Origin of the sequence: Streptomyces lucensis JCM 4490 (assembly GCF_014650035.1) — a bacterium.
GTDB lineage: Bacteria > Actinomycetota > Actinomycetes > Streptomycetales > Streptomycetaceae > Streptomyces > Streptomyces lucensis.
The window spans coordinates 1-57,671 of the sequence record NZ_BMUE01000010.1 but is presented as its reverse complement, the minus strand read 5'-3'; the positions used below and the strand labels follow the sequence as shown (position 1 = coordinate 57,671).

The 57,671-nt window shown below is 70.7% G+C and carries 36 protein-coding genes and 5 pseudogenes (1 of these 41 running past the window's edge); 17 read left to right on the top strand and 24 right to left on the bottom strand.

Features of this window, described 5'->3' with window-relative positions; translation table 11 throughout:
- The 14 genes in view from IE177_RS22365 to IE177_RS22300 are tightly spaced (at most 11 nt apart) and all read right to left on the bottom strand, a layout consistent with a single transcriptional unit that may run on beyond the window.
- On the bottom strand, nt 1–214 hold the beginning of the coding sequence (locus tag IE177_RS22365) for an SDR family oxidoreductase (RefSeq protein WP_190017159.1). Its footprint begins 716 nt before the window's first position; only the first 214 of its 930 coding nucleotides appear in the window; it begins with the start codon at nt 212–214; its stop codon lies off the left edge, out of view.
- Complete coding sequence (locus tag IE177_RS22360) at nt 211–1,251, bottom strand: ROK family protein (RefSeq protein ID WP_190017158.1); 1,041 nt, start codon at nt 1,249–1,251, stop codon at nt 211–213. Before IE177_RS22360 ends, IE177_RS22365 begins: the two co-directional genes overlap by 4 nt.
- Nucleotides 1,232–1,606, bottom strand: coding sequence for a cupin domain-containing protein (locus IE177_RS22355; RefSeq protein ID WP_190017157.1), 375 nt, complete (start codon nt 1,604–1,606; stop codon nt 1,232–1,234). The genes IE177_RS22360 and IE177_RS22355 overlap by 20 nt, the downstream gene beginning before the upstream one ends.
- Complete coding sequence (locus tag IE177_RS22350; RefSeq protein WP_190017156.1) at nt 1,599–2,804, bottom strand: sedoheptulose 7-phosphate cyclase; 1,206 nt, start codon at nt 2,802–2,804, stop codon at nt 1,599–1,601. The genes IE177_RS22355 and IE177_RS22350 overlap by 8 nt, the downstream gene beginning before the upstream one ends.
- Nucleotides 2,805–2,812: 8 nt before the next feature.
- Nucleotides 2,813–4,870: a 4-alpha-glucanotransferase gene (gene malQ, locus IE177_RS22345; protein WP_190017155.1), complete on the bottom strand. Its 2,058-nt coding sequence runs from the start codon at nt 4,868–4,870 to the stop codon at nt 2,813–2,815.
- Entirely contained in the window at nt 4,867–7,884 is a 3,018-nt protein-coding gene (locus tag IE177_RS35620) for a Cof-type HAD-IIB family hydrolase (RefSeq protein ID WP_308431586.1), read from the bottom strand. Before IE177_RS35620 ends, malQ begins: the two co-directional genes overlap by 4 nt.
- Before the next feature lie 11 nt (nt 7,885–7,895).
- Entirely contained in the window at nt 7,896–8,846 is a 951-nt protein-coding gene (locus IE177_RS22335) for a carbohydrate kinase family protein (protein ID WP_190017154.1), read from the bottom strand.
- Nucleotides 8,843–9,949, bottom strand: coding sequence for a sugar phosphate nucleotidyltransferase (locus IE177_RS22330; protein ID WP_229816218.1), 1,107 nt, complete (start codon nt 9,947–9,949; stop codon nt 8,843–8,845). Before IE177_RS22330 ends, IE177_RS22335 begins: the two co-directional genes overlap by 4 nt.
- A complete protein-coding gene (locus IE177_RS22325; RefSeq protein WP_229816217.1) occupies nt 9,942–12,035 on the bottom strand; it encodes a glycosyltransferase in 2,094 nt (697 codons plus the stop codon). Before IE177_RS22325 ends, IE177_RS22330 begins: the two co-directional genes overlap by 8 nt.
- Nucleotides 12,032–13,483 carry a hypothetical protein gene (locus IE177_RS22320; RefSeq protein WP_190017153.1) on the bottom strand — a complete coding sequence of 484 codons (1,452 nt, stop codon included), beginning with the start codon at nt 13,481–13,483 and terminating at the stop codon, nt 12,032–12,034. The genes IE177_RS22325 and IE177_RS22320 overlap by 4 nt, the downstream gene beginning before the upstream one ends.
- 7 nt (nt 13,484–13,490) lie before the next feature.
- Entirely contained in the window at nt 13,491–14,291 is an 801-nt protein-coding gene (locus IE177_RS22315) for an ABC transporter permease (protein WP_190017152.1), read from the bottom strand.
- Nucleotides 14,288–15,136 carry an ABC transporter permease gene (locus IE177_RS22310; RefSeq protein ID WP_190017151.1) on the bottom strand — a complete coding sequence of 283 codons (849 nt, stop codon included), beginning with the start codon at nt 15,134–15,136 and terminating at the stop codon, nt 14,288–14,290. The genes IE177_RS22315 and IE177_RS22310 overlap by 4 nt, the downstream gene beginning before the upstream one ends.
- A complete protein-coding gene (locus IE177_RS22305) occupies nt 15,133–16,179 on the bottom strand; it encodes an ABC transporter ATP-binding protein (RefSeq protein WP_190017150.1) in 1,047 nt (348 codons plus the stop codon). The genes IE177_RS22310 and IE177_RS22305 overlap by 4 nt, the downstream gene beginning before the upstream one ends.
- A complete protein-coding gene (locus tag IE177_RS22300; RefSeq protein WP_229816216.1) occupies nt 16,176–17,468 on the bottom strand; it encodes an aspartate aminotransferase family protein in 1,293 nt (430 codons plus the stop codon). Before IE177_RS22300 ends, IE177_RS22305 begins: the two co-directional genes overlap by 4 nt.
- Nucleotides 17,469–17,722: 254 nt before the next feature.
- Between IE177_RS22300 and IE177_RS22295 the strand changes: the two genes are divergently transcribed.
- The 11 genes and pseudogenes from IE177_RS22295 to IE177_RS22250 all read left to right on the top strand — a co-directional run bounded on the left by IE177_RS22295 (nt 17,723) and on the right by IE177_RS22250 (nt 32,797).
- Complete coding sequence (locus IE177_RS22295) at nt 17,723–18,790, top strand: glucose-1-phosphate thymidylyltransferase (RefSeq protein WP_190017148.1); 1,068 nt, start codon at nt 17,723–17,725, stop codon at nt 18,788–18,790.
- Nucleotides 18,787–19,764, top strand: a complete 978-nt coding sequence (rfbB, locus tag IE177_RS22290; protein ID WP_190017147.1) for a dTDP-glucose 4,6-dehydratase — start codon at nt 18,787–18,789, stop codon at nt 19,762–19,764. Before IE177_RS22295 ends, rfbB begins: the two co-directional genes overlap by 4 nt.
- Before the next feature lie 334 nt (nt 19,765–20,098).
- On the top strand, nt 20,099–21,796 hold the full coding sequence (locus IE177_RS22285) for a carbohydrate-binding module family 20 domain-containing protein (RefSeq protein ID WP_190017146.1): 1,698 nt from the start codon (nt 20,099–20,101) through the stop codon (nt 21,794–21,796).
- A gap of 140 nt (nt 21,797–21,936) precedes the next feature.
- A pseudogene (locus IE177_RS22280) lies at nt 21,937–25,023 on the top strand (alpha-amylase family glycosyl hydrolase); the annotation flags it as partial.
- Between the two features lie 163 nt (nt 25,024–25,186).
- Nucleotides 25,187–28,264 (top strand): annotated as a pseudogene (locus tag IE177_RS22275) (alpha-amylase family glycosyl hydrolase); the annotation flags it as partial.
- A 159-nt stretch (nt 28,265–28,423) separates the two neighbouring features.
- A pseudogene (locus IE177_RS35900) lies at nt 28,424–28,852 on the top strand (hypothetical protein); the annotation flags it as partial.
- Nucleotides 28,849–29,091 carry a DUF5302 domain-containing protein gene (locus IE177_RS22270; protein ID WP_190017144.1) on the top strand — a complete coding sequence of 81 codons (243 nt, stop codon included), beginning with the start codon at nt 28,849–28,851 and terminating at the stop codon, nt 29,089–29,091. The pseudogene IE177_RS35900 and the gene IE177_RS22270, both read left to right, overlap by 4 nt.
- A gap of 875 nt (nt 29,092–29,966) precedes the next feature.
- Nucleotides 29,967–30,170 (top strand): cold-shock protein, encoded by a 204-nt coding sequence (locus IE177_RS22265; protein ID WP_014145516.1) that lies wholly within the window; start codon nt 29,967–29,969, stop codon nt 30,168–30,170.
- A 346-nt stretch (nt 30,171–30,516) separates the two neighbouring features.
- Nucleotides 30,517–32,013 (top strand): DEAD/DEAH box helicase, encoded by a 1,497-nt coding sequence (locus IE177_RS22260; RefSeq protein ID WP_190017143.1) that lies wholly within the window; start codon nt 30,517–30,519, stop codon nt 32,011–32,013.
- A gap of 45 nt (nt 32,014–32,058) precedes the next feature.
- Complete coding sequence (locus IE177_RS22255; RefSeq protein WP_190017142.1) at nt 32,059–32,460, top strand: CBS domain-containing protein; 402 nt, start codon at nt 32,059–32,061, stop codon at nt 32,458–32,460.
- Between the two features lie 49 nt (nt 32,461–32,509).
- Complete coding sequence (locus tag IE177_RS22250; RefSeq protein ID WP_190017141.1) at nt 32,510–32,797, top strand: SCO5918 family protein; 288 nt, start codon at nt 32,510–32,512, stop codon at nt 32,795–32,797.
- Between the two features lie 54 nt (nt 32,798–32,851).
- Here the strand turns inward: IE177_RS22250 and IE177_RS22245 are convergent.
- Nucleotides 32,852–33,153, bottom strand: a pseudogene (locus IE177_RS22245) (IS30 family transposase); the annotation flags it as partial.
- A gap of 821 nt (nt 33,154–33,974) precedes the next feature.
- Here IE177_RS22245 and IE177_RS22240 point away from each other — a divergent pair.
- Both IE177_RS22240 and IE177_RS22235 read left to right on the top strand, forming a co-directional pair.
- A complete protein-coding gene (locus IE177_RS22240) occupies nt 33,975–34,319 on the top strand; it encodes a helix-turn-helix domain-containing protein (protein WP_190017140.1) in 345 nt (114 codons plus the stop codon).
- 580 nt (nt 34,320–34,899) lie between these two features.
- Entirely contained in the window at nt 34,900–36,585 is a 1,686-nt protein-coding gene (locus IE177_RS22235) for a ribonuclease J (RefSeq protein WP_190017139.1), read from the top strand.
- Between the two features lie 441 nt (nt 36,586–37,026).
- Here IE177_RS22235 and IE177_RS22230 read toward each other — a convergent pair whose 3' ends face one another.
- On the bottom strand, nt 37,027–38,145 hold the full coding sequence (locus IE177_RS22230) for a fatty acid desaturase family protein (RefSeq protein ID WP_190017138.1): 1,119 nt from the start codon (nt 38,143–38,145) through the stop codon (nt 37,027–37,029).
- A gap of 7 nt (nt 38,146–38,152) precedes the next feature.
- Complete coding sequence (locus IE177_RS22225) at nt 38,153–39,217, bottom strand: ferredoxin reductase (RefSeq protein WP_190017137.1); 1,065 nt, start codon at nt 39,215–39,217, stop codon at nt 38,153–38,155.
- Nucleotides 39,218–39,304: 87 nt separating this feature from the next.
- On the opposite strand from IE177_RS22225, the gene IE177_RS22220 reads away from it, so the two are divergent.
- Both IE177_RS22220 and IE177_RS35490 read left to right on the top strand, forming a co-directional pair.
- Complete coding sequence (locus IE177_RS22220) at nt 39,305–40,444, top strand: PucR family transcriptional regulator (RefSeq protein ID WP_190017136.1); 1,140 nt, start codon at nt 39,305–39,307, stop codon at nt 40,442–40,444.
- Between the two features lie 784 nt (nt 40,445–41,228).
- Nucleotides 41,229–42,348, top strand: a pseudogene (locus IE177_RS35490) (IS256 family transposase); the annotation flags it as partial.
- Nucleotides 42,349–42,886: 538 nt separating this feature from the next.
- Here IE177_RS35490 and IE177_RS22210 read toward each other — a convergent pair.
- Complete coding sequence (locus tag IE177_RS22210) at nt 42,887–44,641, bottom strand: fatty acyl-AMP ligase (protein ID WP_190017135.1); 1,755 nt, start codon at nt 44,639–44,641, stop codon at nt 42,887–42,889.
- Nucleotides 44,642–44,708: 67 nt separating this feature from the next.
- Between IE177_RS22210 and IE177_RS22205 the strand changes: the two genes are divergently transcribed.
- Both IE177_RS22205 and IE177_RS22200 read left to right on the top strand, forming a co-directional pair.
- On the top strand, nt 44,709–45,359 hold the full coding sequence (locus IE177_RS22205) for an LmbU family transcriptional regulator (RefSeq protein ID WP_190017134.1): 651 nt from the start codon (nt 44,709–44,711) through the stop codon (nt 45,357–45,359).
- A 196-nt stretch (nt 45,360–45,555) separates the two neighbouring features.
- The gene (locus IE177_RS22200) at nt 45,556–46,854 is read left to right on the top strand and encodes a Zn-dependent hydrolase (protein WP_190017133.1); all 1,299 of its coding nucleotides are present in this window, start codon (nt 45,556–45,558) and stop codon (nt 46,852–46,854) included.
- 112 nt (nt 46,855–46,966) lie between these two features.
- Here IE177_RS22200 and IE177_RS22195 read toward each other — a convergent pair whose 3' ends face one another.
- The 6 genes from IE177_RS22195 to IE177_RS22170 form a co-directional block, all read right to left on the bottom strand.
- Nucleotides 46,967–48,247: an MFS transporter gene (locus IE177_RS22195; protein WP_190017132.1), complete on the bottom strand. Its 1,281-nt coding sequence runs from the start codon at nt 48,245–48,247 to the stop codon at nt 46,967–46,969.
- Nucleotides 48,244–50,724 carry a thioesterase domain-containing protein gene (locus IE177_RS22190; RefSeq protein WP_190017131.1) on the bottom strand — a complete coding sequence of 827 codons (2,481 nt, stop codon included), beginning with the start codon at nt 50,722–50,724 and terminating at the stop codon, nt 48,244–48,246. The genes IE177_RS22195 and IE177_RS22190 overlap by 4 nt, the downstream gene beginning before the upstream one ends.
- Before the next feature lie 21 nt (nt 50,725–50,745).
- Nucleotides 50,746–56,631 (bottom strand): non-ribosomal peptide synthetase, encoded by a 5,886-nt coding sequence (locus IE177_RS22185; protein WP_190017130.1) that lies wholly within the window; start codon nt 56,629–56,631, stop codon nt 50,746–50,748.
- Between the two features lie 107 nt (nt 56,632–56,738).
- Nucleotides 56,739–57,011 carry a hypothetical protein gene (locus IE177_RS22180; RefSeq protein ID WP_190017129.1) on the bottom strand — a complete coding sequence of 91 codons (273 nt, stop codon included), beginning with the start codon at nt 57,009–57,011 and terminating at the stop codon, nt 56,739–56,741.
- Nucleotides 57,008–57,241 (bottom strand): MbtH family protein, encoded by a 234-nt coding sequence (locus IE177_RS22175; protein WP_190017128.1) that lies wholly within the window; start codon nt 57,239–57,241, stop codon nt 57,008–57,010. Before IE177_RS22175 ends, IE177_RS22180 begins: the two co-directional genes overlap by 4 nt.
- 14 nt (nt 57,242–57,255) lie before the next feature.
- Nucleotides 57,256–57,671: phosphopantetheine-binding protein (locus IE177_RS22170; RefSeq protein ID WP_190017127.1), on the bottom strand; the 416-nt coding region annotated here is incomplete at its 5' end.

The following is a 57,671-nucleotide window of genomic DNA, read 5'->3' as shown; positions in this document are numbered from 1 at the left end:
CGGCGCGCCCGGGACGCAGCCGGTCGAGCAGCCGCCCGCAGGCCCCGGCGTCGGTGGCGTCCAGGGCGTCCCAGCGGGCCCCGTACGCCTCGGGCGGCAGGGCGGGCGGGCGGCGCGACACCAGTGTCACCGCCTCCCCCGCCGACGCCAGCCGCCGGGCTATCCCCGCGCCGACCAGTCCGCTGCCCACGACGAGGGTGCTCTCACCGGTCACGACGCCCCCTGGGAGAAGGGCACCGGCGCGCGCTCCGCCAGCAGCCGGCCGACGCCGATCAGCCCGTGGTCGTCGTCGGCGACACCGAGGGACACCATGGCGTCGACGTCGCCGGGAACGAGGCCGAAGCAGCCCAGCCGCACCAGCTCGGCGACCAGCAGGCGCCGGTACGGTTCGCCGACCGCCAGGGCGAAGCCGCCCATCAGGATGTAGCGGCAGACCCCGATCGACGTGAACACACCGGTGATCGCCTGGGCGAGCGGGGTCAGGGTCCCGCGCAGCACCTCCGTCGCGAAGGGGTCGCCCGCGCGGACCGCCTCGGCGACGGCCCGGTTGTCGATCCGCTCCACCCGGCCTTCGCACAGCGCGGCGATCCGGGAGCCGCGGAAGGCGGCGGCGTCGGCGAGCGCGGCCCGGCGGGTCGCGGCCAGCACGCCGCGCCCGGAGGCGACGGCGCCTAGGTGCCCCCGGGCCCCGCAGTCGCACAGCGGCGCGTCGGGAGAGGGGTCGCAGACCCAGTGGCCCAGCTCGCCGCCGTGGCCGTCGGGGTCGACGAGGACCTCGCCGCCGCGGAACACCTTGTTGCCGATGCCGGAGCTGACGGTCAGCAGGCAGAAGTCCCCGGGCTCGGTGGCGGCGTACCGCCAGGCCGCCGCCGTCAGGTCGTTCACCACGACGGCCGGCGCGCCGGTCCGCTCGGTGAGCAGGTCGCCGAGCGGCAGCGGGTCCCCGCGCAGCCCCCAGACGGTGGGGGCGGCGAGCACGAGGCCCGCGGCCGAGATCGGTCCGGCGAACGCCACGCCCAGCGCCCGCGGCGGCCGCCCGCCGGTGTGCGCGCCGGCCTCGCGCACGATCTGGTCCACCACCCGCCGCTGCAGCGCGGGCACCGGTGTGCCCGGGTGGCGGTGCATGCCGTCGACCGGCATCCGGCGCACCGCGGACAGGGCGCCCGTCGCCGGGTCGTAGGTGCCGACCCGCAGCGTGGTGCCGCCCACGTCGAGCACGGTGTACACGTCGTCAGCCGGCACGCCGCTCACCCGGTTCCTCCTCCTCGAAGACGAGCAGCCACAGGTCCCGCTCACCGTCGTTGAGCAGACCGTGCTCCCCGTGGGGGTCGTTGACGACGACGTCGCCGGTGTCCACCCGGAACTCCTCGCCGTCCCGGTACATCAGGCCGCCGCCGTCGAGCACCACGTAGGTCTCGCGGTCCGCGCCGTGCCGGTGCCGTCCGATCGACGTGCCCGGCGGCAGGACGGCCAGGTCGATGAAGGCGGCGCCCGGGGAGCCGGGCCGGCGGGCGAAGACGCGGTGGGCGAGGATCGTGCCGAGACCGCCGTGGTCCCGCTCCTTGCCGGCCAGCAGGTCCCGCAGGTTCACCACGGCCTCAGGCATCGCGCCGCTCCCCGTCCGCGGCAAGCGCCTCCAGCGCGGCCACCAGGACCTCCCCGGGCAGGTCCTCCAGCTCCTCGACGAAGGCCGCCTTGCCGATGCCCGTCGGCACGACGAGGTGCAGCTTGCGGCCCCGGCGCTGCCAGGACGCCCGCAGGGCCTGCGTCATCAGGCCCGGGGTGCAGGTGAGGGGATCGAACACCGGCAGCCCGATCCGGCGCAGCAGCCTCACGACGCGCTCGCAGGTCTCGTCGTCGGCGAGCCCCAGCAGGCGCGCCACGTGCGCGGACAGCGCCATGTCGACGGCGACCGCCTCACCGTGCTCCAGCCGGTGGCCGCCCGCCGTCTCGACGACGGGGCTGAAGGTGTGGCCGAAGTCGACGAGCCGGGCCAGGTCGTGCTCCTGGAGGTTGGGGCAGAGCTCCTCCATCATCAGACGCATCGACGTGCGCAGGACGTAGGTCTCCAGGTCGCCGTGCGAGTGGTCCGGGTCGCCGTCGCCGAGGCGCCGGAAGACGTCCGGGTGCCGTTCCAGGGTCCGGAACAGGCCGTCGTCCAGGATCACGGCCATCTTCACGATCTCGGCGAGCCCGCAGCGGATCTCCCGGTGCGGCAGCGTGGCGAGGAAGGCGGGGTCGTTCAGGGAGGCGTGCGCCGGGTGGTAGGCGCCGAACATGTTCTTCGTCTGCAGGGCGTTGACGCCGGTCTTCACCCCCACGCCCACGTCCACCTGGCCCACCAGGGTGGTGTTGACCTTGATGTAGCGGATGCCCCGGGCGTAGATGGACGCGGCGAAGCCCACGACGTCGGCGACGATGCCGCCGCCGACCGCGAGCATCAGCCCGTGCCGGTCCAGCCCGTCGGCCTTGGCGAGGGCGCAGACGTGCTCCGCCGCCGCCAGCGTCTTGTGGTGCTCGCCGGTCCGGATCACGTGCAGGGTCCACTGGCCGCGCCGGGCGTGGGCGTCCAGGTAGGCGCGCAGCCGGTCGCCGTAGAGCCGGTCGACGGCCGGGCTGACGAAGGCCACGACCCGGCGGCCCTCCAGGTGGCGGGCGAGCAGGGTGTTGCGGGGGTCGAGCACCGCTGTGGTGAGGTCGACCCGGTACCGGGTGCCGTCCGGTGCGCTCAGGTCGAACCCGCCGGGGTCCTCGCGGACCCCCGCCGGCGGATGATCGACCCGATCAAGAACCTGGCCTGACATCTCTCTCCTCAAGTGTTCTCACCTTGCCGCCGGAGGTCCTCGAACACCCGGGCCAGAGCGGCCACGAGGGGCCGGCCGGGAAGGTCCTCCAGCGGTACGGGACGGCCCCGGCCGTCGCTGACGGGCAGCCGCCAGTTGGGGTGCACGGTGGACGTGCCGGGTATGTTCTGCGGTCTGCGGTCGCCGGTCGCGTCGGGCAGCCAGACGCCGAGCAGACGGGCCGGGGTGCGGCACAGGAAGCGGTGCAGCGCGACCACGTCACCGTCCGGGTCGGGCAGCAGCCCGAGCCGCTCCAGCTCGGCCAGCCAGCCGTCGCGCTCGGCGGCGGCCTCGGCCTTCTCCTCCTCCTCCGGGCGGGTCAGCAGGCCCAGCCGCGCGCGCAGTTCCACGTGCTCGCCGCTCAGCCAGGCGGCGGTCGCGGGCAGATCGTGGGTGGTGAGCGTGGCCAGGCAGTCCCGCCGCCATTGCTCGGGCGGCAGCGGTCCGAGGCGGCCCTCGGACCCGCCGAGGTACTCGAAGCGCTGCACGGACGTGCCGAGGACGCCGCACTCGTCGAGCGAGGTGCGGACCGCCGCCTCGACGGTGCCCAGGTCCTCGCCGATCACGGCGGCCCCGGCGCGGTGGGCCTCCAGCGTCAGCACGCCGAGCATCGCCTCGCCGTCGTAGCGGACGTAGGTGCCCTCGGACGGCGGCCGGCCCTCCGGCACCCACCACAGCCGGAACAGGCCCATCACATGGTCGATCCGCAGGGCGCCCGCGTGCCGGAGCCCGGCCCGCAGCAGCCCGGCCAGCGGCCGGTAGCCGGAGGCGGCGAGCGCGTCGGGGCGCCAGGGCGGCTGGCCCCAGTCCTGGCCGTGCGGGTTGAAGTCGTCCGGCGGCGCGCCCACGCTCATCCCCGCGGCCAGGCAGTCCCGCAGCGCCCAGGTGTCGGCGCCCTGCGGGGCGACCCCGACCGCGAGGTCGTGGATCAGGCCGATGCGCATGCCGGCGTCCGTGGCCGCCGCCTGCGCGGCGGCCAGCTGCTCGTCGGTGACCCAGGCCAGCCAGCGGTGGAAGGCGACCTCGGCGGCCAGCTCCTCGCGGGCGCGGGCCACGTCCGGCGAGCGCGGGTCGCGCAGCCCGGCCGGCCAGGAGTGCCAGGCCCCGCCGTGCACGCCGGCCAGCGCGCACCAGGTGGCGAAGTCCGTCAGGTCCTGCCCCTCACGGGCGGTGAACTCCGCGAACGCGGCCGCCCGTCCGGGTGGCAGGGGCACCTGGTGCACCGCCCGCAGCGCCTCGTGCTTGAGCCTGCGCACCGTCTCCCGGTCGATGAGCAGGCCGCCGCGCAGCACGCCCTCGTTCAGGGCCCGCGCGCGGGCGGCGCACCGGTCGGCGGTGCGCCGTGCCTCACCGGCCAGGCGGGCGTACTCCGGGATCGCCTCCACCCTGACGTGCATCGGGTCGGGGTAGCGGCGCGAACTGGGCCGGTACGGCGACGGATCGGGCAGCGGCCCGGGTTCGACGGCGTGCAGCGGGCCGAGCTGCACGAAGTCCGCCCCGAGGGCGCGGCCCGACCATGACGCCAGTTCCGCGAGGTCTCCGAGGTCGCCCATGCCCCAGGAACGGCGCGAGAGCACCGAGTACAGCTGGACGAGGAAGCCCCAGTGCCGTCCGGCCGGTACGGGCAGCCGTTGCGGTACGGCGAACAGCGGCGCGGACTCCGTGCGCCCCGGCACGGTGACGTGCACGGTGTGCCGGCCGGCCGGGAGGGGGCCGGACAGGGGTGCCGTTCCGCCCTCCTCCAGCTCCACCTCCGCCGTGCCGCCGGTGGGCAGGGCGAGCCGCGGGGCGGTGCCGCCGCGCGCCACGACGCAGTCCGGCAGCAGCCGGGCCGCCGTGCGCTCGCGGTGGGCCGCCAGCGCGGCACGGGCCGCGGCGCCGGTGGCCGCGTCCACCCCGCACGCGGCGAGTACGGCCACCAGGGTGCCGGGGGACACCTCGACCCGATGTCCCCGGTCGGTGGTGTAGGCGGTGGATATCCCGTGGGCCCGCGCCAGTTGCCGCAGGAGACCGGTCGTGTCGGTCATGCGGTCCGCTCCGGCGTGCCGAAGAGGCGTTCCAGGACGACGGCGACGCCGTCCTCGTCGTTCCCGGGCGCGACCTCGTCGGCCATCGCCCGCAGCGCCGGGTGGGCGTTGCCCACGGCGACGCCGTGCCCGGCCCAGGCGAGCAGCGGGATGTCGTTGGGCATGTCACCGAACGCGACGGTCTCGGCCGCCTCGAACCCGAGGAGCCGTGCCGCCCGTTCCACCCCGGCCGCCTTGGTGGTGCCCGCGGGCAGCACCTCGACCATGCCCTGCACCGAGTGCACCACGGTGACCTCGTCACCAAACAACTCCCGTGCCACCGACTCCACTTCGTCCTCCGGCACGCTCGTGTGGTGCAGCACCAGCTTGTCGATGGGGTCCGTCCACAGCAGCCGCCGGTCGGTCGTGACGTCCCAGCCGTGCCGGACCCGCTCGCCGAACCGGGGAGTGACCTTGAAACGGCTCTCGGGTGGCGCCGTCACGACGCCCAGCTCCAGCGGCCCCAGCGCGGCCTCCACGCGTTCGACCACGTGCCGCGCGAGATCCACGTCGAGGGAGGCCGAGCTGAGCAGCCGGTCGGCGTCGGCGTCGTAGAGCTGGGCGCCCTGCCCGCACACCGCCAGTCCGCGGTAGCCGAGCGCGGCCAGGTACTGCTTGCAGGCGGTGGCGGGCCGGCCGGTGACCACGAGGTGGTGGGCTCCCGCCCCGGCCGCCGCGGCCAGGGCCCGCAGGGTGCGGTCGGAGACGGTCTGGTCGCTGCGCAGGAGCGTGCCGTCGAGGTCGGTCGCCACCAGCCGGTACGGTGGGCGGCCCGCCGGGGCGTCGAACGGCACGGTGTCCCAGGTGACGCGCCCCGAGGCCAGGGTCACCATGACCAGCAGATGGTGCCCGATGGGCGGCCCGTCCAGGACGCCGCGGAAGACGCCCTCTCCGGCCGGCGCCAGCGGCGCCAGGACGACTCCGCTGCCCGTGGGCACGGCCTCGTCCGAGGCGATGGCCTCCGCGCGGGACTCCAGCCGCGTCGGCGGGGCCCCGGTGCCCGGCACCGCCACCTCCACGTGCCGCGCCGCCGGGTGCCGGTACTCGACCAGCCAGCGGCCCGCCGGTTCCCGGCGCACCGTGCACCGTTCGCGCACCCGCGCCGCCCAGTCCTCCCGGCCGGCCGCGCGCGCCGTCCCGGCGCACCGCACGAAGTCGGCTCGCCCGTAGGCGGCTTCGAAGAGCCGGCCGTACGCCTCCTCGTCGAGCGGTGCGCACCGCCCGTAGGCCGCCGCGTCGCCCAGGGCCGCGGCGGACTCCGCGACCAGCCGGCGGTGCCGGACCCAGGCGGGGGCCGGCAGGGCGTCGAACCAGCCGTACCGGATCGCGTCCTCGGCGGGGAACGGCCGGGACCGGCCGCTCAGCAGGCCGGCGAAGGCCGCCAGCCGCCGGTCCGCGCTGCGTTCCCAGGTGAACCGGCGCGCCGTGGCACGTGAGTTGGCCGACAACCGGGCGTACTCGTCGGGGGCCGTGCGCCACAGCGCCGCGGCCTCGCGTATCCGCTCGGTGAGCGCGCGGGTGAGGTCCGGGTCGTCGTCCCGGAAGGAGCCCGGCAGCGACAGACCGGTGGCCCGCGGGTCGTCCGGGGGGAGGGCGTGCCCGAAGTGCGCCGTGACGCTCTGCGCGGTCGCGATCGGCACCGCGCCGCACGCCATCGCCTCCGCCTGGGCGATGAGGAACCCGTCCAGCTCGAACTTCGAGGGGAAGACGCAGAAGTCGGCACACGCGGCCTGCTCGAACAGGGTGTCCTCGTCGGCCAGCCGCCAGTCCAGGTGGATCCGCCCGGGATGCCGGTCGGCGACGTTCTGGAAGTACGCGTTGCCCACGGGCGCCGGCTGCCCGCCGCCCCCACTGGTGGCGAAGCGGAGGACGAAGACCGCCTCCGTACCGCTGTCCAGCACCTCCTCGACCGCGCGTATCAGCTCCAGCTGGCCCTTGTGGTGCACCGCGTAGCGGGCGGCGTGGTAGAAGACCGGCAGGGCGGGGTCGAGGCCCAGGGAGCGCAGGACCGCCTCGCGGTCGACGGCCCCCGGATCGCGGGCCAGCCAGCCGTCGGATATCCCGCAGCCCCCCATGAGCAGCTTGTGCGCCTGCTCGCGCAGCATGCGGGACACCGGCAGGGTGCGGAACAGCGCCTCGAACGGGGTGTCGCGGAACGTGCTGCAGTAGTCCCGCTGACCGGGCGAGACGAAGTCGACGAGATCGGCGTGCGCCAGGATCAGCGGCAGGCAGGCGACGTGGTCCGGGCCGTGTTCGACGTGCATCCTGGTGCCCGCCAGGGCCCGGGCCATGGTCGCCTCCGGACTGTCCTCGGCGGGCAGCGGCTCCTCCAGCGCGTCCAGGTCCGACCGCACGCCGAACAACTCCAGCACACGCTCCACCTGCGGGCGGTACACGCCCTGGGTGACGGGCGCGTTCGCCGCGACCGTGCTGACCGTCCGCACGGACGGGTCGCCCGCGAACACGGGTGGCAGCAGGTAGTGGTAGTACGGTTCGAAGCCGTGGACCACGGCCTCCTCGCCGCCGAGGTACCGCTGGACGAACCGCGCCCCGGCGACCTGGAACACCAGCGGCTTGAAGTACGCCAGGTCGCGGCCCTCGGCGCCGGGCGGGGGGTACAGGCGGTCGGGCAGCAGGTCGAGGAAGGCGTCGGAGAGGAAGTAGACGTCCACGCCGTCGATCCGCAGCCGGTGGGCCCGGGTGGTCAGCTCCAGACCGATCTCGGCCGGGTGGTCCGGCCACACCTTGGGGTCGAGCACCAGCGGGACGCGGTGCTCGTCGGCGTAGGGCAGTTCCTCTACCGGGTGGTCGCGCCGCAGGGTGCCTAGGAGCCCGTGCGCGGGAGTGACCAGCGAGACGCGGTGCCCGCGCGCCGCGTACTCGCGCGACAGGTTCCACACCAGCGGTGACAGCCCGCCGCGCATCAGGCGGTTGTCGAACCCGCCGCACTCGAAGGCGAAGTGGATGACGTGCATGCGCCCGCCCCTCACCGGCTCACCGCGGCGCGCGCACTGGCCGCGCGCAGCCCCGGCAGGTCGATGAACTCGGTGTGGGTGCCCACACTGCCGCACACGAACGCCCCCGCCACCGAGCCGGCCAGCACGCACTCCTGCAGTGGGCGCCCCTCGAACCAGGAGTGGAGGAACGCGGTGACGAACGCGTCACCGGCGCCGTTGCTGTCCACCACCGGACGCTCGGGGCGTACGGCGGGGAAGTGGCGGACTCGGTCGTCGCCGCGCTCCAGCACGTGGCAGCCGTCGGCGCCGTCGGTGGCCACCACGAACCGGGCCCGGCCCTCGTCGACGACGGACCGCAGCACCTGGTGCAGCCGGCCGTGGATCGCCGCCGCGCTGAGGAAGACGTAGTCGGAGTTGAGGGCGTAGTGCCGGTGGTGCGGGTTGTGCCCGTCCCAGTCGTGCAGGTCGGTGGAGCTGGTGACGCCGAGGCGGTGGACGTCCTCGTACATGTCCTGGTTGTGGCCGATGATCGACAGGTGGACGTGGGCCGCGCGCCGCAGGAAGGGCAGGTAGAAGTCGCGGGGCAGCCGGAGGTCGGCCGGGTGGCGGCCGTCGTAGAAGGAGAAGCGGCGGCCCTGGGGGTCGACCAGGTTCGCCGAGCGCGGGGTGCCGTGCGGCGAGACGAGGTGGCTGAAGTCGAGGCCGTGGCCGGCGTAGTGCTCCAGCACCATGCGGCCCTGCGGGTCGTCGCCGAGGAAGTCGATGAACTTGGTGCGCAGGCCGAGTTCGTGCCATCCGAGGGCCACACCGTTGCCGGTGTGCCCGACGTAGTCCCGCAGCGGCTCCACGAACACCGAGTCGCCCGGCGGCACGCGCAGCTCGTCCACGCGCACGATGGTGTCCACGCCGACCCCGCCGACCACCAGGACGTCGTAGTCGCTCGGGCGCTGTTCACCGCTGTGGGTCTCGGGCAGGGTCATGCGTTCGCTCCTTCGGCAACGTGCTGAATGCGTCCGTCCTCCAGGACGACCGCCCCGTCGATGTCGGCGTCGGGCGGTATCACCGCGCCGGGCAGCACCACGCTGCGCCGCACCCGCGCGCCCGCGCCGACGCGGACTCCCGGGAAGAGCACGCTGTCCGCCACGAGCCCGTCGTTGACGAGGTCCGACGGGATCACCGACGCGCGTACCCCGGGGGCGTCGGCGACCCAGCGCCGCCCGACCGCCGGCCGCACCGTCCGCGGCATGCGCGCCACGGGCAGCGGCGCCCGCGGCCCCGAGGCGAGGGCCAGGTGGGCCCGGTGGTACCGCTCGACGGTGCCGATGTCCTCCCAGTGGCCGCGCACCTCGTGGCCGCGGATGTGCTCCCCGGCCGCGAGCATCGCGGGAATGACGTCCCGGCTGATGTCGTGCTGCCAGCCGGTGCCGTCCAGCTCGGTCAGGTACCGGCGCAGCACGGCGGCGTCGAAGACGCAGAAGGCCGCGAAGACCAGGTCGGAGGTGGGCTCCTCGGGCTTCTCCGTGAACTCGGCGAGCCGGCCGCCGCCGTCGAAGCGGACCATGCCGAACAGGTGCACCCAGCGCCGCTCGATGCGCTGGTAGGCGACGGTCAGCGCCGCGCCCGAGGCCCGGTGCTCCGCCACCAGCGGACCGTAGTCGTACCGGTAGACGTGGTCGGCGTGCAGGACGAGGACGTCCTCGGTGCCCTCGGTGAAGACGTGTTCGGCCTTGCGGATCAGGGCGTCCGCGGTGCCGCGCTCCAGCGGCCAGGTGCGCCGGGGAAGCCGGTGCGGCAGTCCCTGTCCGCGGTAGGCGGCGTCGTAGGGGCCGAAGTGCACCCGGAAGTCCGGCCCGGTGTTCCACACCCGCCGCAGGTCGTCCATCAGCAGCCGTTCCTCGTACTGGGAGAGCAGCAGCACCTCCGGCAGGCCCGAGGCACGGGCGTTGGCCAGGCTGAAGTCGATGAGCCGGCAGGTGCCGCCGTAGGGGACCAGCGGCTTCGGCCGCGCCGTGCCGAGCGGGCCCATCCGGCGTCCCTCGCCGCCCGCGAGCAGCACCGCGCGCACGCCACGCAGATCAGCCATGACGCACCTCGTCCCAGGTCACCCGGCCGGAGGACAGGGTGAGCAGCAACAGGCCATCGGCGTGGGGCGCCTCGCCCACGAAGGTCCCCGGACCGGTGCGTTCCAGGGTGCGTACGTCCGGCAGGGCCCTGGCCGAGCCTCGCCGGGCCTCGACGACTTCCACCCGTTCGGCGTGCGGCAGCCGGTACTCCAGCCGGCCGTCGGGCAGGACGCGCGAACGCCGCCGCAGCCGGGCGGTCTCCTCCTCGGGTACCGCCCCGGGCAGGCGGCCGAGGACCCGCTCGCATGCGGCGAAGTCGGCCCGCCGCCACGCGGCACGGAACATGCGCAGGGCCGCGTCCGCGTCGAACGGGGCACGGCGCTCGTAGGCCTCGATGTCACCGTGCTCGACCGCCGCGGCGGTGGTGCCCCGGTCGTCGTCGAGCAGGTCGAACCATCCGTGGCGGAGCGCCAGTTCGGTCGCGGGAGCCGCGGCCCGGCCCTCCCACAGGCGGGTGAACGCCGCCAGGTGCAGGTCGGCGCAGTGGTCCCAGGTGAAGGCCCGGGCGACGGCCGCGGCGCGCCCGGACAGCTCGCGGTAGCGGCCGGGATCGTCCGTCCACAGCGCCGCGGCCTGCCGGATGCGGTCCGCGAGCGCGGCGGTGAGCAGCTCGTCGTCCTCGGCGAAGGACCGGTTCACGGCGTAACCGGTGGCCGTCTCCGGGCCGTCGGCGTGCCGGAAGTGCTCCATGCCGCGCTGGTCCGTGGCGATCGGTACCGCGCCCACGGCCATGGCCTCGCCCTGGGCGATCAGGAAGGTGTCCATCTCGAACTTGGAGGGGAACAGGGCGAAGTCGCAGGCGGCGGCGCAGGCGAAGACACGTTCCTCCGGCACGCGTTCCCACTCGAAGTGCAGCCGGGCCGGGTGGCGCGCGGCGACCTCGTGGAAGAACGGGTCGTCGATGCCGTTGCCGGAGATGCACCGGATGACGAAGTTGGCCTTCAGTCCCTCGCCCAGCACCCGGTCCACGGCCCGCATCAGCTCGACCTGGCCCTTGTGGTGGACGGCGTAGCGGGCGTTGTGGAAGAACGTCGGCAGCGCGGGGTCGAGGCCGAGGCCGCCGAGCACCTCCGCCCGGTCCACCCCGGCGGGGTCCCAGGACAGCCACCGGTCGGAGATGGCGCAGCCGCCGACGAACATCTTGTGCGCGTTGCGGCGTACCGTGGCGGCGATCGGGAGCCGCTGGAAGAGCAGCTCGAACGGCGTGTCCCGGAAGCCCGCGTAGAAGTCGAGCTGACCGGGCGACAGGAAGTCGATCAGGTCGGCGTGCTCGGCGGTCAGTTCGTACACCGCCACGTGGTCCGGCGGGTAGGTGTAGTGCAGGTGCGTGAGCTGCTGGTACTGCACGACGGCCGCGGGCACGTCGGGCTCGGGGTCCGGGCCGGGGAGCCCGACGTCCACGCCGAGCAGTTCGAAGAGGCGCTCGACCTCGGGCGCGTACACCTTCTTGGCGATCGGCATGTTGCTCTGCACGTTGCTGACGACCAGCTTCTCCGGGTCCCCGCGCAGGGCCGCGGGCAGCAGGTAGTGGTAGTACGGCTCGTGTGCGTGGACGACGGCCTTCTCGCCGGCGAACCAGGTGCGCAGGAACCGCACGCTGTCCACCTGGAACACCAGCGGCTTGAAGAAGACCAGGTCCCGGCCCTTGGCGGAGTACGGCGGGTAGAAGGTGTCCGGCAGGCGGTCCAGGTAGTCGTTGGAGAGGAAGTACAGGTCCACGCCCTCCAGGCGGATGCGGTGGGCGGTGGTGCGCAGCGCCAGGTCCGCCTGCGCGCCGAAGCCCTGCCAGACCCGGGGGTCGAGCACCACGGGCAGCGTGTAGGCGTCCTCGTAGGGCAGGTCCTCCACCTCGTAGCGCCGGCGCAGGTCGTCCAGCCTGCCGTGGGCGGGCGTGACGATGGAGACGCGGTGGCCGCGGGCGGCGAAGGTCCTGGACAGGTTCCACAGGTACACGGAGGTGCCGCCCTGCAGGAACGTGTGGTCGAAGCCGCAGCACTCGAAGTAGGTCTCGATGATGTGCATCCGGGGCGCGTTCACGACGGTCATGTCCTCGCGGGGGTCGTCGGGGCGGGGGCGGCCAGCGCCAGCGCGTGGCGCAGGTCGATCGCGGCGTGGTAGGGGCGGGCGTGGTCGTGGTTGTAGCCCAGTTCGTGCAGGAGCCGGCGCAGGTACAGCAGCCGCCGCAGCGGGTTGTCCGAGGCGGGTCCGAGCAGCAGGTGCAGGACGCGTTCGCGCCAGGTGTCCGCGGTGCGGAAGACGTGTCCCAGCACCGACCGGGCGGCGGGCGGCAGGCCGGGGGCGCCGTCCAGGGAGCCGTTCATGGTCCGCGTCGAGTCGACGCCGAGCCGGCGGGCGCTCTCGAAGGCCGCCTCGTCGGCCGCGAAGTACTCCAGCGCGCGCTGGACGGCGACGAGGTCCTGCAGGGGCGACTGTGCCGCGTAGCCGGGGCCGTCGCAGGGGAGGGCGGGCGTGGACAGGTCGATGACGCTCATCCGCCAGGTGCCGTCGTCGCCTTCGGCGCACAGCAGGTGCGACAGGTGCAGGTCGCCGTGGCAGGGACCGCCCGTGGCAGCCGTCGGACGGCCGGCGAACTCGCGTTCCAGGTCGGCGATTTCCGCTTCGAGGGCGGCGAAGGCCGCGTCCCGCGCGGGCCGCGGGTGCGGGGTGTCCGCACCGGCGAGTTCGGCCAGTCGCGCCGAGGCCCGGCCCAGGGCGTCGGCCACGGGGTAGCCGGTGGCGGGGCCGCCCAGCCGGGCCGACAGATCACGGTGGAAGCCGCTCAGGAATCGGCCGGCGGCCCGCAACCTGCCCTCCAGCGGCCGCAGATGTGAGCACACGAGCTGTTCCGGAGCGGTGCCGCCGGAGAGCAGCGGCCACAGCGAGCGCAGGTTCTCGCGCAGCGGCGCGTCGATGCCGTGCCCCGGGGCATGGCGGTAGAGGACGCCGAGCGGGTGCCGGGTCCCGCGCACGGGATCCGTGTACGTGTAGTCGCCGGCCCACTCGGGCGTGTGCCCGGTGCCGCTCATGAGCCGCAGCACCTCCGGCTCGTGGACCGTCTGGTCCAGCAGCCGGTACGTCTTGTGCAGGTGCGGGGTGCCGTCTATCTCCACCAGGGACAGGGCGTTGGAGGACCAGCCCTTGTCGAAGGGCAGCCACCGCACCTCGCCGGCCGGCGCCGAGGGTGCCCGGCGGAACTCCACGTGCCCCCCGCGTGTGGTGCGCAGCCGTGCGCCGGTGAGCACACGGCGCACGGCCGCGAGTCCCGAGGGCCCGTCGTCGCCCGCCCCGGTCAGGGCTCCCGAGGCGTCGCGGTGCGCGGGGACGGCGATCCGCCCGCCCGAGGCGGGACCCCCGACGGCGGCCACGACCAGCAGCAGTTCGCCGGGGCCCAGCTCGACGTGGTCGACCGTCTCGTAGCGGTGGGCGGCGCGGAGATCGCGCGGCATCCAGGACGCGGCGCGCAGCAGCGGTTCGAGGTGTTCGTCACGGATCACGTGCGGCTCAGCTCCCGGTCATTTCGTAGGCGTTGACGCCGCGCCGCCACACGGCCAGGGCGAGGGCGAGGGCACCGGCCGTCACCACGGGCAGCCAGAGCACCAGATCCGTGGCCCCGGTCAGCAGGTAGACGCACGGGACGTACGAGGTGAAGGCGAAGGGCAGTACCCAGGTCAGCAGGGCGCGCAGCGAGGGGTGGTAGATGTCCAGCGGATAGGCGGCGAACTCGGACACCTGGTTCGCCGCGTACATCGACGGCAGGCTGGTCACGGTCCAGAAGGACAGCGAGGCGAACAGCAGCTTCACCGCGGTGTGGACCAGGGCGCCGCACAGCACCAGGAAGGGGGCCGCGGCCCACTGCAGCGGGGTGAGGTGGAGGCCGAGGGCGCTGCCGGACCAGCCCACCAGGACCCCGCCGACCGCCAGCTCGCCGAGCCCGTCCGGGTGGAAGAAGCGCTCCGACAGCAGCGAGAACAGCGGGTTCACGGGGCGGATCAGATAGCGGTAGAACTCGCCGCGCTGGACCAGTTTGCGGCCCAGCTCCCACAGCTGGTCGGTGAACAGGTGGTCCAGGCCGCGCGGCAGCAGGGAGAAGCCGAGCAGGAACAGCACCTCGTGGTAGTTCCAGCCGCCCACCACGGGGACCTGGCGGAAGACCAGTCCCACCACCGCCGTCTGCAGGCCCACCCGCACCAGGAAGGCACCCGCCCCGAGGGCGAAGTCCACGCGGTACGCGCTCAGCCGGTGCAGTCCGACGCCGCCGAGGAAGAAGGCCAGCCGCACATGGCGCCACACGGTGCGGGTCATCCGCCCAGCACCTCCAGACGGCTCAGCGAGGCCCGCCACAGGACGGCGCTCAGCAGCGTGAGAGCGGCCACCCAGCCGATCTGCCGGGCCAGCACGTCGGCCGCGCCGGCCGCCCCGTCGTAGCGGCCCAGCAGCAGGGTGAGCGGACCGTCGACCATGCCCCGGAAGGGCAGCGCGGACGCGAGCGCCGCGAGGGGCGCCGGCATCAGGTCGAGGGGCACGAGCTGACCGGCGAAGAAGGCGACCACGCTCTGCTTCACCATCCGCACCCCCCAGGTGTTGGTGGTGACGAACCCCAGCATCCCGGTCAGCAGGTTCACGAGGAACGCGAGCAGGACGGACAGCGCGGTGGCCGCCAGGAACAGCAGGACGTCCCCGGGCCGTGGCACGGTGAGCGGCACGACCAGGGCGAACAGCCCCAGGACGGGCAGGCCGACCAGGACGGCGTTGGCCGCGACGACCGGCAGGCAGGAGAAGAACCGCACCACCGGGTAGCTGACGGGCCGCACCAGCATGACGGCGACGTCACCGCGGTAGACGTCGGCCGCGACCTCGTCGTCCACCCGGTTGGCGTGCAGGATCTGCAGCACCTGCGCCATCAGCAGATAGGTGGTGATGCCCTCGGTGGTGAAGCCGCCCGGACCGCCGCCGGGCGGGGCGCCGGCGTACACGGCCCGCCACAGGAAGACGGTGACCGCCGCGCCGGCCGCGGCCGTGATCCCGGTCGTCAGGAACACCGAGCGGTACTGCAGCAGGGACTGCAGCCCGCCGGTGGCGAAGGGCAGGTAGTGCCGGGCGCGCGCGGACCGGCGGCCGTCGTGCCCCCGCGCGGTGGTGCCGCTCATGCCGCACCCTCCTGGCGCGGGCCGGGAACCTCCGCCGGGACCGGTTCGCGCCGCCCGCCGCCGTAGATCCGCCGCAGGACGTCCTCCAGGTCGGGCTCGGGCGCGTAACAGTCCGCCAGATCGAAGTGTTCGAGCAGGAAGGCGAGCACCTGCCGGGAGGTGAACGCGTCGACCGGGTAGTCGACCCTGATCCGGCCGTCCTCGGCTGACGCGGCGCTGACGCCGGGCAGGCCCCGCTCGATCCGGGCACAGGCGCTCTCGGGGCCGGGCCCGCCCCGGTGGTCGAACAGGACCGAGCGGCGGTCGGCGGTGCGCAGCAGGTCCCGGATGCTGCCCTGGTGCACCACCCGGCCCCGGTCGACGACCAGGGCGCTGTCGCAGATCGCGGCGATGTCCGTGATGTCGTGGCTGGTGAGCACGACGGTCGTGCCCAGCTCCTGGTGGACGCGGTTGACCAGGTGCCGGACCGCGTCCTTGAGCACCATGTCGAGGCCGATGGTCGGCTCGTCCCAGAAGACGACCGCCGGATCGTGCAGCAGGCTCGCCGCGATCTCGGCCCGCATGCGCTGCCCCAGGCTCAGCTGGCGCACGGGCGTCGTGCCGAGGGCGTCGATGTCCAGCAGGTCCCGGTACAGGGCGAGATTGCGCCGGTACACGGCGTCGGGGATGTCGTAGACGCGGCGCAGGATGCGGAAGGAGTCCGGCACGGACAGGTCCCACCACAGCTGGCTGCGCTGGCCGAAGACGACCCCGATGCGGCGCGCGTTGGCCTGCCGGTGCCGGTAGGGCTCGATGCCGCGGACCAGGCAGCGCCCGCTGGTGGGCGTCATGATGCCGGTGAGCATCTTGATCGTGGTGGACTTGCCCGCCCCGTTGGCGCCGATGTACGCCGTCTTCGAGCCGGCCGGGATGGTGAAGGACACGCCGTCGACCGCGCGGACGATCCGGTGCCGCCGGGTGAAGAGGGTGGACAGGCTGCCGGCCAGGCCGGGCCTGCGCTCGGCGAGCCGGAACTCCTTGACCAGGTTCTCCGCGACGATCACGACAGCACCCGTTCCAGGGCCTGTTCCAGCAGCTTCACACCCTCGTCGAGCAGCGGCTCGTCGACGGTGAACGGCGGGGCCAGCCGCAGGATGTGCCCGCCGAGCGCCACGCGCAGACCCAGGTCGAGGGCGGTGGCGTACACGGCCCGGGCGAGGTGCGGGGCGGGGGTGCGGCTGTGCCGGTCCGTGACGAACTCCAGGCCGTACAGCAGGCCCAGGCCGCGCACGTCGCCCACGTTCGGGAAGCGGGCGGGGAGCGCGGACAGCCGCTCGTGCAGCAGTTCCCCGAGGACGCGCACCCGCTCGACGAGCCGGTCGCGCTCGACGACCTCCAGCGTGGCCCGGGCCGCCGCTACGCCGAGGGGGTTGCCCGCGTACGTGGAGGCGTACGCACCCGCTCCCGAGGCCGCCGGATGGTGCAGCAGGTCCGCCCGTCCCGCCAGGACGGCGAACGGGAACCCGCTGGCCAGGCCCTTCGACATGGTCACCAGGTCGGGTTCGACGCCGAACTGCTCGCTCGCCAGGAACGTCCCCGTGCGGCCGCCGCCGGTCAGCACCTCGTCGGCGACGAGGAGCACGCCGTTGGCGCGGCACGCGTCGGCGATCTGCTCCCAGTAGCCCGGCGGCGGGACGACGACGCCGGCGGCGCCGAGGACGGGCTCGAAGACCAGCGCCGACACGTTCGGCTTGTCGGCGATGTGCCGGCGCACGAGCGAGGCGCAGCGCAGCCCGCACGAGGGGTGGGTGAGGCCCAGCGGGCAGCGGTAGCAGTACGCCGAGTAGCCGAGGACGGAGTTGCCGGCGAAGGACTGGTGGCCGACGTCCCAGTGGACGAGCATCCGCGCGCCCATCGTCTTGCCGTGGAAGCCGCCCCGCAGGGCGCCGATCCGGTTGCGGCCCGGCTCTGCGGTCGCCTGCACCACCCGCAGGGCCGCCTCGACGACCTCCGCCCCGGTGGAGAACAGGGCGTAGGTGTCGAGCCGTTCGGGCAGCAGCCTGGCCAGCAGTTCCAGCAGCGCGGCACGGTCCGGCGTCGCCGAGTCGTGCACGTTCCACAGCCGCCGCGCCTGCGCGGTCAGGGCCTGGACGACCTCGGGATGCCCGTGCCCCAGGGACTGGGTCAGGGTGCCCGCGGCGAAGTCCAGGTACTGGTTGCCGTCGAGGTCCGTGAGCACCGGCCCCCGTCCCTCGGCGAACACCCGGCGGCCGACGGCGGCTTCCTCCGAAGCGCCCGGTGCCAGATGTCCGGCCTCCCGCTCCAGCCTCTCCAGCTGGTGCCGACCTGTCACTGCTGCCCCCAACCCTCTGTGCGAACTGCCGTGCAGTGCTGCGTCGTTGGGCGACGCCGATGGCGAGTCAAACATCAATCACGCGCCGTCTGCAAGGAGTTGCTGAAAGTTTCAGAATGTCTTGCGGATCGTGGGCGCCCTCTGGTTGATTGGGGATCAGCTCCACCGGTGACACCGCGACTTCCGCGACTTCCGTCCGAGGAGAGACCCGTGAGACCACAGACCCGGCCGCCTGTGCGACCCCGGCGGCTGACGTGAAGGCCCTGGTCCTGGCGGGGGGCACCGGCAGCAGGCTGCGGCCGTTCACCCACACAGGCGCCAAGCAGCTCCTGCCCCTCGCCAACAGACCGGTGGTGCACTACGCCCTGCAGGCGATAGCCGACGCCGGCATCGAGGAGGTGGGCATGGTGGTCGGCGCCCACGGCGACGCCATCCGGCACGCGGTGGGGGACGGGTCCGCCTTCGGGCTGCGCATCGCCTACCTCCGCCAGCCCGAGCCCCGGGGCCTCGCCCACGCGGTGCTGATCGCCCGGGACTTCCTGAAGGACGACGACTTCCTGCTGTACCTCGGGGACAACTACCTGGAGGACGGCGTGCGGGCGTTCGTCCGGCGGGCGGCCGCGGACGGGGACGCCGCCCGGCTGCTGGTCACCCCGGTGCCCGACCCCACCGCCTTCGGCGTCGCCGAGGTCGGCGGCGACGGCCTGGTGCGGCGGCTGGAGGAGAAGCCGGAGCGGCCCCGCAGCGACCTCGCCCTGGTCGGCGTGTACGCCTTCACCCCCGCGGTGCACGAGGCGGTGCGCGCCATCGGCCCCTCAGGCCGGGGCGAGCTGGAGATCACCCACGCGGTGCAGTGGATGATCGACCGGGGTCTCGCCGTGCGCGCGGAGACGACCACCCGGCCCTGGCGCGACACCGGCAGCGTCGACGACCTGCTGGAGGCGAACCGGCACGTCCTGGACCGGACGCAGGGGCAGGTCGACGGCAAGGTCGATCCGCACAGCGTCCTGGTGGGCAGGGTCCGCATCGCCGAGGGCGCCGTGGTGACGGGATCGCGCATCGTCGGGCCCGTGGTGGTCGGGGCGGGCGCGGTCATCAGCAACTCCAGCGTCGGCCCGTACACCGCCATCGCCGAGGACTGCCGGATCGAGGACAGCGCGATCGAGTTCTCGGTGCTCCTGCGCGGCGCGAGCGTGGAGGGCGCACCCCGTATCGAGCGGTCGCTGATCGGCCGCGAAGCGGTCGTGGCCGCCGCGCCCCGCCCTCCCCAGGCCCACCGTCTCGTCATCGGCGACCACAGCAAGGTGCAGCTCACCTCATGACTTCCCGCATCCTCGTCACCGGCGGAGCCGGTTTCATCGGTTCCGCGTACGTCCGCGCGCTGTTCGGTCCCTCCGGGCCGCCCGGCGTCGCGGTGACCGTGCTCGACAAGCTCACCTACGCGGGCAGCCTCACCCGCCTCGACCCGGTGCGCGACCGTCCCGGCCTGACCTTCGTGCGGGGGGACGTCTGCGACACCGCCACCGTGCGGCGGCTGGCGGCCGGCCACGACGAGATCGTCCACTTCGCGGCGGAGTCGCACGTGGACCGCTCCATCGACGACGGGTCCGCCTTCACGCTCACCAACGTGGTGGGCACCCAGACCCTGCTGGACGCGGCTCTGCGGTACGGGGTGCGCACCTTCGTGCACATCTCCACCGACGAGGTGTACGGCTCCCTCCCACTGGGCGCCGCACGGGAGGAGGACCAGCTCAGGCCCAGCTCGCCGTACGCCGCCTCGAAGGCCGCGGCCGATCTGATCGCGCTCGCCCACCACCGCACCCACGGCCTGGACGTCCGGGTGACCCGCTGCTCCAACAACTTCGGCCCCTATCAGCATCCGGAGAAGGCGATCCCGCGTTTCGTGGCCGCCCTGCTGACCGGCGGGAGCCTGCCGCTGTACGGGGACGGGCAGCAGGTCCGGGACTGGCTGCACGTCGACGACCACGTGCGGGCGGTAGAGCTGGTGCGCACCGCGGGCCGGCCGGGGGAGACGTACAACATCGGCGGCGGCACCTCGCTGACCAACCTGGACCTCGCGCACCGCCTGCTCGGCTGGTGCGACGCCGGCCCCGAGCGCATCACGCACGTCGGCGACCGCAAGGGCCACGACCGCCGCTACGCGGCGGACCACGGCAAGATCACCGCCGAGCTGGGCTACCGGCCGCGGACCGACTTCGCGTCCGCGCTGGCGGCCACCGTGGACTGGTACCGCACCCACCGGTCGTGGTGGGAGCCGTTGCTCGCCTCCCTCTGAACGACGGCGGGAGTCACGGCGGGAGCCGTGCGGACACTCCGGCTCGCGGCCGGGCGCGTTGGGGACGCAGCGGCTGCGAACCCCGCGGCCACGGGCCGGAGTTCGTAGAAGGTAACACCGCTGAAACCCTTGCGAAAGGGTTTGCGTCCACCGGGAATCAACTGTTGCTTGATGAACTGCCTTTTCTGCGTGAGGGGTTGACCAGCGGTAACCCGCGCCGTACGGTCTCGACCGCAAATTCTTGCAGCAACAACCATCGAACGGCTTCCTGGCACGGCGCGTTGTCCATCGAGGCTGTCCTCCGGTATCACCCCACTCCCGAACTGGAGACACCATGGCCAGAAAGACCGTGGCCGCTGCACTCGCCCTCGTGGCGGGAGCCGCTGTGGCCGTCACGGCACCGACGCCGGCGCAGGCGAGCGCGCCCGGCGGCAAGGACGTCACCGCGGTGATGTTCGAATGGAACTTCAAGTCCGTCGCCAAGGCGTGCACGGACGAGCTAGGCCCCGACGGATACGGCTACGTTCAGGTCTCCCCGCCGAACGAGCACATCCAGGGCAGCAGTTGGTGGACGTCCTATCAGCCGGTCGGCTACAAGATCGGCACGAAGTTCGGCAACCGGTCGGACTTCAAGAGCATGGTCGACACCTGTCACGCGGCGGGCGTCAAGGTGGTCGTCGACACCGTCATCAACCACATGGCGAACGCCTCCGGCACGGGCAGCGCCGGGTCGACCTTCAGCAAGTACGACTACCCCGGCACCTACTCGGCCGCCGACCTGGACGACTGCAAGACCAGCATCAGCAACTACGCGGACCGCTGGAACGTCCAGCACTGCGAGATGGGAGGACTGCCCGACCTCGACACCGGCGAGGAGTACGTCCGCAAGACCATCGCCGGGTACCTGAACGACCTGCTCTCCCTCGGCGCGGACGGCTTCCGCATCGACGCGGCCAAGCACATCGCCGAGGACGACCTCGCCAACATCAAGTCCCGCCTCACCAACCCGGGCGTCTACTGGAAGCAGGAGACGATCGGTGCCTCCGGCGAGGCGGTCCAGCCCCCGGAGTACTACAACACCGGAGACGTGCAGGAGTTCCACTACGCCTCCGACCTCAAGCGTGTCTTCAACAACGAGAAGCTCGCGGAGCTGAAGAACTTCGGCGAGGCGTGGGGCTACGTCTCCAGTGACAAGGCCTCCGTCTTCGTCACCAACCACGACACCGAGCGGAACGGCGGCAGCCTCACCTACAAGGACGGCGCCAACTACACGCTCGCCCACGTCTTCATGCTGGCCTGGCCCTACGGCTCGCCCGACGTGCACTCCGGCTACGAGTTCAGCGACACCAACGCCGGCGGGCCGAACAACGGTCAGGTGAACGCCTGTTACACCGAAGGCTGGAAGTGCCAGCACGCCTGGCGCGAGATCGCGAGCATGGTCAAGTTCCGCAACGCGGCCGCCGGTACAGCGGTGACCAACTGGTGGGACAACGGCGGCAACCAGATCGCCTTCGGCCGCGGTGACAAGGCGTACGTCGCCATCAACCACGAGGGGTCGTCGCTGACCCGCACCTTCCAGACCTCCCTGCCCGCCGGCGGCTACTGCGACGTGCAGAGCGGCAAGGGCGTCACGGTGAACTCCTCCGGCCAGTTCACCGCCACACTCGGCGCCAACTCGGCCCTCGCGCTGCACGTCGGCGCCAAGGACTGCACCAGCACCGACCCCGACCCCGACCCGGCGACCGGAGCGTCGTTCGGCGTCAACGCCACCACCCAGTGGGGGCAGAACATCTACGTCGTCGGCGACAACTCCGCCCTCGGCGCCTGGAACACCGCCAACGCCCTGAAGCTGGACCCGGCGAGCTACCCCGTGTGGAAGCTCGACGTGTCCCTGCCCGCGGGCACGTCCTTCCAGTACAAGTACATCCGCAAGGACGCGGCCGGCAACGTCACCTGGGAGAGCGGCTCCAACCGGACCGCCACCGTCCCGGCCGGCGGTGTCGTGACCCTGAACGACACCTGGCGCGGCTGACCGCCACCGCGGGCAGCCGACCGACGTTCCGTGGAACGGACCGCCCGGCCGTCGCCTCGCGCGCGCCGGGCGGTCCCGCGCCCTCCCCCCGGGGGGGCGATCGCCCTTGTCCGCACCGAGATCCCACAGAAAGGCGTCACGTGGTCGGCAGAAACCGCCGCAACGCACCGGCCCTGGCCACAGCCCTGCTCGTCACGGCCCTGTCACCGCTGGCGCCCCCGGCATCGGCCGCCGGGCCGGCGCCCGCGCCGCCGGACGCCCTGCTCGCGCGGGAGCCGGACCGCCCGTCCGCCAGCACGGAGCAGTTCTACTTGGCGCTGCCCGACCGGTTCGCCAACGGCTCCCCGGCGAACGACCGCGGCGGCCTGGCCGGCGACCGCACGGCCACCGGGTACGACCCCACGGACAAGGACTTCTTCCAGGGCGGCGACCTCAAGGGGATCACGGACCGCCTGGACTACATCAAGGGGCTCGGCACCACCGCCATCTGGCTCGCGCCGGTGTTCCGGAACAAACCCGTGACGGTCCGCGACGGCAGGGCGACCGCCAACTACCACGGGTACGCCGTCACCGACTTCACCAGCGTGGACCCCCACTTCGGCACGCAGGCCGAGCTGTCGGAGCTCATCGACAAGGCCCACGCCAAGGGCATGAAGGTCTTCTTCGACGTCATCACCAACCACACCGCCGACACCGTCGACTACGCCGAGAAACGCTACGGCTACCGCAGCAAGGGCGCCTACCCGTACCTGGACACCCAGGGCCGCCCCTTCGACGACAGCACCGGCATGCGGGAGACGGACGCGGCCGGGGCGCCGTACACCCCCCGGGTCTCCACCGACCCGGAGGACCGCAAGGTCCCGGACTGGCTCAACGACCCGGCCATGTACCACAACCGGGGCAACTCCACCTTCGCCGGCGAGAGCGCCCTGTACGGCGACTTCCTCGGCATGGACGACCTGTGGACCGAACGCCCCGAAGTCGTCCGGGGAATGGAGGAGATCTACCAGAAGTGGGTCGGCGACTTCGGCGTGGACGGCTTCCGGGTCGACACCGCCAAGAACGTCGACATGGCCTTCTGGACCCAGTGGGCCACCGCCCTGGACCGGTACGCCGCACGCCACGGCCGCGAGGACTTCTTCCTGTTCGCCGAGGCGTTCTCCGCGGACGCGTCCATCACGGCTCCGTACGTCACCCAGGGCCGGCTCGACTCGACGCTGGACTTCCCCCTCCAGGCCGCCGTCCGCAACTTCGCCTCGCGCGGCGGTCCCGCCGGCGACCTCGCCCACGTCTTCGCACAGGACTACCGCTACAGCACGGACCGGACGAACGCCTACAGCCAGGTCACCTTCCTCGGCAGCCACGACATGGGCCGCATCGGCGCCTTCGTCGCCCAGGACCACCCCGGCGCGGACGACGCCGAACTGCTGCGGCGCGACCGACTGGCCCACGAGCTGATGTTCCTCTCCCGGGGCAACCCCGTGATCTACTCCGGCGACGAGCAGGGCTTCACCGGTGCCGGCGGGGACGTCGACGCCCGCCAGACGATGTTCGCCTCCAAGGTCCCCGACTACCTGGACGACGACGAGATCGGCACCACCCGCACGGCGGCCTCCGACGCCTACGACACGGACCACCCCCTGTACCGGGCCATCGCCGGCCTCTCGCGGCTCACCCGGCAGAACCCGGCGCTGCGCGACGGCGTCCAGACCGAACGCCTCTCCCAGGACTCCGTGTACGCCTTCTCCCGCACCGACGTCCACCAGGGGCGCGACTACCTGGTGGCGTTCAACAACGCGGCCGGGGACCGGACCGTCACCCTGCCCGCCGGGCAGACCCGGACGCCCTACCAGGCGCTGTACGGCACCAAGGGCACGGTGCACAGCGACGCCGAGGGCGACGTCACCCTGACCGTCCCGGGCCTGTCGGCGGTCGTGTACCGGGCGGACCGCCCGCTCGGCACACCGGCGGACACCCCCTCGCTGAGCCTGCACGCCCCGGCGGCGGGCGCCACCGGAACCGTGGAGATCTCCGCCGACGTCAGCGGCGGCGCCTACGACCGGGTCGTCTTCGCCGCACAGACCGGCGACGGCGCCTGGCAGACCCTCGGCACCGCGGACCACGCCCCCTACCGGATCACCCAGAACATCGCCGCGGACGTCCCGGCCGGCACGCCCCTGAGGTACAAGGCGGTCGTCGTCGACAGCGCCGGCCGGACCGCGAGCGACCTCGCCGCCACCACGGCGGGCCGGGCACCGGTGGCCACGAAACCGACGGCGGCGCGCCACTGGGCCGTCGTGCACTACCGGCGGGCCGACGGCGACTACACCGGTCTGCGGCTGCGGACGGCCGACGGCCGGACCGCCGCCTTCGACGGCCGGGACGCCTACGGAGCCTTCGCCTGGTTCGCCCCGTCGGGGGGCGCCGCCGAGATCCCGTTCACCGTGGAGAAGGACGGCGCCGCCGACGGCCCCGAACGCACCCTGGACTTCGCCGCCGCGCCGGAGGTGTGGACCGCACAGGGCGGCACCACCGTGACGGCGACCCGGCCCGCGGACGCCTACCCGGCGCCGGATCCGGCGAAGGCGGTCATCCACTACCACCGCCCCGACGGCGACTACGACGGCTGGGGCCTGCACGCCTGGACCGGAGCGGCCCACCCGCCGGAGTGGAACGACCCCATCCGCCCGGTACGCCGGGACTCCTTCGGCCTGGTCTTCGAGGTTGCGCTGTCCGACCACGCGGACTCGCTCAGCTACATCCTGCACAAGAAGGAGGAGAAGGACGTCCCCGTGGACGAGGCCCTGGACTTCTCCCTCTACGGCCACGAGGTGTGGCGCGTGGCCGGCGACCCCGCCTACCTCACCCCGTCCCTCGGCGGCGCGTTCGGCCTCGACCTCACCACCTCGGCCGCGACCTGGCTGGACGACACCACCGTGGTGTGGCGGGGGACCGGCGCCGGAGTCGCCAGCCAGCAGCTCGTCTACGCCCCGGACGGCGGCATCACCCTGCGCGACGGGTCCCTGTCGGACGAGGGCCGCTGGCTGCGCCTGAACCCCGCGCGGCTGACGGACGCCCAGCGGGCCGCCCACCCGGAGCTCGCGGACCACCAGGCCTTCACCGTCGACCCGCGCGACCGCGGCCGGATCGCCGAGGCCAGGGCGAGCCGCCAGGTGATCGCCACCCAGCGCGGGCAGGACGGGGCCCTGCTCGGCGCGACCACCGTCGACCTGCCCGCGCACTGACCCCGAGTGCCCTGCCGGAAGGGCCACTTCCGGCAGGGCGCCGAGAGCGAGAGGAAAGAGCCGCACCGTGACCCCATCACCCACCGCCGGCGGCAACCCGGCCGCACCACCCGCCGGCCGCCGTCACCGCGGCGGCCAGGGCACCCTGACCCGTGCCGCCACCGCGGCGGCCGCCACCGCACTCCTGGCCACCGCGCTGAGCGCCGCCCCGCCCGCGAGCGCGGCGGCGCGGGTGCCCGCGCCGCCGTCGGACGCCCGGCTGGCCGCGGTGGCCTCCCGGCACGACCTGACCCGTGAGCAGTTCTACTTCCTGCTGCCCGACCGGTTCGCCGACGGCTCCGCCGCCAACGACCGGGGCGGACTGTCCGGCGACCGCACGGCCACCGGGTACGACCCCACGGACAAGGGCTTCTACCAGGGCGGTGACCTCAAGGGCCTGATCAGCAAGCTGGACTACATCAAGGGCCTCGGCACCACCGGGATCTGGCTCGCCCCGATATTCATGAACAAGCCGGTGCAGGGCAACGGCGAGAGCGCCGGCTACCACGGCTACTGGATCACCGACTTCACCCGGGTCGACCCGCACTTCGGCACCAACGCCGACCTCGCGGAACTCATCCGCAAGGCACACGCCAAGCACATGAAGGTCTTCTTCGACGTCATCACCAACCACACGGCCGACACGGTCACCTACGCCGAGAACACCTTCGGCTACCGCGGCAAGGGCGCCTACCCCTACCTGGACACCGAGGGCCGCCCCTTCGACGACGCCAAGGGCATGCACAAGGTCGACGAACGCGGCTTCCCCTACACGCCGAAGGTCGGGCCGGCCGAACGGGACGCCAAGGTCCCGGCATGGCTGAACGACCCGACCGTGTACCACAACCGCGGTGACTCCACCTTCGTCGGCGAGAGCACGCTCTACGGCGACCACACCGGCCTCGACGACCTGTGGACCGAGCGCCCCGAGGTCGTGCACGGCATGGAGCGGATCTACGAGAAGTGGGTCGAGGACTTCCGTGTCGACGGCTTCCGCGTCGACACCGTCCGCAACGTCGACATGCCCTTCTGGACCCAGTGGGCGACGGCGCTCGACGCGTACGCCGCGAAGAAGGGCCGGAAGGACTTCTTCATCTTCGGCGAGACGCTGTCCTCCGACGCGTCCGTCACCTCGCCGTACGTGCGGCAGGGCCGCCTCGACGCCACGCTCGACTTCCCGCTGCAGGACGCGATCCGCCAGTACGCCTCCCAGGGCAGGGACGCCGGCCGGCTCGCCGGCGTCTTCGCGCAGGACTACCGCTACACCACCGGCAAGGCGAACGCCTACGAGCAGGTGACCTTCCTCGGCAACCACGACATGGGCCGCATAGGCGGCTTCCTGCTCAAGGACAACCCGAAGGCCGACGACGCCGGACTCCTGCGGCGGGACCGCTTCGCCCACGAACTGATGTTCCTGTCGCGCGGCAACCCCGTGATCTACTCCGGCGACGAACAGGGCTTCACCGGAGCCGGCGGCGACAAGGACGCCCGCCAGACGATGTTCGCCTCCAAGGTCCCCGACTACCTGGACGACGACGAGATCGGCACCGGCCGCACGGCCGCCTCCGACGCCTACGATCCCACCCACCCCCTGTACCGGGCCGTCGCCGGCCTGTCACGGCTCACCCGGGAGAACCCGGCGCTGCGCGACGGCGTGCAGACCGAGCGGTACGCCAAGGACTCCGTCTACGCGTTCTCGCGCACGGACGCCCGCCGGGGCGACGACTACCTGGTGGCCTTCAACAACGCCTCCGCGCCGCGGACCGTGCGCATCCCCACGGGGTCGGCGCACGCCGCCTACCGGGGCCTGTACGGCAGCGGTGCCACGGTGTCCAGCGGCGCCGGCGCCGAGGTGACCGTCACCGTGCCGGCGCTGTCGGCCGTGGTCTGGAAGGCGGCGAAGCGGCTCGGCACCCCGGCGACCCGGCCCTCGGTCACACTCACGGCACCGGCCCCGGGCGCGACCGGCGACGTCGAGGTCTCCGCGGACGTCAGCGGCGGCGGCCTGAACCGCGTCGTGTTCGCCGCCCAGACCGGAGACGGCCCCTGGCGGACCCTCGGCACCGCCGACCACGCCCCCTACAAGGTCGTCCAGCACCTGCCCGGCACGCTGAAGCAGGGCACCCCGGTGCGCTACAAGGCCGTCGCGGTCGACCGGGCCGGCCGCACCGCGAGCGCCCTCGCCGCGACGTCCACGGGCCGGCCACCGGTGGAACAGCCGCCGAGCGCCGTGCACCGCGACTACGCCGTCGTGCACTACCTGCGCGCGGACGGCGACTACACCGGCTGGCGCCTCGAATCCTCCGGCCGGACGGCCGAGTTCACCGGACGCGACGCCTACGGCGCCTTCGCCTGGGTCAAGCCGGAGGACGGCGCGCGGAGCGTGACCTACAAGGTCGCCCGCGACGGCGCGGCGGACGGCCCGGAACGCACCGTAGAGCTGGCCAGGACGGGGGAGGTCTGGATCCGGCAGGGCGACGACGGCCAATCGGACACGGCACCGCAGGGCGCGTACCCGGCACCCGACGCCACCAAGGCCGTGATCCACTACCACCGGGCCGACGGCGACTACGACGGCTGGGGCCTGCACACCTGGACCGGCGCGAAGAACCCCACCGAGTGGTCGGCTCCCCTGACCCCGGTGCGGCGGGACGCCTTCGGAGTCACCTTCGAGGTGCCGCTCGCCGACGGCGCGACCTCGCTCAGCTACATCATCCACAAGGGTGACGAGAAGGACATCGCCGCCGACCGTTCCCTGGACTTCGGCACCTACGGCAAGGAGGCGTGGCTGATCGGCGGCGACACCGGGTACCTCCTGCCCACCATGTCCGGCGCGCCCGACCTGGACCTCGGCACGGCCAAGGCACGCTGGATCGACGCGGACACGGTCGTGTGGAACGTGAAGGCCACCGACTCCACCAGCCAGCAGCTCGTGTACGCCCCTGAGGGCGGTATCACCATCGAGGACGGCGCGCTGTCCGACGAGGGGTACTGGCTGCGGCTGATCCCGGCGCAGCTGACGGACGCCCAGGAGGCGGCGCACCCCGAGCTGGCGGGCCGGCCCGCGTTCACGGTCGACCCCCGCGACCGCGACCGGATCCCGGCCGCCCAGCGGGGCCAGCTCCTCGCCACCCAACGGGCCGCGAACGGCGCGCTGCTCGCCGCCACCGCCGTCCGCACCTCCTGACCGCCACCGTGCGGGCGCGCCCGCTCCGCCCCGCGGACACCGCCGGGGCGGAGCGGGCGCTTCCCGGTCGGTCCTGATTACGTCGAGGCCCGCCGCGCTGCGCCAGTGAGCCGAGGTGGTCGTCGCCACCCCCGGACGCCTGCACGACCTTATCGAGCCGGGGCCGGCATCGAGCCGACCGTCACCAAGGTGCGCTCGGGCGAGGCGGAGCTGAGCCGGATCACCGGCGCCAAGACTCCCTCCGGGATCCCGCTCGACGGCGGGCCCGCCGTCGCCCGACCCAAGAACACCAATGCTCCCTTCCGCGGCCTCGGCACCAGCAAGGGCACCTCCCGCGGCGCCGGCGGCAAGCCCCGAAAGCCTGAGAGCCGTTGCCCCGGCGGCGAATCTCCTGGCCACGGGATCGGCGACCCTCGGCCCGGGCCAAAGCTGTCATGTGCGCCTCACCTGCGAAGTCAACGCCTCTGGCCGCGAGGGGGATACCCGCCGAAACGGAGCAGGATGATGTCGCCGACGCCTCGCACTGCGCCCAGCATGACAAGCTGTGCTTGCCCACCCCCCCCCGAACCCAGGAGATCACCGTGACCGCAGAGCCCGTATCTACGGAAGGTTCGGAGACGGCTGCCCCGGAGACGTCCCCTCTGGAGCCGGACAGCGACGGCAACTACGACCTCAAGCGCAAGTTCCGCGAAGCCCTGGCGCGCAAGCGCGGTGCGGAGGCGGACGCCGCTGATGTTGCCGCCAACTCCGATGCGTCGAAGGCGCGTTCGGCGCATGGCCCGGCTGCGAGCCAGCGGTCGTTCAGGCGCAAGAGCGGCGGCTGAGTCGATGAGTCCCGCGATCTGACCGCTTCCCCGGCACTCGCGCTATCCACTCGGGCGTCCCGTGCGGTGGCCCGCGACGCGCGCATGTCCGTGCGCGCGTTGCGGGCGGGGTGTAGCCGGGGGACTCGGGTGGGGGAATGGCCCAGATGCGGTTGGCTCGGTTCGGTGGCGCCGCCGAACCGGCGTTCCGGGATGAGGGCACTGCCTTGTCCGAGGTACGCGGCGGGTGCGCGCCTTGCGTGCCCCTGTACCGCTGTGAAAAACGACTGCGGCTGTCGTCAGTTCCTCGCCGTCCGGGCCCGTTCCCGCTGGTGAAGGTCGTCGAGGGTCAGGTGCTGATCCGTCAGCCGCCGTTTCCTCGTGCTCACGGCGTTGCCGCCTCAGGATGCTGCTGTTTCCACCGAGCTGATCGACGGTCTGGTCCTTGATGGTCTTCGATATGGCCACTGCCATGCGTGCGCCGGAGACGGGCCGTGACCCTTGCCGGAGCCACCCTGATCTCCACGCCCGCCCGCACCATCCTTTTGAGGGCGTAGCCCCTACGCCGGGCGCGCCCGCAAAGCTTCCCGAAACGTTGCGCTCCGGCTGGGTCAAAATCTGTGCCCGCGAGCTGAGGTTTCAGCGGGACAGGCAGACAGATTCTCTACCGCCTTAAGGGGGGTGGGATTCTTCGCCGTACACAGGCCGCTTCGGCGTGCTACTGTCGATCTCAGTTGCAGTTGTGGTTCCCAAAACTTCACGTGCCCTCCGGCCGGCGCCTGTGCCACTGGACGCACTTTTGTTATCCGGTTCTTTTTCCGGGCGGGGTGATCATCGCAGCGACACAGGGTCCGCGCAGTGCGGATCCCGATGCACTGCCCCAAAGGAGAAATGGCATGGCTGCTGGTACCGTGAAGTGGTTCAACGCGGAAAAGGGCTTCGGCTTCATCGAGCAGGACGGTGGCGGCGCTGATGTGTTCGCCCACTACTCGAACATTGCCGCCCAGGGCTTCCGTGAGCTGCTGGAGGGCCAGAAGGTGACCTTCGACATCGCGCAGGGCCAGAAGGGCCCGACGGCCGAGAACATCGTTCTCGCCTGAGGCTGACTGTCGCGTAGTTGTAGCTGGGGCCCGCGTCCTTCGGGGTGCGGGCCCCAGCTACTCGCATTTTCCGCAGTGGTTTCGCCTGTGGACGACAACCAGGAAACCCGTAGGCTCACGGCATACGGGGCACCCTCCAGGGGTGCACGCATACCTTCATAGCTTCATCGCGGCGGACGCCCGAACATTGCGTCCGCTTCGCGCCACTCATTCAAGCTCCTGTGCCGCACGGATTTTTCGTCGGGCAGATTCGCTTTCGCATTCCACCGGTCCATTCTTGCAATTCTCTGTGCTGCTGATCGCTGCGGGAATTCCTTGATATGTGCCGTATCGAGGAAGGTTCCGCATGAACCGCACACGCACGAACGACCGCTTCACCCGCACCCGTAACGGCAGTGCCGAATCCGGAAGGGGCGGCAGCCGATTCGGTTCGTCGGCGAGGAGCCGCTCCGGCGGGCCGGGCCGTTCGGGTGGTTACGGCCGCCGGCCCGCCGGGGTTCAGGGGGAGTTCGCGCTGCCCAGGACGATCACTCCCGCACTCCCCGCCGTGGAGGGCTTCGCCGATCTCGACATGCCCGGGGCGCTGCTGGGCGCGCTCAGCTCGCAAGGCGTGACCGTACCCTTCCCGATCCAGGCCGCGACCCTGCCGAATTCCCTCGCCGGCCGGGACGTACTGGGCCGTGGCCGCACCGGCTCCGGCAAGACCCTCGCCTTCGGGCTGGCGCTGCTGGCCCGTACGGCCGGTCAGCGCGCCGAGGCGAGGCAGCCGCTGGGGCTGATCCTCGTACCCACGCGTGAGCTGGCGCAGCAGGTCACCGACGCGCTCGCCCCGTACGCCCGCTCCGTGAGGCTGCGGCTGGCCACGGTGGTGGGCGGAATGCCGATCGGCCGGCAGGCGAGCGCGCTGCGCGCCGGCGCCGAGGTCGTCGTCGCCACGCCGGGACGCCTCAAAGACCTCATCGACCGTGGCGACTGCCGACTGAACCAGATCTCAATCACCGTCCTAGACGAGGCCGACCAGATGGCCGACATGGGCTTCATGCCGCAGGTCACCGCCCTCCTCGACCAGGTCCGCCCCGAAGGCCAGCGCATGCTGTTCTCCGCCACTCTCGACCGCAACGTCGACCTGCTCGTGCGCCGCTACCTCAGCGACCCCGTCGTGCACTCCGTCGACCCCTCGGCCGGCGCGGTCACGACGATGGAGCACCACGTGCTCCATGTTCACGGCGCCGACAAGCACACGGCAACCACCCAGATCGCCGCACGCGACGGCCGCGTGATCATGTTCCTCGACACCAAGCACGCCGTCGACGGCCTCACCGAACACCTCCTGAACAGCGGGGTCCGGGCCGCCGCCCTGCACGGCGGGAAGTCACAGCCACAGCGCACCCGCACGCTGGCACAGTTCAAGACCGGACACGTCAACGTGCTGGTAGCGACCAACGTCGCGGCGCGCGGCATCCACGTCGACAACCTCGACCTCGTCGTCAACGTCGACCCGCCGACCGACCACAAGGACTACCTCCACCGCGGCGGCCGCACCGCCCGCGCAGGAGAGTCCGGCAGCGTCGTCACCCTGGTCACCCCCAACCAGCGCCGCGGCATGACCCGCCTCATGGCAGCGGCCGGCATCGTCCCGCAGACCACCCAGGTCCGCGTCGGCGAAGAGGCCCTGCACCGCATCACCGGCGCCCAGGCCCCCTCCGGCATCCCGGTCGTCATCACCGCACCGGTGGTCGAACGCCCCAAGAAGCGCGGCGCCACCTCACGCGGTCGGCGCCGCCCCGTCTCGGCGGCCCGCCGCGCGCCCGTACGGCAGTCCACCGCCAGTGCGGCGACATAGAACCTTGGTGTCAGGAAGCCCGCCCAACTTCGCAGGAGGCACCCTTTGACGCTGGACCAGACGCAGTTCCGCTCGACACGTACCAACGCGGTGCAGACGGCGGCCGATCCCGCGGACGCGGCCGGACCGCAGGTCTGGGAGGACATGACCGTGGAGGTGGCACTGTCCGTGATGGTCGCCGCCCGTACAGGTCAGCTGGCCGTCTGCGACGAGGACGGTATGTGCACCGGCCTGGTCACCCGGGACCGGCTCACGGCCGTTCGTGACGGCTCCGGATACACGGACCGGATCCGCCTGCGTGACATCGCCGACGTCATCGGGCCCTTCGCCCCGCCGCCGGCCACGAGGGCCGAAGCCGAGCGTGCGATGCGCTGCCCCCGGCCCGGGGCCCCGCCCGTGGTCGACGGACACGGCAACGCTCTGGGCGTCCTCGCCCTCTCTCGCTGAACCGCCGTCACCCTACCCGGCCCCGTCTTCCCTTCTCCCTGGAGGCATCATGCGCTGTGTCATCGCCCGCTTCCCGTTCGACCTGACCAAGAGCGGCGTGGTGGAATCGATGAAGGGCGTCACACCTGAGCTGGTCAGCGGTGAGTTCGTCATCATCGGACGACGCCACTACCCCGCCAAGCAGGTCGGCCAGGTCGTCACCCGCCAGGACCGGCGTGATTTCAGCACCGGCGAAGTCCTCAGGGCCATGACCCAACTCGGCTTCACCTGCCGCACCCGCCCTACCGCCGCATCTGCGCTCGTGGCCGACCCGTACGGGCCCCGAACAGAGCAGTGAGGCCCCACCGGCGTGGGCGAATTCCGGGGGCGTAGCAACACTGCGGTGAGTTGATCAAGCGGCGAGCAGTTTAGACAGACGCTCGGCTGGGGTCTCCCAGTCGAGCGTTTTGCGTGGGCGGCTGTTGGGTTCGGTGGCGGCGGCGTCCAGGTCCTCGCGGGATGGCGGGACAAGTCGGTGCCCTTGGGGAAGTACTGCCGCAGCAGGCCGTGGGGGTTCTCGGTAGAGCCGCGCTGCCAGGGGCTGGCCGGGGCGCAGAAGTGGACCGGGATGTCCGTGGTGATGGTGAAGGCGCGGTGGGAGGCCATCTCGATGCCCTGATCCCAGGTCAGGGGCCGCATCAGGTGAGGCGGCAGGTCTGGGCGGTCTCGGTGAGCGCGTTGCGGACAGCGGCGGCGCCGTGCTGCTGCAGCGAGCCTTCCGTCGTCGTTCATGGAAGCGGGCCAGCCGGCCTCCGCGCACACCGGCTGCGAATCACTCACGGGACAAGATCACCCCATGGCCCGTTTGACGCGCCTACCTCGGCGGCCCAGGGGCGGCGGCAGCCCTCAACTCAGGGCCATGATCAGTCTCAGCGCCAACGGCAGTACCGATGTGAAGGCCGGTCTCCATGGCGGTCATGCGCTGTCACCCCACCTGGATCGGTTTTGTGCCTCAAGGCTCAGCATGTGGTCGCCGAGCCGGCAAGCAACCCGGGACAGCACTCTTCCGAGTGTCTTTGCGGAAGAACTCCAGACACTAACCATGGAGAAAACCTGTCGTGACGACAGTAGACATTGGCCCGTCGCAGGGTTACTGTCTTTGTCGTACCCAGGAAGTCGAAGTGGGCGCGGCAGACATGAACTGCCATGCCGGCAGGTCAAGCAGGACACGGCCCAGGAGGGTCGTGAGCAGTACCCGCGATATCCAGCAGTACCACCGAGTAACCGAAGGTAAGGAGCGAGACGCCATCAGGATCGCCCGGGCGAGGAAGCAGTCCGCCCGGGTACCGCAGGCCCCGGATTGGAAGGTGGTCCCCGGTCACGCATCCGCGATCCCCGCAGTCCCGCCCTCCCAGGCGGATCCTGCGGACATACAGGGCCGGCGCAGTTCGCCGGTAGATGGTGTTGAAAGCTCGGGGTCCGGGTGCCAGTACGGCGCCCGGGCCCCCCGACGCGTCCCCCGGAAGAAGAGGTCTATGCCCCCTGGCAGTTCCCGCGCCGTCACCCCTCTCGATGACGACGACTACCCCGCCTACACCATGGGCCGGGCCGCCGACATGCTCGGCACCACCCCCGCCTTCCTGCGCGCCCTCGGCGAACACCGCCTGATCACACCTTTGCGCTCCGAAGGCGGCCACCGCCGCTACTCCCGCTACCAGCTGCGCATCGCTGCCCGTGCCCGCGAACTCGTCGACCAGGGCACCCCCATCGAAGCTGCCTGCCGCATCATCGTCCTCGAAGACCAACTCGAAGAAGCGCAGCGCATCAACGAGCAAACGCGCACACAAGGCCCAGAGCCGCAGCAGAAGACCTCGGCCTGACCGGACGCCGGCACGAAGACACGGACGACGCTCACGGCCCGCCACCGCCTGGACCCCCCCTCGGTCCCTGAAACGAGCGCCCCCGACTGCCACGGGGGCAAGGACCCCGGCAATCACCACGCCGGGGTCCTTCTCTGTCCGAAACGGTTCCGCCAGTCCCGGCCGGAGTTCTGCCGGCGCGCCGGTTGCCCATCGGTGGCCTGCCAGGCCCAGTGAGGCACACGCCTGCCGTGTCGACGTCCGTGCCGTCCCGCGCGCCTGGCACGACGCCTCTCATGCAGCCGCTGCCGGCTCCCTACCCCGCCGACCTCATTCCCGACGCGACGGGGCATGCCGGCCTCGGCAGAAACCTGGCGCCGCTCGCCTGCGCGATGCCTACCGCATCCTGACCAGCCGCCTTCAGGAATCCAAGATCCTCTCGTGGCGGCTTTCGAGCGCACCCTGGCTGGACCCCGCCTTGACCCCTCCCTGTCCGGCCGCCGGCGTCATCGGATCGTCCCCGGACATCCGTTGTGGTGCCCCGACCCTGTCGGGAGGAGGTAATGGATCACCGTTGCCAGTCTCCGGGTACCGTCAGGGTATGAGTCATCCGCACCCCGAACTGAAAGCCGCCCCGCCCCTTCCCGAAGGAGGGCTGCGGGTCATCGCCCTGGGGGGCCTGGGTGAGATCGGCCGCAACATGACCGTCTTCGAGCACGCGGGCAAGCTGCTCGTCGTCGACTGCGGCGTGCTGTTCCCCGAGGAGACCCAGCCCGGCGTGGACGTGATCCTGCCGGACTTCACCTCGATCCGGGACCGGCTGGACGACATCGTGGCCGTGGTCCTCACCCACGGCCACGAGGACCACATCGGCGGCGTGCCGTACCTGCTGCGCGAGCGGTCCGACATTCCCCTCGTCGGCTCCAAGCTGACGCTGGCGTTCCTGGAGGCCAAGCTCAAGGAACACGGGATCCGGCCGCGCACGGTGCGGGTGCGGGAGGGCGACCGGCGTGCCTTCGGGCCCTTCGACTGCGAGTTCGTGGCGGTCAACCACTCCATCCCCGACAGCCTCGCGGTCGCGATCCGCACCCGGGCCGGGATGGTGCTGCACACCGGTGACTTCAAGATGGACCAGTTCCCTCTCGACGACCGCATCACCGATCTGCGCGCCTTCGCCCGCCTCGGCGAGGAGGGCGTGGACCTGTTCCTCACCGACTCCACCAACGCCGAGGTACCCGGCTTCACCACGTCCGAGCGCGAGCTGAATCCGGCGATCGAGCAGGTGATGCGCACCGCGCCGCGCCGGGTCATCGTCTCCAGCTTCGCCAGCCACGTGCACCGCATCCAGCAGGTCCTGGACGCCGCACACCAGCACGGCCGCAAGGTCGCCTTCGTCGGCCGGTCGATGGTCCGCAACATGGGCATCGCCCGTGACCTGGGCTATCTGAAGGTCCCCTCCGGTCTGGTCGTGAGCACGAAGGAGCTGGAGAAGCTCCCGGACCACAAGATCACGCTGGTGTGCACCGGCTCCCAGGGCGAACCGATGGCCGCGCTGTCACGGATGGCCAACCGCGACCACCTGATCCGCATCGGCAAGGGCGACACCGTCCTGCTCGCCAGCTCCCTCATCCCCGGCAACGAGAACGCCATCTACCGGGTGATCAACGGACTCACCCGGTGGGGCGCCCACGTGGTCCACAAGGGCAACGCCAAGGTGCACGTCTCCGGGCATGCCAGCGCGGGCGAGCTCGTCTACTGCTACAACATCGTCAAACCCCGCAACGTCATGCCCGTGCACGGCGAATGGCGCCACCTGCGGGCCAACGCCGACCTCGCCATCCGTACCGGTGTCGACCCCGACCGGGTCGTCATCGCGGAGGACGGCGTCGTCGTCGACCTCGTCGACGGGCGCGCGTCCATCACCGGCAAGGTCCCCGCCGGCAACGTCTACGTGGACGGCATGGAGGTCGGCGGCGCCACCGAGGCGTCCCTCAAGGACCGCCTCACCCTCGCCGCCGAAGGCGTGGTCACCGTGGTGGCGATCGTCGACGCGGACACCGGCGCCCTCGCCGAGGCCCCCGACTTCCTGGCCCGCGGTTTCGTGCACGACGACGCCACCTTCGAGCCGGTCGTCCCCGTCATCGAGAAGACCCTGGCCGCCGCGGCCGAGGAAGGCGTCGGGGACGCGCGCCAACTCGAACAGCTCATCGCCCGCGCCGTGGCGAACTGGGCGTTCCGCACCTACCGCCGCAAGCCCCTCATCATCCCCGTCATCATCGACGCCTGAGCCACACCCGGGCAGGCGTCCGGGGGCGGACGCCGATGTGCACGAGGTGTGACCCGGCGACGAGTCGGTCCTGATGTCCAGCCTCATCACCGGCCCACCGGGTCGCCCCGGGCGGCCCGGTGGCGAGCGCTGCGCCGGGCATCCCGCAGCACCCCCGGCAGCTGACCTGCCGCCCGAGCAGCAACATGACGGCCATGGGCATCAGAAACGCGGACAGCCCGGTGCAAAAGTGCGTCAGACATGACGCTCATGTGACGCTGCGGCCGCCTCACCGCCCGCGCCCAAGGCGGGAAAACCCCATGCGACCTGCGCAGATTCTCCTCCCGTCCACACACCTTGTGACGTGTTTCCGATGACGCATCACGTGAGGTGCGTGGAGATTCTGGAGCCTGCGGACAAGGGCGCCTGACATCGGGTTCGTGAGCCAGGCGCTTGTAACAGTCAGGCGGCGACGAGCTCCCGCTCACGGTCCGGCGTCTTGACCTCGGGCTTCTTGTTCGGCAGCGAGAGCCGGAAGACCTTGCGCCACGCGGAGAACACCTGTTTGGGCAGCGGGCCGGTGACGTACTCCAGCTCGTACTTCTCGAACAGCGCGCGCACCTTCACCGCGACCTCGGCGTACCGGTTGCTCGGCAGGTCCGGGAACAGGTGGTGCTCGATCTGGTGCGACAGGTTGCCGGTCATGAAGTGCATGGCCCTGCTGCCGCTGATGTTCGCCGAGCCCATCATCTGACGCAGGTACCACTGGCCGCGCGTCTCGCCCTCGATCGACCGGCGCTCGAAGACCTGTACGCCCTCGGGGAAGTGCCCGCACATGATCACCGAGTGGGACCAGAGGTTGCGGACCAGGTTCGCGGTGAACGTGGCGGCGAGCGTGGTGAGGAACGACGGGCCCGATAGCAGCGGGTGGATCACGTAGTCCTTGAGCACCTGCTTGCGGATCTTGCGGCCCACGGCCTTGGCCCGCGCGCGGAACTCCGGGTTCTTGCGGCGGCGTCTGTGCAGGTTCTCGCCGAGCTCCAGGTCGTACGCTGCGATGCCGTACTCGAAGAAGCAGGCGTTGATGAAGTTCCACAGCGGCTGGCCGAGGTGGAACGGGTGCCACTCCTGGTCCTCGTCGACGCGCATGATGCCGTAGCCGAGGTCGTTGTCCTTGCCGATCACGTTGGTGTACGTGTGGTGCAGCTCGTTGTGCGAGTGCTTCCACTGGTCGGCCGGCGAGACGTGATCCCACTCCCAGGTGGTGGAGTGGATCTTCGGGTCCCGCATCCAGTCCCACTGGCCGTGCAGGACGTTGTGGCCGATCTCCATGTTGTCCATGATCTTCGCCACGGACAGACCGGCGGTGCCGAGCAGCCACGCGGGCGGGAAGACCGAGAACAGCAGCACGCCCCTGCTCACCAGCTCGAGCTTGCGCTGCGCCGAGATGACCCTACGGATGTAGGCGGCGTCCTTCTCGCCGCGTCCGGCGATCACCTCGTCGCGGATCGCGTCCAGCTCGTGGCCGAGCTCCTCGATCTGCTCCGCCGTCAGGTGGGCGGTGGGGTCGATGGCGGTCAAAGGGCTCCTACCGTTCGATGTCGCAAGGGCCCGCCGCGGCGGACACACAGGTCTGGATGAGGACGCCCGGCTCGGCCTCGGTGATCTCGCCGGTGCGCAGGTCGCGGACGGCGCCCGCCTTGAGCGGCGTGACGCAGCCGAAGCAGATGCCCATGCGGCACCCGGACGGCATGAGCACGCCGGCCTCCTCGCCGACGTCCAGCAACGGCGTGGCGCCGTCCGCGGCGACGGTCTTGCCGGTGGCGCGGAACGTGACCTCGCCGCCGCCGCATCCGTCGGCGGCGACGACGATGCCGGGGCGGAAGCGTTCGGTGTGCAGGCGCTCTTGGACGCCGTGCTCGCTCCAGTGCTCTTCGGCGGCGTCGAGCAGGCCCGCGGGCCCGCAAGCCCAGGTCTCGCGCTCGGCCCAGTCGGGCACGAGTTCGTCGAGACGGGCGATGTCGAGCATGCCGTCTGTGTCGGTGTGCACCTCGACGAGCCGCATCTTCTTGTCCGCGACCAGATCGTGCAGTTCGTCGCGGAAGATCACGTCCTGCGGCCGCGGCGCGCAGTGGACCATGACGACGTCGTCGAACTCGATGTCGCGCAGCATGCCCATCACGGGCGTGATGCCGCTGCCGGCCGTCAGGTAGAGCACCTTGGCGGGCTTGGCCTGCGGCAGCACGAAGTCACCGGTCGCCTGGTCGAGCTGGATCAACGTGCCCGGTCTCGCCCTGCGGACCAGGTGGTTGCTGACCTTGCCGTCCGGGATCGCCTTCACGGTGATCGTGACGCGGCCGTCCTGGCGGTGCGTCGGCGAGGTGATGGAGTAGGCACGCCACAGGCGCACCCCGTCGACGTCGACCCCGATCCGCACGTACTGACCGGCTGTGTGGCCTCGCCAGCCCCGCCCCGGCCTGATCACGACAGTCGCGGCGTCATCCGTCTCGGGGTGCACGGCCTCGATGCGCCCACGCAGGTCAGCGCCCGCACGCAGTGGGCTGACCAGGTCGAGGTAGTCCGACGGCAGCAGCGGCGTCGTGACCATCTCCAGCACTTTCCACGCCCGGCTGCGGAGGGCTGCACTTGTCATGCCTCCAGCTTGCTGCGTCTCAGGGCGTAAAGTCCTGACCGTAGGACGTGAATCTGGTGGGTGGAATTGTTCGCAGGGAATAAAAACGTGAGTCGTGTAACCCAGAGGGCCAGCGAACTGGCCCTGGATGAGACGACGGTCACCGCACTTCGGGCCGCGCTGAAGACCACCGCCGACGAGGTCGTCCAGGCGATCATCGACGAGGTCCCTCCCTACGCCAACGCCCTTTCGGGCAGCATGGGCGGCACCATCCGCCGAGCCGTTCGCACCGCCCTGGGGCACTACCTGGACCTCGCGAGCGGGAACGCCACGGGTGGCGGCGGCGGTGACGCGGCCTACGAGCTGGGCCGCGGCGAGGTGCGCGACGGCCGTTCGATGGACGCCCTGCTCAGCGCCTACCGCGTCGGCGCCCGCGTGGCCTGGCGATGCCTGGCAGCGGGCGCCGTGTCCGCAGGTCTGCCCGCCGCCGAGGTCGCCAAGTTCGCCGAACTGACCTTCGCCTACATCGACGAGCTCTCAGCCGCGAGCGCCGCGGGCCACGCCGACGAACTGGCCGCCCGGGGCAGGGCCCATGAGCGCCACCTGGAACACCTGGCCCGCGACCTCCTCGCCGGCGCGAGCCCGGACGTGCTGCTGGCCTCTGCTCAACGGGCCGGATGGCAGCCTCCGGTTACGCTGACGGCGGTCCTGCTGCCCGCCGCCCAGGCCCGGCCTGCCTACCGCGCGCTCGACCCGAGCACCCTCGTCCTCGACGATCTGCCGGATGCCACCGGTGTGCTGCTCGTCCCCGATTCCGACCGATCACATCTCTTGCGGCAGCTGACCGACCGCACCGCCGTGGCCGGCCCGGCCCGGCCATGGACTCGTGCGTCCGCCTCGTACGCACGAGCCGTACGCGCGCGCTCCCTCTCCTCTGATATCCGCGACACCGAGGACCACCTGCCCGAGCTGGTGCTGAGCGCCGACGCGGACGCGTTCGCAGACCTGCGTGTCCGAGCCCTCGCACCGTTGCGCACCTTGCCTGTTGCGACCGCACGGCGGCTGGAGGAGACGTTGCGGGCGTGGCTGCTGCACCAGGGCCGGCGGGACGAGGTGGCGGCGGCGTTGTTCGTCCATCCCCAGACAGTCCGGTACCGGATGTCGCAGCTGCGGGAGCTGTTTCCGGATCTCGCATCGCCACACCGGGTCCTTGAACTGACGCTGGCGGTCGGTCTTCGGGCCAGTTGACGCGTACTTCGACCGTCCACGAACTCCCGGCGGATCCCGGCATCGTGCTCGGTGTCCACCAGGACGTCCTTGCAGCCGGGACGGTTCGGGTGAGCGACGCGATCGAGCTGACGTGGCTGCAAGCGGGACAGACGGAGAACGGTAGGTGGGTGCTGTCCTGCGGCGGGGTCTGACTCCTGAGATGCCTGACCGGAGTGTCCTGCTCACACTGTGTCGACCAGCGGCCGGGGGCGGTGCGTCGCTGGTCTCGGGCCGACTGGGCGTGTCTCGATAGGGGCCTGCCGGAAAGGCGTCATCACGACTACCTGCTGGCCCAGGGCGTGGCCGTTACCGATGTGAACCGGTTCGACCGGGCCGACCGCCGTCGTCGCGGCAAGTCGGAACCTCTCAAGCGCTACGCGGCCCGGGAGGTCTTCCACCTGGTCAGACCTGTGCAGCCGCAACCCACGTCGTAGGGGCAGTCGTGAGACGTGAGAGGGTCTGGGGCGTGAGTGAGACACCACCGAACACCCTGCAATACCGCTTTGACGGGCCAGAAGACGCCCCGGTCCTGATCCTGGGTCCCTCACTGGGTACCACATGGCACAGGTTGTAGAGACCGTCTAGGGGCGTCTACGCCAGTCCAGTGCGGGCATGAATATGCAGGTCAGGGCCTCCTGGTCCGGTAGGGGCCGCCCAGTCGGGGATGGCCGTGTGATACACGGGTGATACGGCGAGGCCCCACCGAGGTCCGTCCCTGGCGGGAGCGCTGCGTCCGTGAGACGGCGAACGCCGCACCGTTGAGGAACGCGTCAACCACCGCAACGGCTACCGCCCACGCGAGTGGGACACGAGGGCCGGCACCGTCGAACTCGCCGTCCCCAAGCTGAGGCAGGGCAGCTACTTCCCGCACTGGCTGCTGGAGTGACGCCGGCGGGCCGAGCAGGCCCTCATCTCGGTGGTCGCCACCGCCTACCTGCTCGGCGTCTCCACCCGCAGAGTCGAGAAGCTCGCCGAGTCCCTCGGCGTGACCCAACTGTCGAAGTCCCAGGTCAGCGCGATGGCCAAGCACCTAGCCGAGCAGGTCACCGCGTTCCGCAACCGGCCCCTCGACACCGGCCCGTATGCGTTTGTCTGGGTGGATGCGCTGACCCAGAAGGTCCGCGAGGGCGGCCGCATCATCAACGTCCACGCGCTGATCGCGGTCGGCGTCAACGCCGACGGGCACCGCGAGATCCTCGGCATCGACGTCGCCACCGCCGAGGACGGCGCCGGCTGGCTCGCCTTCCTGCGCTCCCTGACCGCCCGCGGCCTGTCCGGCGTCCAGCTGGTCATCTCCGACGCCCACACCGGCCTGGTGAACGCGATCGGCGCGGTCCTGCCCGGCGCTTCCTAGCAGCGATGCCGCACGCATTACGCCCGGAATTTGCTGAGTCAGGTGCCGAAGTCTGCCCAGCCGTGGGTGGCCACGCTGCTGCGGACGGTCTTCAACAGCCCGATGCCGACGCCGTCCAGGCCCAGATGCGACATGTGCTGGACGCGCTGGATGCCAAATTCCCCAAAGAAGCAGCTTACTTGGACGCCGCCCAGCACGACCTGCTGGCTTTCACCACGTTCCCGCGCGAGATCTGGCGGCAGATCTGGTCGAACAACCAGCAGGAGCGGCTGAACAAGGCCGCCGCCGCACGGACGTGGTCGGGATCTTCCCCGACCGCACCGCCCTCATCCGGCTCGTCGGCGCGGTGCTGGCCGAACAGAACGACGAGTGGACCGAGGGCCGCCGCTACATGGGACTCGACCTACTCGCCAAGGCCCGACTCCACCCGATCGAGTCAGAAACCGACGACACCGTCCTCCCGACCGAACCAAAGAGATCACCGCGTGGCCGTCAATACACCACTCCAGCGGACGTGACCCGAAGGTGACCGACGATGCCACAGCCTTCCCTAAAGAGCACGGAACTCTCGGTTGAGCCGCGAAGAATACATACGCACAAGCTGTGCTTCTGGAGCGCCACCGCTGCATGATGATCGATCAATGAAGTCACAGTACCTTGCGTTTGCTGTCATGAAGCAGGGATTCCGGCCTCCTCTGGTGACATTTGATCGCCTTCGACTGCTGTCTAGAGGACGGAGGCTCGCCGTTCGGCTGGCCTAGGGGTCAAATGAGTTGCTGACCTGGGAAGACCATGCTTCAGTCACCCTCTGATTTCGCTTACACAAGTGGGCCCGAGACGCACGACGCACCCTGTGTGTGAACATGATGATGGTTGACACGCCGTTGACGCACTAAGCAGGATGACTGCGCACGCAGAGGCTGAGGCAGAACCCGAGTATGCGCCCCTGTATCGGCCTGACGCCCCCGCCGGTGTTTACGGTGAAGGGCGCCCCAGCAGATCCGGCTCGTGCTGGAACCCCCCACCCTCGTCAGCCATGAAACAGGATGAATAGATACAGCATATCTTTACCAGGCTTTGAGTCCGTTGCTCAGATACAGGCGTCGCGCTTGACGTCGCTGGACCTTGCCGCTCGTAGTCCGAGGAAGGGTTCCACGTCGGAGCAAGACGACATCCGAAAGACCGATCGCGTGGGCTTCGCTGACTTTGACCCGTATTGCGCGCACGACTGCTTCCTTGACTGCATCTCCGTCTTCCAGGGCGCGCCATGTCGTTTCCGCCACCGCCACCACCGTCGCCTCGTCGCCTCCTGTCACGGTGAAGACGGCTGCCATGTCTTCTCGCAGTGCGTCATGGCTGTCGGTCACGGTGAGTTCGACGTCCTGAGGATGAATATTGCGTCCGTCCACGAAGACCAGGTCGTCCGCCCGCCCGGTCACATACAGTTCACCGTCCTGCAGAAAACCGATGTCGCCCGAGCGCAGCCAGTCGGCGCCCTCACCGCCGGCGATACGCGACCGGAATGTACGTTCGGTACGCTCCGCATCTCGCCAGTAGCCGAGCCCGACATTGGGGCCCGATATCCAGATCTCGCCCGTCCGGCCGTCCGGGCGGACGGCACCAGTGTCACGGTCGACAATTCGTACGTCGATGTCACCGGGCGGTGGACCGTTGGACACCAGAACGCGCTCTGGTGCTCCCTCCGTCGCAGGGGTGACAAGCCCTTCGTTCTCCAGGCGGCCTGCGTCGATGCTAAGGCTTCTGTATCCGTCCCTTTCGCGTTTTCCGCTGACGTAGACATTGGCCTCGGCCAGCCCGTAGGACGGCATGAAGGCCGACGGGTGGAACCCGCTCACCTGGAAGGCATCGGCGAACCTGTTCAGGGTGCGCGCCCGAACCGGCTCGGCTCCGATGACGACGACTTGCAGCCGGCTCAGGTCAATAGTCTTTCGTTGCTCCGGGGACATGCGATCCACGCACAGTTCGAAGGCGAAATTGGGCGCTCCGGTGAGCTGGGCGCCATAAGTGGAAACGGCCTCCAGCCAGCGCATCGGGCGCATGAGAAACGTCAACGGGGCCATGACGACGCAGTGACCGCCGAGCAGGAGAGGGAGGAGGAGTCCGGCGATGCCCATGTCATGGAAGGGGGGGAGCCACGTGACGGCGACGAGTCGGCTGTCGGCCTCGGAAGTCCACTGGTCCCTGCCCAGGCTCGAAGTCAGGCTCGTGAGGTTCGCGGTCATGTTGCCGTGCGTCAGCATCACCCCCTTCGGCGAACTGGTCGAACCGGACGTGTACTGAAGCAGGGCGATGTCCTCCGGGCTGACTCGGCGAGCAGGCGAGTCGGCCGGGATTCCTGGGCGGGGGGCCGTGACGTCAATGCGCGGAATGGACAAATCCGGCCCGTTGTCATTTGCTCGGACCGCTCCGGCGTATGTGGACGTCGTCAGCAGGACGGAAGGCTCGGCATCATCGGTGATCGCCTTGAGCCGGGTGAGCTGACCGTCGACGCCGAACGGCGAGTCCGCGTACGGCACGGGGACGGCCGCTACTCCGGCGTGGAAGCAGGCCAGGAGGGCAGTGACGAATTCCAGGCCGGGCGGAAGGAACAGGAGCGCCCGATCGCCGGGTCCGGTCATGCGCTGTAGCTGGGACGACAGAGCGCGAACACGCTCCTCGAGAACGCCGTACGTCACGTCCTTTGCCGAATTCTGACCGGCGAGCATGGTGTACGCGACCTCGTCGGCGTGCAGAGCAGCATGCAGTCGGAGAACGTCTGCCCACGTGACGTCGTCAGAGAAGCGGGTCGACGCTTCATTCATTGTCTGAACCTCCTGAAGCACACAGTTGGGTCGCCCTCGGGTTTCGGAAACCTTACAAGGAGCTGCAATGGCGGTGTCTGGAAAGTCTGGTGCACATAGGGCGGGAACTCGCAAGGGTTCTGCGGAGTCGGGAGCAGGGCAACTTGGGTGTATTTCACGATTTGAGCTGGACGCACTGGCCGGCCGAACCGGCCTTCGGCTCCCTGAGGATCTGTCACTCGACTCGTGGTGCGAGCTCGGCGGTAGGATCCTGACTGTCTCGGACTCGTCCGCCTGGTGGATCGGGGACTGGCTCGTGTTCGGCCAGGAGCAGTATGCGAACCGCTACCGGCAGGCCATGAAGCAAACCTCGCTCGATTATCAGACGCTCCGTAATTATGCTTGGATAGCGCGAAAATTCAAGCCCTCGCGCCGCCGTGAAGAACTTACCTTCCAGCATCATGTGGAGGTGGCTGCTCTTCCATGGGAAGACCAGGATCACTGGCTTGATTTCGCTGTTCGTTTCAAATGGTCTCGCAACGAGCTGAGGAGGCAGATCAAGGCGAGTGAGTCCTCCGAGGTGGAGGAGGTCGATGTCCGCGAAGTCCAGGTGCACCTGCGGATGGACGAGGTCCGGGTGAGGAGGTGGCAGGACACGGCCGACCAGAGCAATCGGTCCCTGGAGGATTGGATGGCACATGTCCTTGATAATGCCGTCCAGGATGCATTGAAAGAGTAAGGCTGGAAATCGGTATTCGCGGATTCGGTCTCCGGTGTGGATGGACTAATATTGGAGCAGTGGCAATCTGTCAGTCGAAAGGGCGGATCTCTGGGTGTCGCGGTGCCTGCCGTCTCGCCGGCGAGACAAGAGTCGGCGATGGGTCGGAGAAATGCGCCGAAGGAAACTTGGTGACTCCTACGGAAGGTAGCGAGGCATGCGCAGTCGGCATCAGGGAGCCGAAAACATCGGAATGGGTAATTCCGATTCTTCTCTTCGCGTTAACGCAGAACGTGTGCTCCGCAGGATCGACGAGTTGGCGCGGATAGGCGCGACCCCGGAAGGCGGTGTCACCCGGCTCGGCTTCAGCGCTACCGACAGGGATGCGCAGCGTTACCTGGCTGACGAGGCACGCCGGTCAGGACTCGTCGTGAATGTCGATCCCGCAGGCAATGTACTGATGCGGCGGGCTCACGGGCCGTCCACCGGCCGCAGCGTGCTCTTCGGCTCGCACTTGGACACCGTACAGGACGGCGGTCGGCTGGACGGGGCGTACGGCGTGGTCGGCGCGCTGGAGGTGCTGGAGAGGCTCGACGAGGCCGGCGTCGAGACCGCTCTGACGCCCGTGGCGGTCGCGTTCAGCAACGAGGAGGGCGCGTTGTTCCAGCAGCCCTTCTGGGGGTCACTGTCGCTGACCGGCAGGATCGACGACTTGCCGCGGGACCCAAGGGACTTGAACGGCCTGTCGCTGCGTGAGCCTCTGCGGCTGGCAGGGGGAGATCTGGACGCCCTGGAGACCGCAGCCTGGCCGCAGGGATCGATCGCGGCCTACCTGGAGCTGCACATCGAGCAGGGGCCCGTGCTGGAGCGGACCGGCTTTCCCATCGGGGTGGTCGACTCGATCGTGGGTCGTACCGTCATCGACGTCGACATCACCGGCCAGGCCGGCCATGCCGGTACCACTCCGATGCCAGGACGCCGGGATGCCCTCGTCGCCGCCGGTCACATCGTTCAGGCAACAGAACGCCTCGCCGCGGAGCGGCAACTGTGCAGAGTCGCGACCGTCGGTCGGTTGTCCTTGCAGCCAGGTTCGACGAACGTCATCCCCGGCGCCGTGTCGTTGACCGCTGAGCTGAGGGACGGAAGTCGGTCGCGACTCGTCACGGCGGAGCGGGAATTCTTGGACGAGGTCGCCCTGATAGGGAAGCAGACGGGCTGCGAGGTCACCGCGAATCCCTCCCTGCGCATCGACCCCGAGTGCGCTGATCCGCGCATTCGTGACATCGTCGCGACGGCGGCCTCTCGGCTGGGGCTCACGCACACCACCACGCCCAGCGGAGCCGGGCACGACGCGCAAGTGATGGCGAGTGCGGCACCGTTCGGCATGATCTTCGTGCCCAGCCAGAACGGACTGAGCCACGTTCCGCAGGAGTACACGGCACCCGAGGACCTGGTCAACGGGGCCGACGTGCTGCTGAACTCCGTGCTCGCCCTCACCCGGGGCAGTGCCGCATAACCTGCTCCGGCCGGCCGGCCGGCCGGCCCGACCGTGCGGGCGGTCGGGCTGGCGGACGGCCAGGAGCCGGCGCGCTCGTGCGTCTGTGCGCGTTCCGGATGTCCGAGAACGGTCAGCCGGCGGAAGCGGCCGACTCCTCGGCCCGCAACCCGGGGAGACACAGCAACGTGGTGACCATGAGGATTGTCCCGCCCACCAGATACGGCGCGTGGAGGCCGTAGTGGGTCGCCAACGTCCCACCGAGTCCCGCGCCGACCGGCATGGCGAGGAGCCCCACCGTCCGGTAGCTGCTCGTGACCCGTCCCAGAAGTTCCGGCGGCACACTGGCCTGTCGCAGCGACACGGCGGCGACGTTCCACACGCCGCCGCCGAAGCCGACCAGCGCGAAGGCGCACACTGCGGCCGGCAGGTTGGAGGTGATGCCGGCGGACGTGTACGCGCATGCCTGGACGAGTGTTGATCCGGCGAGGACCGTCCTGAGGCTGGTCGTCCTGCGTAACTGCTCCGCCAAGGCGGAGCCCAGTACGCCGAACACGGCCAGGACGGCAAGGAGTAGCCCGTACCCGAAGCCGTTCATGCGCAGTACCTTCAGGGTGTAGAGGACCAGTACGGCCTCGGCTGCGGCGAGGGCTGCGTTGCTGACCATGACCAAGGTGCACATGGTGCGCAGGAGGCGGTGGCGGGCCAGCCAGCGCAGCCCGGTGGCGATGTCCCGCCGGATGGTCGTCCTCGGGGGCTCGGTGCGTACCGTGAATTTGCCGTGCAGCGCGAACACCAAGAGTGCGGCGGTGACGAACGTCAAGGCGTCCGCCGTGAACGGCGATGCCGGTGACCATGCGAAGAGGGCGGCGCCCAGAGGGGCGCCCACCAGGGTCGACATCACCGTCTGGGCGGAGAAGAGCCATGCGTTGGCACGCTCCAGCACGGCCTTTTCCGCCACCATGGGCACCAAGGCGGACGCGGCGTTGTCGAAGAACGTCTCCGCGACTCCAAGCGCGAAGGAGAGCGCCGCCAGAGCCGCGACATGGGGGTCGGCGAACTGGACCAGTACTGCAAATCCGGCGACGAACACGCCTCGTGCCGAGTCGACCGTCCACATCAGGCGCCGTCTGTCGACTCGGTCCGCGACGGCGCCGCCGACGAGTCCGAAGAGGGGCCATGGGAGGTAGCCCGCGGCGAAGACGAGGGAAACGGCCTGCGGGTCCTTGGTCAACGTCGCCGCAACGAGCGGGAAGGCGACATAGCGGATCCCGTCCCCGAGCGTGGAGATGGTGGACGCCCACCACACCAGCCAGAATGACTTTGTGAGCCGCGGCCGGTCGGCTGGCGAAGACGGCTTCTCCGATTCCCTCGCCGGGGAGTTGTCCCTGCTGCCTTCTGGTGCCTCGTTCATCTACGCGCATCTCCAGTTCGGACGTTCTCAGCGGGAAGTACCGCTGATTCCTGCGACTTTTGCAGGAGGCGGGAGACAGCGTGAACGTGAGGCTCACGCATCAGCGAGAAGTGGCCACCCGGCAAGGTGTGCCGCTCGAAGCGGCCCCGGCTTGCCCGCTGCCAGAGCTGGGCGGACCGCTCCCGCAGACCGGATTCCTCGTCGGCGGCCTGGATCAGGGTGACCGGGCCGTCGTACGAACCGAGCCGGTACTCCTGAGCTGCGCTCACATGGGCGCGCAGCAGGGTCAGTTGCTGCAGCAGCGCCTTTTTCTCCTGCTCCGTCAGCAGGACGCCGCTCGTCTCCGCCTGCCGGAACAGCGCATCGATCCCGGCGTCGACGGGCTTTTCGCGCAGCTCGTTGAGACCGGACACGACCGGGCGCCCCGCCAGTCGGTCCAGCTCCTCGGCGACGCCTGTGACGATCCCGAAGGTGTCGTACGCGGGAAGACATTCCGCCGGGTAGCTCTCCACAAGCGTGACCGCTGCCATGTCCTCACCGAGCGTCGACAGGCGAGCGGCGACCTCGAAGGCGACGAGCCCGCCCATCGACCAGCCGAGGACGTGGAACGGCCCGCGCGGCAGGACCCTGCGTATCTCGTCGAGACAGGTCGCGGCAAGCCGTTCGACGCTCGGCTCCTGCACGCCGTCGACCGCAGGGTGCTGCAGACCGTACACGGCGAAGCCTCCCGACAGTGTCCTCACGAGGTCACGGAATCCGGTGACATCGCCTCCCGCAGGAGGGATGCAGAACAGCGCGGGACCGCCCCCGCGGCGAAGAGCCACCAGCGAGTTCCTGGGCCGGCTGGCCGGCGAGTTCCCGTCGAGGCCCGTCCCGGCCGGCGTGTTCCGCACCACGCCGGCGAGATGCCGTGGCGTGGCGCCCTCGGAGGCGTCGTCGTGCGCGGCGTCGAACAATACCGATACGGGCAGCTCCAGGTGGAACAACGCGCCGACTCGCGCGATCAGTTGGACCGCCAGAAGGGAATGGCCACCGAGGTGGAAGAAGTCGTCATCGACACCGACGGGACCGACCCCCAGCAACTCCTCGTAAATCCCCACCACAGCGGCTTCCACCGCATCGCACGGCTCCGCCGCACCCTGCCGCGGCTCCTGCTGCCGGGCGGGCCCGACTTCTTCGCGCCCCGTCCGGTCGCCGCGGCGCAAGCGGGCACCGGGGTCGGCGAGCACCTGGCGGAGGACGGCGCCGTAGCGCTCGGCGACGGTCCGCAGGTCCACGCTCGCGAACCGCCCGGGGGTTCGAACGACGATGCCCGCCGTGGTGGGACCCAGTAGGCATTCCAGCTTTACGTCGTACCGCACGGACTCCGCCGTGTCCTCGACGACGCGCCAGGTCGTCGCTCCGGTCTCGTGGACCGGCCCGCGTTTGCACTCGAAGGCCGCGGTCCACCGCGGCGGGTCCGACCTCGCATAGGAATCGACGAGGCAGTCTTCGACCTCCTCCACGGCGGACAGCTCCTGGCCGACACCGGAAACGACCTGTTCGAAGGTGTCGGCTCCCTGGGCCCGGGCACGCACTCCGACCCACCTGACGAGATGACCCAGGCAGTCTTCGAGTTCATCGTAGGCGCGCCCTGGGAAGGCAGTGGCGACCGTGGTCGAGCCCGAGCCGGTGAGCTCCCACAGCAGTAAGTGCCACGCGGCCAGGAACACGGCCTCGGGACGGACGCCGCACCGATCGGCCAACGAGGCGGCTGCTGCCACCACCGCCCGGTCCAGGGGCAGGGCGGGCAAAGACCCGGCCACCGTGTCGTCGCCGTCGCCGGGATCGCCCGGCAGCCCCGGTCGAGCCGGCACCGGCTGTGTCGTGCGAGCCCGTCGTTCCCAGAGGGCATCCGCGTCGGCCACCGCCTCCAGCTCCTCGTCGGCCAGCTCACGTTGCCACTGCACGAACTGGCCGAGCTGCAAGACTTCCGGCTGGGGTTGGGCCTCGTAGGCGTGAACTAGATCTCTCAGAAGTACCTCGAAGGCACGGCTGTCGGCGGTGAGCAGGCTCGTGGTCACGACGATCGCGTGCCGCCCGGGGGCCAGCACACAGTGCGTACCCCACCATGCCGACCGGCCGGCACCCGGCCCCGTCCGCGACGCCCCGTCGCGTGCGCGGCGAGCGACCTCCTCCACGGCCGGACGCTGCCGGTCGGCGGAGAGATGCGACAGATCCTCCGTTTCCCAGAGCAACGACGGCTGTCGCTGCACCACCGCCGTCGGCGACGCCTGGGACGGCGGCTGGTCGTAGTGGGTGCGCAGCGCCCCGTGGCGCAGTGTCACCGATTCCGCGGCGGCTCGCAGCCGTGTCCCGTCCAGCGGGCCGTCGACCTCGAACACCGCCTGGGCGTACGCCTGGGCCCCATCCTGAATGAGCCGCCACACATGTGCCTGCTGGGCCGACAGCGGATGGCTCTCGATAAAATCCGTCACGAGACGTTCCCTTCTCGAAGGCTACCGGTCGGAGCGCTTCAGGCGGCGCAGCTTCGCCGCCCGGTCCGTGCCGCTCCACCCCGGCCGTGCGCCGACCGGGCTGCTCACGGGTTCCGCGGCTGCCGCGGAACCCGTCGCAAGGCCGGCCAGCGCTTCCATCACCGCGAGATAGTCGTCCCGCAGGGCGCGTACGGTGGACTCGTCGAACAGCTCGGCGTCGCACTCCAGGACTCCGCTCAGAGTGCCGTCCGATTCCTCGCGCATCTGCAGGGACACGTCCGAACGAGCTGTTCCCAGATCGAAGTCGTAGGGCGTCACCGTCAGTCCCGGCAGCGCCTCGTACACGGCCGGTGTGTTGTCGAGCGCCACCTTGACCTGGAACAAGGGGTTCTGGTTCCGGCTGCGTCGCGGATTGAGTGCCCGTACCAGCTGTTCGAAGGGGAAGTCCTGGTGGGCGTAGGCGTCGAGAGCGGTCGTACGCACCCGGCGCAGCACCTCCTCCCAGTCGGCGGCACCGCCCAGGTCCACACGCAGCACCAGCTGGTTGACGAAGAAGCCGATGAGCCGCTCGGTGGCCATGTCCGATCGCCCGGCCACATCGGTGCCCACGACCAGGTCGGTCTCTCCGGTGCGCCGGTGCAGCATGACGAACGCGGCCGCCAGCAGGCCCATGTAGAGCGTCGCGTCATGCCGAAGGCACCAGGCCCGGACGGCCATGGCCACATCCGCCGGGATGTCGAGCGGGACGCTGTACCCGCTGTGCACGGGGTTGACCGGGCGCGGGTGATCCATCGGAAGACCCGGAAGGACGAGGATGCCGTCGAGCTGCGCCGTCCAGTACTTCTGGAGGGAGTCGAAGTACCCCGCGTCCGCCAGCCGGCGCTGCCAGACGGCGTAGTCGGCGTACTGGACCTCCGGCTCGGGCAGGAGCGGGCGGGAGGCGGACCGGGTGTCCGTGTGTGCCGCGTAGAGCCGTGCCATCTCGGACAGGAGGATGCCGCTCGACCAGCCGTCGAAGGCGATGTGGTGCCCGGTCAGCAACAGCACGTGCTCGTCCTCCGACAGCCGCAGCAGACGGCACCGCAGCGCTGGCTGCTCGGACAGGACGAACGGCTGCCCGTACTCCTGCAGCGCGACCCGACGGGCCTCCGCCTCGGCCACGGACGCAGGCAGAGCGGACAGGTCGCACAGGGGGAGCTCCAGCTCCTGAGGGGGCAGGACCGACTGGTAGGGCCTGCCGTCGTGCATGACCAGCACGGTGCGCAGGACCTCGTGGCGTCGCACGACTTCGGTCAGGGCGCTGCGCAGCGAAGCCGGGCGGAGAGTGCCGCTGAGCCGCAGATAGACGGGGATGTTGTAGTGGGTGCTGTCCGGCTCCATCTGCTGCAGGAACCACAGGCGTTCCTGTGCGAAGGACGCAGGCGGCAAGGATGTCCGCTCGGCTCTGCCGAGCGGCTGCGGCTGCGGTGTGGTGCCATCCGCGCGCAGCCGGTCCAGCTCCGCCGCCATCGCCGACAGGCTCGGCTTCTCGAAGGGCAGCCGCGTGGACACATCCACGTCGAACAGTTTCCGTACGCGGAAGACCAGCTGGAAGGTCAGCAGCGAGTGTCCGCCCAGGGCGAAGAAGTCGTCCTCCGGCCCGGAGACCTGTCTGCCCAGCAACTCCTCCCACAGTCGGGCGAGAGTTCGCTGGGTGTCCGTGAGCAGACCGGCGGCCGGGGCGTGACCGTCCCCGCCTTCACGCTGCCTGCGGAACACGCGCCACAGTTGCCGCAGAGCCGCGGTGTCCGCCTTGCCGTTCGAGGTGAGAGGCATCCTGCGGACGGGCACCAGATGCGAGGGGACCATGGATGCAGGCAGCCGTTCCCGCAGGGCCTCCATGACCTCGGGCAGGAGAGCGGTGCAAGACGCCCGCCACAGCGGGTCGTTGGCATAACGCCTCGCGTGGGGCAGCTTTGACGGCAGGGCCGTGGTGTGGGCCGCTGGCACGGGCCGTGTCCTGACCGAGTCCTTCCGGCGCAGCACGACGTCGAAGGCCCCGCTCTCGCCACCACGGGCCCAACTGATCTCGACGGTGTAGGGCAAGCGCTCGGCCAGTTGCCAGAACGCCTCGGGCTCCCAGCCGGGGCCCGCCTCCCGGACCGCCCGGGCCACGAGATCCTCGACGGGCTTGTCCACCGCGGCCTCGTCGAGAAGCGTGCGCAACGCCAGGTCCTGCTGCAACCGGACGTTGGGCACGGCGGGCACCCCGACGACGGCCGGCCGGTCACGCCTCAGCAGCTCCTCCAGGCGGGCCGGGTCGTGGAGTCCGGAGTCCGGCGGGAGCCAGTCGGGTTCATCCGTGGACTCACCTGCGACGGTGAGGATCACGTCGTAGCGGTAGCAGCTCAGTTCGTTCCGGTACCCCCCACGCTTGGGCAGCACCCGTACCGAGCTGATCTGCGGGAGCCACTCCTGGAGTGCAGGGAACAGCCGCGGTGCCAGGCACAGCTCGTCCTCGTCTGCCAGCGCCGAACCGGCTCGGGCGCGCACCTCCCCGGCCCGCGCACCCGCCGTCGCCCGGTGTGCGGCGATGGAGGTGTGGAACAGCGGGAGCAGGTCGGCGTTGCGCACGTCGCCCAGGAAGACGTGTCCGCCCGCCGACACGGCACTCAGCGCCCGGTCGAGTACCCGCAGCAGATACTCGACCGAAGGAAAGTACTGCAGGACGGAGTTGACGACGACCGTGTCGAACACCCCGTCATCGGGTACCTCGTGAGCTGCGGCGGACACCAGCTCCACACGGTCCGGCGCCAGCCCCTCCGGTGGAGCGGCGAGCAGGCCGGCACGGAGATGGTCCACGACCGTGGAGGACAGATCGGCGCCGCGGTAGAAGTCGCAGTGGGGAGCCACCCGGGTGAGGATCAGGCCAGTGCCGCAACCGATCTCCAGCACCCGGCGGGGTGCGAGGGCGAGGATCCGGGAGACGGTGTCGTCGAGCCACGCCTGCATCTCCTGCTCTTCGATCGGCCGGCCGGTGTAGCTGCTCGTCCAGCCCGCCAGGTCGTCGGCGCCGCCGTCGTCCCCGTAGGTGGTGTTGTAGAGCATGCGCCACTGACCGACACGGTCGGCCTCCATCTCGTCGCCGGCCTTCGCCGTCCGCTCGGCGTCCTCGTCGACCTCCAGGAACGCAACGAGCTGCTCGTCCTCGGCGACGACGACGCTGCGCCGCACGGTCGGCACCATGTCGAGTGCCGCCTCGACCTCACCCGGTTCGATCCGATGGCCTCTGATCTTGACCTGCTGATCGGCGCGGCCCAGGTAGAACAGGAGCCCGTCTTCGCCCCGTCGGGCGAGGTCACCGGTGCGGTAGAGCCGCGCGCCGGGCCGGACGGAGAAGGGGTCGGGGACGAAGCGCTCGGCCGTCCGGTCACCCCGGCCGAGATAGCCGTACGAGACACCGGAACCGCCTATGTACAGCTCCCCCACGGCGCCGTCCGGGACCGGCCGCATCCGGTCGTCCAGTACATGGGCGCTGGTGTTGGGTATTGGCGTGCCGATGGACACCGGTCCCGTCCGCGTGCTCCTCGACGTCGCGTCGAAGGCGGTGCATCCCACAGCCGTCTCGGTCGGCCCGTACTCGTTGACGAGCCGGATCCCGCTGTCGCGCCAGCGGTCCAGCTGCTCCTCCGCCAAGGCCTCCCCGCCTATGACGAGGACGTCCGTCCAGGTGTGGCGCTCCCGGTCGATGCCGTGCCCTTCCAGGAGCCGCAGGTGTGAGGGGGTGAGCTTGACCAGCGAGCAGGTGCGTTCGCGGGCCGCGTACACGGGCGGCGTCCCGTCCTCGGCAGGCGCGTCGAAGAGCAGCTTCTGGCCGCGCAGCAGGGGTGCGAAAAGACTGGTCACGGTGAGATCGAAGCTCAGCGAGGAGTGTACGGGGACGCCGTCTCCGGAGCCGACCGCATAGGTGTCCGCGGCCCACTGGAGGTAGTTGACCACCTGGCGGTGGGCCATCATCACGCCCTTGGGGCCACCGGTGGACCCGGACGTGTACATGATGTACATCAGGTCGTCACCTGTCAGCGCTGGCAGGGCCGGCACGCCGGTGGGCGGGTCCGTCCACTCCTGCGCATCGAGTGACGTGACGCTCAACGCCGTCGTGTCGAGACCGGTCCGCAGAGCCGGGTCCGTGACGAGGTACCGAGCCCCGCTGTCCCGCAGCATGTACTCCAGGCGGGCCCGTGGGTAGTCCGGGTCGAGCGGCACATAGGCGGCTCCCGCTCTGAGGACCCCGAGCAGCGCGGTGACGCAGTCGGGGGAGCGGTCGAGCAGCACCGCGACCGGGGAACCACGCCGCACGCCCAGGGAGCGCAGGTGGTGCGCGAACGCTTCTGTGGCACGGTCGAGTTCACGGTAGGTGATGCACTCTCCGCCCGGTCCGCGGACGGCGACGGCCTCGGGAGTGCGCTCGGCCTGCTCCTGGAACAGACTGTGCACACACTCGGGCCCCGCGTAGGCCTTCCGTGGCCCGTGAGCCGCCTCGGTCATGGCGCGGCTCTGCTCGGGTGACAGGAGCAGCAGTTCGCCGAGCCGCCGCTGTGGGTCCTGGAGGGCCGCCCGCAGCAGACACTGGAAGGAGTCGGCGATGCCGGACACCGTGGAGCGGTCCAGGAGGTCGGCCGCGAAGATGAGCCGGCACTCAAGGCCGGCCGGGACCTCGGAGACGACGAGGTCCAGGTCGAAGCGGGCTCCCTCGTTGTCGAGTTCCAGCGGTGTGACCGTGGCGCCGGCAGCGCTGCCGAGCGGCTCCGGCTGGTTGTGGAAGGCGAGATTGACCTGGAAGATCGGGTTCCGCCCGAGCTCCCGGTCGGGATGCAGTCGCCTGGCCAGGATGTCGAGCGGAACGTCCTGGTGCTCGTAGGCGTCGAGGCAGGTCGTGCGCGTCTCGTCGAGGAACTCCAGGAAGGTGATCCCGCTCCGTGGCCTGCCGCGCAGGGCGACCGAGTTGACGAAGAAGCCGATGAGGTCGTGGAACTCCTTGTACCGACGATTGGCCACAGGCGTGCCTACGAGGATGTCGTCCTGACCGCAGTACCGGGCGAGCACCACCTGGAACGCCGCGAGCAGAACCATGAAAGGGGTGGCTCTGGTATGTGCCGACAGCTCCTCCACCGCCTGCCGCACGGCCGTGGGGAGGAGGAACTGACGGACCTCGCCGCGGCGGGTGCCGGCCGCCGTCCGGCGACGGTCCACAGGCAGGTTCAGAACTTCGGGGGCGTCGGCCAACTGGGTCGCCCAGTAATCGATCTGCTGCTCTGCCTCGTCGCTGTGCAGCCAGTCCTGTTGCCAGTGGGCGTAGTCGGCGTACTGCAGCGGCAGAGGTGGCAGTGGGCCGACCCGGTCGTCCAAGCAGGCGCCGTAGAGATGGTCGAACTCCCGGGAGAGCACGTTGAAGGACCAGCCGTCGACGACCGCGTGGTGGAACGTCAGCACGACGAGCGCCTGGTCCTCCGCGAGCCGCACCAGACGGAAGCGCACGAGGGGCCCGGCTGCCAGGTCGAAGGGGTCACCTTGTTCGGCCCGGACCAGACGATCGCTCTCCGCGGTGCGTTCGCCGGGCGAGAGCCCGGTCAGGTCGATCACGGGCAGTGGCCGGAACCGGAAAGGCGTCACCTGTTGCACCGCCTCCCCGTCCACGACCGGCAGACGGGTGCGTAGCACATCGTGACGGGCCAGGATGCCGTTCAACGCCTCCTCGATGGCACCGGTGTCGACCCGGCCCGTGAGGAGGAACTGGGCAGGGCTGTTGTAGGCCGGGCTCTCCGGGTCCAGCCCGTGCAGGAAGACCATGCGACGCTGCGTGAAGGAGGCAGGGGCCTCCGCCTCGCCGTCCCGGTCACGGTGCGGCGCGAGAACGGCGGTGGACATTCCGCGTTCCCACAGACGCCGCCACAACTTCGCTCGCTTGGCGGGGGGCAGCGCGGCAACCTGCCGGGCAAGTCGCTCCGCGTCCTGTCCGGCGCGCGGCTCGCGGCTCATTCCGTGGCTCCCGACGCCGCGGCTGCCGACGTCCCGTCAGGTACGGAGAAGCCGAGGACGCCGAGACAGAACCTCCGCCAGGAAGCCGTAACCTGCCCCAGGATCACACTCTCCTCGGTGAGGACGGGTGTGCGCACCACGGTCAGATCGTCCCGGACGTAGACGATGTCGTCCGCGCCGAGCCTCTCCTGGCTGCCGTCGGCGAGCGTGCTCCATTCCGGGAAGGCACGGAGCTCGCCCAGACGATATGCCTTGCAGTAGGGCCTCACGCGCGCTCTCCGTCCGCCTCGCCACCACGCTCCATCTGCTTGCGCAGACTCAGGGGGCGCATGTCCGTCCACACTTTCCTGATGTGTTCCAGGCACTCGTCCTTGGCGCCGGCCTTGTCTGTCGCCCGCCAGCCACGAGGCGTTTCCTTGTCCTGCGGCCAGATGGAGTACTGCTCCTCGTGGTTGACGACGACGACGTAGGTGAATGCGTCCTTCTCGTCGGTGAACACAGCTACTGGGCCTCTCATTCGTTCGGCGCGGCGGACGGATTCGACGGCTTGCCGGAAGGGGGCTGCGGCCCGTCGGAAAGGTCTTCGGCCCTGTCGCCCATGAGTTGCTCCAACTCATCCACGAGGGCGCTGATCTCATCGTGTTCCTCGGTGTCGGCCGGGTCGCCGATGCGCTCTTCCAAGTCGGCCGCGAGGTCGGCGATGGTGGTGGTTTCGAAGAGGCGGCGTACCGGGACACTCACACCGAATCGTCCCCTGATTTCGGCGATGACCGTGGTCGCGAGGAGCGAGTGCCCCCCGAGGAGGAAGAAGTCGTCAAGCACCCCGATCCGCGGCTGTTCGAGGACCTTCTCCCAGATCTCGGCGAGCTCTGCCTCGACTTCTGTGCGCGGGGGGATGTGGGGTGTGTGGGTGGTGGTGGGGTCGTGGG

What these genes read in the sequence shown, in the direction of transcription:
- IE177_RS22350 (WP_190017156.1), bottom strand. Translation starts at nt 2,804, where the DNA reads ATGTCAGGCCAGGTTCTTGATCGGGTCGATCATCCGCCGGCGGGGGTC.
- IE177_RS22285 (WP_190017146.1), top strand. Translation starts at nt 20,099, where the DNA reads ATGGCCAGAAAGACCGTGGCCGCTGCACTCGCCCTCGTGGCGGGAGCC.
- IE177_RS22330 (WP_229816218.1), bottom strand. Translation starts at nt 9,949, where the DNA reads ATGGCTGATCTGCGTGGCGTGCGCGCGGTGCTGCTCGCGGGCGGCGAG.
- IE177_RS22335 (WP_190017154.1), bottom strand. Translation starts at nt 8,846, where the DNA reads ATGACCCTGCCCGAGACCCACAGCGGTGAACAGCGCCCGAGCGACTAC.
- IE177_RS22195 (WP_190017132.1), bottom strand. Translation starts at nt 48,247, where the DNA reads ATGAACGAGGCACCAGAAGGCAGCAGGGACAACTCCCCGGCGAGGGAA.
- IE177_RS22355 (WP_190017157.1), bottom strand. Translation starts at nt 1,606, where the DNA reads ATGCCTGAGGCCGTGGTGAACCTGCGGGACCTGCTGGCCGGCAAGGAG.
- IE177_RS22200 (WP_190017133.1), top strand. Translation starts at nt 45,556, where the DNA reads ATGCGCAGTCGGCATCAGGGAGCCGAAAACATCGGAATGGGTAATTCC.
- IE177_RS22210 (WP_190017135.1), bottom strand. Translation starts at nt 44,641, where the DNA reads ATGAATGAAGCGTCGACCCGCTTCTCTGACGACGTCACGTGGGCAGAC.
- IE177_RS22260 (WP_190017143.1), top strand. Translation starts at nt 30,517, where the DNA reads ATGAACCGCACACGCACGAACGACCGCTTCACCCGCACCCGTAACGGC.
- IE177_RS22315 (WP_190017152.1), bottom strand. Translation starts at nt 14,291, where the DNA reads ATGACCCGCACCGTGTGGCGCCATGTGCGGCTGGCCTTCTTCCTCGGC.
- malQ (WP_190017155.1), bottom strand. Translation starts at nt 4,870, where the DNA reads ATGACCGACACGACCGGTCTCCTGCGGCAACTGGCGCGGGCCCACGGG.
- IE177_RS22240 (WP_190017140.1), top strand. Translation starts at nt 33,975, where the DNA reads ATGCCCCCTGGCAGTTCCCGCGCCGTCACCCCTCTCGATGACGACGAC.
- IE177_RS22205 (WP_190017134.1), top strand. Translation starts at nt 44,709, where the DNA reads ATGGCGGTGTCTGGAAAGTCTGGTGCACATAGGGCGGGAACTCGCAAG.
- IE177_RS22225 (WP_190017137.1), bottom strand. Translation starts at nt 39,217, where the DNA reads ATGACAAGTGCAGCCCTCCGCAGCCGGGCGTGGAAAGTGCTGGAGATG.
- rfbB (WP_190017147.1), top strand. Translation starts at nt 18,787, where the DNA reads ATGACTTCCCGCATCCTCGTCACCGGCGGAGCCGGTTTCATCGGTTCC.
- IE177_RS22310 (WP_190017151.1), bottom strand. Translation starts at nt 15,136, where the DNA reads ATGAGCGGCACCACCGCGCGGGGGCACGACGGCCGCCGGTCCGCGCGC.
- IE177_RS22235 (WP_190017139.1), top strand. Translation starts at nt 34,900, where the DNA reads ATGAGTCATCCGCACCCCGAACTGAAAGCCGCCCCGCCCCTTCCCGAA.
- IE177_RS22250 (WP_190017141.1), top strand. Translation starts at nt 32,510, where the DNA reads ATGCGCTGTGTCATCGCCCGCTTCCCGTTCGACCTGACCAAGAGCGGC.
- IE177_RS22325 (WP_229816217.1), bottom strand. Translation starts at nt 12,035, where the DNA reads ATGACCGTCGTGAACGCGCCCCGGATGCACATCATCGAGACCTACTTC.
- IE177_RS22265 (WP_014145516.1), top strand. Translation starts at nt 29,967, where the DNA reads ATGGCTGCTGGTACCGTGAAGTGGTTCAACGCGGAAAAGGGCTTCGGC.
- IE177_RS35620 (WP_308431586.1), bottom strand. Translation starts at nt 7,884, where the DNA reads ATGCACGTCATCCACTTCGCCTTCGAGTGCGGCGGGTTCGACAACCGC.
- IE177_RS22185 (WP_190017130.1), bottom strand. Translation starts at nt 56,631, where the DNA reads ATGTCCACCGCCGTTCTCGCGCCGCACCGTGACCGGGACGGCGAGGCG.